Source organism: Streptomyces sp. NPDC042638, assembly GCF_040647235.1.
Lineage (GTDB): Bacteria > Actinomycetota > Actinomycetes > Streptomycetales > Streptomycetaceae > Streptomyces > Streptomyces rameus.
Genome location: NZ_JBEZBT010000036.1, coordinates 1 through 55,262, shown reverse-complemented (window position 1 = coordinate 55,262; position 55,262 = coordinate 1). Strand labels below are relative to the sequence as shown.

54 protein-coding genes, 2 tRNA genes and 1 riboswitch (1 of these 57 running past the window's edge) are annotated in these 55,262 nt (G+C 71.7%); of the genes, 22 read left to right on the top strand and 34 right to left on the bottom strand.

Annotated features, from left to right (window positions below):
- Positions 1-1,239 carry the 5' portion of a peptidoglycan-binding protein gene (locus tag AB0B40_RS25775; protein ID WP_362265790.1) on the bottom strand. Its footprint begins 24 nt before the window's first position, so 1,239 of the gene's 1,263 nt are visible here — the first part of the coding sequence; the start codon lies at positions 1,237-1,239; the stop codon falls past the left edge of the window.
- Positions 1,240-1,424: 185 nt separating this feature from the next.
- On the opposite strand from AB0B40_RS25775, the gene AB0B40_RS25770 reads away from it, so the two are divergent.
- Both AB0B40_RS25770 and AB0B40_RS25765 read left to right on the top strand, forming a co-directional pair.
- Positions 1,425-1,498 (top strand) — tRNA-Lys (locus AB0B40_RS25770).
- A gap of 76 nt (positions 1,499-1,574) precedes the next feature.
- On the top strand, positions 1,575-2,264 hold the full coding sequence (locus AB0B40_RS25765; RefSeq protein ID WP_345047488.1) for a FadR/GntR family transcriptional regulator: 690 nt from the start codon (positions 1,575-1,577) through the stop codon (positions 2,262-2,264).
- Between the two features lie 38 nt (positions 2,265-2,302).
- Here AB0B40_RS25765 and AB0B40_RS25760 read toward each other — a convergent pair whose 3' ends face one another.
- From AB0B40_RS25760 to AB0B40_RS25695, 14 genes are all read right to left on the bottom strand, one after another.
- Entirely contained in the window at positions 2,303-2,965 is a 663-nt protein-coding gene (locus AB0B40_RS25760) for a class F sortase (protein ID WP_362265788.1), read from the bottom strand.
- Positions 2,966-2,971: 6 nt separating this feature from the next.
- Positions 2,972-3,550, bottom strand: a complete 579-nt coding sequence (locus AB0B40_RS25755; protein ID WP_345047486.1) for a hypothetical protein — start codon at positions 3,548-3,550, stop codon at positions 2,972-2,974.
- 114 nt (positions 3,551-3,664) lie between these two features.
- The gene (locus AB0B40_RS25750) at positions 3,665-4,447 is read right to left on the bottom strand and encodes an HAD-IIA family hydrolase (protein ID WP_345047485.1); all 783 of its coding nucleotides are present in this window, start codon (positions 4,445-4,447) and stop codon (positions 3,665-3,667) included.
- 167 nt (positions 4,448-4,614) lie between these two features.
- Positions 4,615-5,670 carry a 2-aminoethylphosphonate ABC transporter substrate-binding protein gene (locus tag AB0B40_RS25745; RefSeq protein ID WP_362265786.1) on the bottom strand — a complete coding sequence of 352 codons (1,056 nt, stop codon included), beginning with the start codon at positions 5,668-5,670 and terminating at the stop codon, positions 4,615-4,617.
- A gap of 48 nt (positions 5,671-5,718) precedes the next feature.
- On the bottom strand, positions 5,719-6,516 hold the full coding sequence (locus tag AB0B40_RS25740; protein WP_345047481.1) for an ABC transporter permease subunit: 798 nt from the start codon (positions 6,514-6,516) through the stop codon (positions 5,719-5,721).
- Positions 6,503-7,366, bottom strand: a complete 864-nt coding sequence (locus AB0B40_RS25735; RefSeq protein ID WP_345047480.1) for a 2-aminoethylphosphonate ABC transporter permease subunit — start codon at positions 7,364-7,366, stop codon at positions 6,503-6,505. Before AB0B40_RS25735 ends, AB0B40_RS25740 begins: the two co-directional genes overlap by 14 nt.
- A complete protein-coding gene (locus tag AB0B40_RS25730; RefSeq protein ID WP_362265784.1) occupies positions 7,359-8,405 on the bottom strand; it encodes an ABC transporter ATP-binding protein in 1,047 nt (348 codons plus the stop codon). The genes AB0B40_RS25735 and AB0B40_RS25730 overlap by 8 nt, the downstream gene beginning before the upstream one ends.
- Before the next feature lies 1 nt (position 8,406).
- Positions 8,407-9,114: a phosphonatase-like hydrolase gene (locus tag AB0B40_RS25725; protein WP_345047476.1), complete on the bottom strand. Its 708-nt coding sequence runs from the start codon at positions 9,112-9,114 to the stop codon at positions 8,407-8,409.
- A 5-nt stretch (positions 9,115-9,119) separates the two neighbouring features.
- Positions 9,120-10,244, bottom strand: a complete 1,125-nt coding sequence (locus tag AB0B40_RS25720; protein WP_345047475.1) for a TIGR03364 family FAD-dependent oxidoreductase — start codon at positions 10,242-10,244, stop codon at positions 9,120-9,122.
- Between the two features lie 132 nt (positions 10,245-10,376).
- Positions 10,377-11,132 carry a GntR family transcriptional regulator gene (locus AB0B40_RS25715; RefSeq protein ID WP_345047473.1) on the bottom strand — a complete coding sequence of 252 codons (756 nt, stop codon included), beginning with the start codon at positions 11,130-11,132 and terminating at the stop codon, positions 10,377-10,379.
- Between the two features lie 48 nt (positions 11,133-11,180).
- On the bottom strand, positions 11,181-12,185 hold the full coding sequence (locus AB0B40_RS25710) for a hypothetical protein (RefSeq protein WP_362265781.1): 1,005 nt from the start codon (positions 12,183-12,185) through the stop codon (positions 11,181-11,183).
- 96 nt (positions 12,186-12,281) lie between these two features.
- A complete protein-coding gene (locus AB0B40_RS25705) occupies positions 12,282-12,548 on the bottom strand; it encodes a hypothetical protein (protein WP_345047469.1) in 267 nt (88 codons plus the stop codon).
- A gap of 79 nt (positions 12,549-12,627) precedes the next feature.
- Positions 12,628-13,044 (bottom strand): hypothetical protein, encoded by a 417-nt coding sequence (locus AB0B40_RS25700; RefSeq protein ID WP_345047468.1) that lies wholly within the window; start codon positions 13,042-13,044, stop codon positions 12,628-12,630.
- Positions 13,045-13,263: 219 nt separating this feature from the next.
- Complete coding sequence (locus tag AB0B40_RS25695) at positions 13,264-14,583, bottom strand: ROK family transcriptional regulator (RefSeq protein ID WP_362265778.1); 1,320 nt, start codon at positions 14,581-14,583, stop codon at positions 13,264-13,266.
- Positions 14,584-14,639: 56 nt separating this feature from the next.
- On the opposite strand from AB0B40_RS25695, the gene AB0B40_RS25690 reads away from it, so the two are divergent.
- The 3 genes from AB0B40_RS25690 (at position 14,640) to AB0B40_RS25680 (ending at position 17,184) form a co-directional block, all read left to right on the top strand.
- Positions 14,640-15,713 carry a Gfo/Idh/MocA family oxidoreductase gene (locus AB0B40_RS25690; RefSeq protein WP_345047466.1) on the top strand — a complete coding sequence of 358 codons (1,074 nt, stop codon included), beginning with the start codon at positions 14,640-14,642 and terminating at the stop codon, positions 15,711-15,713.
- Positions 15,713-16,222, top strand: a complete 510-nt coding sequence (locus tag AB0B40_RS25685; RefSeq protein ID WP_345047465.1) for a heme-degrading domain-containing protein — start codon at positions 15,713-15,715, stop codon at positions 16,220-16,222. The genes AB0B40_RS25690 and AB0B40_RS25685 overlap by 1 nt, the downstream gene beginning before the upstream one ends.
- A 95-nt stretch (positions 16,223-16,317) precedes the next feature.
- The gene (locus tag AB0B40_RS25680; RefSeq protein ID WP_362265775.1) at positions 16,318-17,184 is read left to right on the top strand and encodes an LLM class F420-dependent oxidoreductase; all 867 of its coding nucleotides are present in this window, start codon (positions 16,318-16,320) and stop codon (positions 17,182-17,184) included.
- Positions 17,185-17,335: 151 nt separating this feature from the next.
- Here AB0B40_RS25680 and AB0B40_RS25675 read toward each other — a convergent pair whose 3' ends face one another.
- The 4 genes from AB0B40_RS25675 to AB0B40_RS25660 all read right to left on the bottom strand — a co-directional run bounded on the left by AB0B40_RS25675 (position 17,336) and on the right by AB0B40_RS25660 (position 20,099).
- A complete protein-coding gene (locus tag AB0B40_RS25675; protein ID WP_345047463.1) occupies positions 17,336-18,193 on the bottom strand; it encodes a fumarylacetoacetate hydrolase family protein in 858 nt (285 codons plus the stop codon).
- Positions 18,194-18,344: 151 nt separating this feature from the next.
- Positions 18,345-19,055: a membrane protein insertase YidC gene (gene yidC, locus AB0B40_RS25670; RefSeq protein WP_345047461.1), complete on the bottom strand. Its 711-nt coding sequence runs from the start codon at positions 19,053-19,055 to the stop codon at positions 18,345-18,347.
- Positions 19,056-19,172: 117 nt separating this feature from the next.
- Positions 19,173-19,520: a DUF6412 domain-containing protein gene (locus tag AB0B40_RS25665; RefSeq protein ID WP_362265773.1), complete on the bottom strand. Its 348-nt coding sequence runs from the start codon at positions 19,518-19,520 to the stop codon at positions 19,173-19,175.
- Positions 19,521-19,559: 39 nt separating this feature from the next.
- Entirely contained in the window at positions 19,560-20,099 is a 540-nt protein-coding gene (locus AB0B40_RS25660; RefSeq protein ID WP_362265771.1) for a helix-turn-helix domain-containing protein, read from the bottom strand.
- Positions 20,100-20,245: 146 nt separating this feature from the next.
- Between AB0B40_RS25660 and AB0B40_RS25655 the strand changes: the two genes are divergently transcribed.
- On the top strand, positions 20,246-21,640 hold the full coding sequence (locus AB0B40_RS25655) for an MFS transporter (RefSeq protein WP_362265768.1): 1,395 nt from the start codon (positions 20,246-20,248) through the stop codon (positions 21,638-21,640).
- Positions 21,641-21,678: 38 nt separating this feature from the next.
- On the opposite strand, the gene AB0B40_RS25650 is transcribed toward AB0B40_RS25655, so the two are convergent.
- From AB0B40_RS25650 to AB0B40_RS25640, 3 genes are all read right to left on the bottom strand, one after another.
- Entirely contained in the window at positions 21,679-22,539 is an 861-nt protein-coding gene (locus AB0B40_RS25650) for a class E sortase (protein ID WP_362265766.1), read from the bottom strand.
- Between the two features lie 79 nt (positions 22,540-22,618).
- On the bottom strand, positions 22,619-23,605 hold the full coding sequence (locus AB0B40_RS25645) for a TIGR03943 family protein (RefSeq protein ID WP_362265763.1): 987 nt from the start codon (positions 23,603-23,605) through the stop codon (positions 22,619-22,621).
- Positions 23,602-24,639: a permease gene (locus AB0B40_RS25640; protein ID WP_345047453.1), complete on the bottom strand. Its 1,038-nt coding sequence runs from the start codon at positions 24,637-24,639 to the stop codon at positions 23,602-23,604. The genes AB0B40_RS25645 and AB0B40_RS25640 overlap by 4 nt, the downstream gene beginning before the upstream one ends.
- A 149-nt stretch (positions 24,640-24,788) precedes the next feature.
- Between AB0B40_RS25640 and AB0B40_RS25635 the strand changes: the two genes are divergently transcribed.
- Both AB0B40_RS25635 and AB0B40_RS25630 read left to right on the top strand, forming a co-directional pair.
- A complete protein-coding gene (locus AB0B40_RS25635) occupies positions 24,789-25,799 on the top strand; it encodes a hypothetical protein (protein WP_345047452.1) in 1,011 nt (336 codons plus the stop codon).
- Between the two features lie 146 nt (positions 25,800-25,945).
- A complete protein-coding gene (locus AB0B40_RS25630) occupies positions 25,946-29,095 on the top strand; it encodes a DUF3427 domain-containing protein (RefSeq protein WP_362265761.1) in 3,150 nt (1,049 codons plus the stop codon).
- Positions 29,096-29,112: 17 nt separating this feature from the next.
- On the opposite strand, the gene AB0B40_RS25625 is transcribed toward AB0B40_RS25630, so the two are convergent.
- Complete coding sequence (locus AB0B40_RS25625) at positions 29,113-30,870, bottom strand: DUF262 domain-containing protein (RefSeq protein WP_362265759.1); 1,758 nt, start codon at positions 30,868-30,870, stop codon at positions 29,113-29,115.
- A gap of 198 nt (positions 30,871-31,068) precedes the next feature.
- Between AB0B40_RS25625 and AB0B40_RS25620 the strand changes: the two genes are divergently transcribed.
- Positions 31,069-31,845 (top strand): hypothetical protein, encoded by a 777-nt coding sequence (locus tag AB0B40_RS25620; protein WP_362265757.1) that lies wholly within the window; start codon positions 31,069-31,071, stop codon positions 31,843-31,845.
- A gap of 119 nt (positions 31,846-31,964) precedes the next feature.
- On the opposite strand, the gene AB0B40_RS25615 is transcribed toward AB0B40_RS25620, so the two are convergent.
- Complete coding sequence (locus AB0B40_RS25615) at positions 31,965-32,450, bottom strand: DUF2267 domain-containing protein (RefSeq protein WP_362265755.1); 486 nt, start codon at positions 32,448-32,450, stop codon at positions 31,965-31,967.
- 331 nt (positions 32,451-32,781) lie between these two features.
- Entirely contained in the window at positions 32,782-33,210 is a 429-nt protein-coding gene (locus AB0B40_RS25610) for an Hsp20/alpha crystallin family protein (RefSeq protein WP_345054490.1), read from the bottom strand.
- 158 nt (positions 33,211-33,368) lie between these two features.
- Between AB0B40_RS25610 and AB0B40_RS25605 the strand changes: the two genes are divergently transcribed.
- A complete protein-coding gene (locus tag AB0B40_RS25605; RefSeq protein ID WP_345054487.1) occupies positions 33,369-33,671 on the top strand; it encodes a hypothetical protein in 303 nt (100 codons plus the stop codon).
- A gap of 75 nt (positions 33,672-33,746) precedes the next feature.
- Here AB0B40_RS25605 and AB0B40_RS25600 read toward each other — a convergent pair whose 3' ends face one another.
- Complete coding sequence (locus AB0B40_RS25600) at positions 33,747-34,757, bottom strand: helix-turn-helix domain-containing protein (RefSeq protein WP_345054484.1); 1,011 nt, start codon at positions 34,755-34,757, stop codon at positions 33,747-33,749.
- A 153-nt stretch (positions 34,758-34,910) separates the two neighbouring features.
- Here AB0B40_RS25600 and AB0B40_RS25595 point away from each other — a divergent pair, with 153 nt between their 5' ends.
- Positions 34,911-35,399: a hypothetical protein gene (locus AB0B40_RS25595; RefSeq protein ID WP_362265752.1), complete on the top strand. Its 489-nt coding sequence runs from the start codon at positions 34,911-34,913 to the stop codon at positions 35,397-35,399.
- A 146-nt stretch (positions 35,400-35,545) separates the two neighbouring features.
- Here AB0B40_RS25595 and AB0B40_RS25590 read toward each other — a convergent pair whose 3' ends face one another.
- Both AB0B40_RS25590 and AB0B40_RS25585 read right to left on the bottom strand, forming a co-directional pair.
- Positions 35,546-37,093 (bottom strand): MFS transporter, encoded by a 1,548-nt coding sequence (locus AB0B40_RS25590; protein WP_345054479.1) that lies wholly within the window; start codon positions 37,091-37,093, stop codon positions 35,546-35,548.
- Positions 37,094-37,352: 259 nt separating this feature from the next.
- Positions 37,353-38,666: a DUF445 domain-containing protein gene (locus tag AB0B40_RS25585; protein ID WP_362265750.1), complete on the bottom strand. Its 1,314-nt coding sequence runs from the start codon at positions 38,664-38,666 to the stop codon at positions 37,353-37,355.
- Between the two features lie 203 nt (positions 38,667-38,869).
- Here AB0B40_RS25585 and AB0B40_RS25580 point away from each other — a divergent pair, with 203 nt between their 5' ends.
- Entirely contained in the window at positions 38,870-40,198 is a 1,329-nt protein-coding gene (locus tag AB0B40_RS25580) for an SGNH/GDSL hydrolase family protein (RefSeq protein WP_362265748.1), read from the top strand.
- 26 nt (positions 40,199-40,224) lie between these two features.
- The gene (gene rdgB / locus AB0B40_RS25575) at positions 40,225-40,827 is read left to right on the top strand and encodes an RdgB/HAM1 family non-canonical purine NTP pyrophosphatase (RefSeq protein WP_362265746.1); all 603 of its coding nucleotides are present in this window, start codon (positions 40,225-40,227) and stop codon (positions 40,825-40,827) included.
- Positions 40,828-40,884: 57 nt separating this feature from the next.
- On the opposite strand, the gene AB0B40_RS25570 is transcribed toward rdgB, so the two are convergent.
- Together AB0B40_RS25570 and bcp are read right to left on the bottom strand one after the other, a co-directional pair.
- Positions 40,885-40,958: transfer RNA gene (locus AB0B40_RS25570), tRNA-Leu, on the bottom strand.
- A 151-nt stretch (positions 40,959-41,109) separates the two neighbouring features.
- Positions 41,110-41,577 (bottom strand): thioredoxin-dependent thiol peroxidase, encoded by a 468-nt coding sequence (bcp, locus tag AB0B40_RS25565; protein WP_345054468.1) that lies wholly within the window; start codon positions 41,575-41,577, stop codon positions 41,110-41,112.
- Positions 41,578-41,670: 93 nt separating this feature from the next.
- Here bcp and AB0B40_RS25560 point away from each other — a divergent pair, with 93 nt between their 5' ends.
- The 3 genes from AB0B40_RS25560 (at position 41,671) to AB0B40_RS25550 (ending at position 42,886) form a co-directional block, all read left to right on the top strand.
- Complete coding sequence (locus tag AB0B40_RS25560) at positions 41,671-42,000, top strand: DUF3618 domain-containing protein (RefSeq protein ID WP_362265744.1); 330 nt, start codon at positions 41,671-41,673, stop codon at positions 41,998-42,000.
- 22 nt (positions 42,001-42,022) lie between these two features.
- Positions 42,023-42,382, top strand: coding sequence for a co-chaperone GroES (locus AB0B40_RS25555; RefSeq protein WP_345054463.1), 360 nt, complete (start codon positions 42,023-42,025; stop codon positions 42,380-42,382).
- Between the two features lie 74 nt (positions 42,383-42,456).
- Positions 42,457-42,528, top strand: a riboswitch (guanidine-III (ykkC-III) riboswitch).
- 37 nt (positions 42,529-42,565) lie between these two features.
- Positions 42,566-42,886 (top strand): multidrug efflux SMR transporter, encoded by a 321-nt coding sequence (locus AB0B40_RS25550; protein ID WP_161291658.1) that lies wholly within the window; start codon positions 42,566-42,568, stop codon positions 42,884-42,886.
- A gap of 41 nt (positions 42,887-42,927) precedes the next feature.
- Here the strand turns inward: AB0B40_RS25550 and AB0B40_RS25545 are convergent, their stop codons facing one another.
- Positions 42,928-45,771 carry a transglycosylase domain-containing protein gene (locus tag AB0B40_RS25545; protein WP_362265819.1) on the bottom strand — a complete coding sequence of 948 codons (2,844 nt, stop codon included), beginning with the start codon at positions 45,769-45,771 and terminating at the stop codon, positions 42,928-42,930.
- 1,319 nt (positions 45,772-47,090) lie between these two features.
- Between AB0B40_RS25545 and AB0B40_RS25540 the strand changes: the two genes are divergently transcribed.
- From AB0B40_RS25540 to AB0B40_RS25525, 4 genes are read left to right on the top strand one after another with little or no spacing between them, the layout of a single operon-like run.
- Entirely contained in the window at positions 47,091-47,891 is an 801-nt protein-coding gene (locus AB0B40_RS25540) for an ABC-2 family transporter protein (protein ID WP_345053159.1), read from the top strand.
- Complete coding sequence (locus tag AB0B40_RS25535; protein ID WP_345053157.1) at positions 47,884-48,732, top strand: ABC transporter permease; 849 nt, start codon at positions 47,884-47,886, stop codon at positions 48,730-48,732. The genes AB0B40_RS25540 and AB0B40_RS25535 overlap by 8 nt, the downstream gene beginning before the upstream one ends.
- A gap of 1 nt (position 48,733) precedes the next feature.
- The gene (locus AB0B40_RS25530) at positions 48,734-49,696 is read left to right on the top strand and encodes an ATP-binding cassette domain-containing protein (RefSeq protein ID WP_362265741.1); all 963 of its coding nucleotides are present in this window, start codon (positions 48,734-48,736) and stop codon (positions 49,694-49,696) included.
- Positions 49,697-49,705: 9 nt separating this feature from the next.
- Positions 49,706-50,431, top strand: a complete 726-nt coding sequence (locus AB0B40_RS25525) for a DUF1707 domain-containing protein (protein WP_362265739.1) — start codon at positions 49,706-49,708, stop codon at positions 50,429-50,431.
- Between the two features lie 256 nt (positions 50,432-50,687).
- Here AB0B40_RS25525 and AB0B40_RS25520 read toward each other — a convergent pair whose 3' ends face one another.
- The 3 genes from AB0B40_RS25520 to AB0B40_RS25510 all read right to left on the bottom strand — a co-directional run bounded on the left by AB0B40_RS25520 (position 50,688) and on the right by AB0B40_RS25510 (position 52,254).
- Positions 50,688-51,095, bottom strand: a complete 408-nt coding sequence (locus AB0B40_RS25520; protein ID WP_345053149.1) for a hypothetical protein — start codon at positions 51,093-51,095, stop codon at positions 50,688-50,690.
- A 114-nt stretch (positions 51,096-51,209) separates the two neighbouring features.
- Entirely contained in the window at positions 51,210-51,944 is a 735-nt protein-coding gene (gene rph, locus AB0B40_RS25515; RefSeq protein WP_345053147.1) for a ribonuclease PH, read from the bottom strand.
- 76 nt (positions 51,945-52,020) lie between these two features.
- Complete coding sequence (locus AB0B40_RS25510; RefSeq protein ID WP_161294306.1) at positions 52,021-52,254, bottom strand: PTS glucose/sucrose transporter subunit IIB; 234 nt, start codon at positions 52,252-52,254, stop codon at positions 52,021-52,023.
- A gap of 187 nt (positions 52,255-52,441) precedes the next feature.
- On the opposite strand from AB0B40_RS25510, the gene AB0B40_RS25505 reads away from it, so the two are divergent.
- Positions 52,442-53,752: a PTS transporter subunit EIIC gene (locus AB0B40_RS25505; RefSeq protein WP_362265736.1), complete on the top strand. Its 1,311-nt coding sequence runs from the start codon at positions 52,442-52,444 to the stop codon at positions 53,750-53,752.
- A gap of 182 nt (positions 53,753-53,934) precedes the next feature.
- The gene (locus tag AB0B40_RS25500; RefSeq protein ID WP_345053141.1) at positions 53,935-55,200 is read left to right on the top strand and encodes a PTS transporter subunit EIIC; all 1,266 of its coding nucleotides are present in this window, start codon (positions 53,935-53,937) and stop codon (positions 55,198-55,200) included.
- Positions 55,201-55,262 lie beyond the last annotated feature (62 nt).

Genomic DNA, 55,262 nt, shown 5'->3' with positions numbered 1-55,262 from the left:
CTCCGGGCCGGGGTAGCCGTCCGCCGCGCCGCCCCGCCAGCCCTGGGTGCGCTGGAACGCCTCGACGGCCCGCCGGTCGGCGTCGCCCCAGACCGGCCCCGGGCCGCCCGGGTAGAACCGGCCGAACCCCTTCTTCACCAGCTGGGTGCCGAGCCGGGTGACGTAGTCGTTGGTGGCGCCCGGCCGGAAGTACTGCCGGCCGGGGTAGCCGGGCACCCCGTGCGAGGCGGGACGGGCCGGGCCGATGCTCCTGCCCTGGCCCGTGACCAGCAGTTCCCAGGTGCGCCGCCCCGGCAGCCCGTCGGCGTCGGCGCCCGTCCAGCCCTGCGCCCGCTGGAACGCCTGGGTGGCGCGCCGGTCCGCCTCGCCCCAGACCGGCCCGGGGCCGTCGGTGTAGTACGCGCCCGCGCCCCGGGCGGTCAGCAGCTCGCCGAGCCGGGTCACGTACGCGTTGTCGGCACCGGGCCCGAAGTAGGCCGCGCCCGGGTAGGGCTCCGCCGCCTTCGCGCCCGCCGCGCCCTGGGGCAGGCCCTTGTAGCGGTAGGGGACGTACTTGCTGGTGTTGCTCCAGTAGGGATAGGGGGTGCTCTGGCTGCGGGCGTGCGGGGGTGTCTGCTCGTAGACCGTGTAGTAGGTGTGCGTGTGGTCCGTCCAGCCGCCGAAGATCACGACGTGGGAACCCTTCTCGGGGTTGTCGGGGTTGTGGTACAGCAGGATGTCGCCGGGCTGCAGCTCCTCCTTGGTGATCTTCGTCCCGAACTGGTCGAGGCTGCCCGTCCATTCGTTGTTCGGCAGGCCCCAGGCCATCGAGACATAGCCCGAGCAGTCCTGGCGGTAGCCGTCGGACCAGAACGAGGTCATGCTGTACGGCACCTTGGCGGCCACCCAGACCTTGGCCCGCTTGATGATGTCGGTCCGGTTGGTGGCGGGGATCGGCACGGCCGGGGCCCCCACCGGCCCTCCGACGGGGCCGTGCAGCGGGGCCTTCTTGCCCTGCGGCGTCTCGGGCTCGCCGTCGCCGGGCACGGCCTGGCGGTGCGGAAGGCGGCCGGGGGTGACGGCGGCGGCCGGGGCGACCGCGCCGAGGACGGCGGAGGCGGCGGCGGCCACGATCACCACTCCGCGGGCCGCACCTCGGCGGCCGGAGAGCGGGCGAGGGGCCGGCCGCCGGCCGTGGACACAACCGGGACAGCCGCAGTCGTTCGCGGGATCGACTTCCTCGAACACCGGAACGACCATGCGATCTGCCTCACATTCAGGGGTGATTCGTCCGCGTGTGTGCACGTTGATCAGTTTCCCAACCGCGTTGGGAACGCGCATTTTGACGGTCCGAACGATGTACGCGGCCCCCGGGCGACGGACAGGACACCTGACGGTGGTCAGGAGCACCCGCGGAGGTCGGGTAGAGTTTTCTCCGTCAGCAGGCGCCGCTAGCTCAGTTGGTTAGAGCAGCTGACTCTTAATCAGCGGGTCCGGGGTTCGAGTCCCTGGCGGCGCACCGACCGGAAAGCCCCTCGCGGAAGCGGGGGGCTTTTCGTCTGCCCTCTCCCCGAATGGCCGGATACCCTCTGGCCATGGCAGCCCGGGACCTTCAGGAGCGGATCAAGAAGCTGATCGTGGACCAGCGGCTGCCCTCGGGCGCCCCGCTGCCCACCGAACCCGAGCTGATGCGGCTGCTGGGAGCGAGCCGGAACTCGGTGCGGGAGGCCCTGAAGGCGCTCCAGGCGATGGGGATCGTGGAGATCCGGCACGGGTTCGGGACGTACGTCGGCTCGATGTCGTTCGCGCCGATGATCGAGGGCCTGGCCTTCCGGACCGTCGCCGGCCACTACCGCGGCGAGGACTCGCTGCTCCAGCTGCTGGAGCTGCGCGAGGCCGTGGAGACCGGACTGGTGTCGCGGCTGGCCGGGCGGCTGCCGGAGGCGGATCTCCTGGCGCTGGAGGCGCTCGTCCAGCGCATGGAGCGGGAGGCCGCGGAGGGGGCCGGGCTCGCCGAGACCGACCGCGCCTTCCACGCCACCCTCTACCGGGGGCTGGACAACGTGCTGCTCGGCGAGGTGCTGGAGGCGTTCTGGGACGCCTTCCACCGGGTCCGGCAGGACCTGGTGGAAGCGCCGCAGGATCCGCGGATCACCTGCCGCCAGCACCGGGAGATCCTGGACGCCGTACGCTCCGGCGACTCGCTGCGGGCCGAGCGGGCCATAAGGGAGCACTTCGGCAACGTCCGCGGCCGCCTGTCCCGGGTGGCCGCGTCCCACCGCTGACCCCTCGCGTCCCCGCCGCCGACCCGCCGCGCGGACGCTCAGCCGGTCGTCTTCGTGAGGTACGAGGAGACGACCACGTTCGCCGTGTAGCTGCGGGTGGCCCGGTCGAAGGTGCCGCCGCAGGTGATCAGATGCAGCTCGGCCCGGCCGGGCTCACGGGGACCGTACGCCTGCCCGGCGTCGAAGCCCTCGCGGGGCAGGACGCGGACGTCGTCGACGGTGAACTCGGCGACCTTCCCGTCCGCGCGGAACACCCGGACCGTCTGGCCCGGCTTGAGGGTGCTGAGCTGGTAGAAGACGGCGGGCCGGGTCTCGGTGTCGACATGGCCCACCAGCAGCGCCGCCCCGGGCGCACCGGGCTTGGGGCCGGCGCCGTACCAGCCGACCACGCCCGGCTGGTCGTAGGGCGGCGGGTCGACCGCGCCCTGGGCGTCCAGACCGCGGGCCACCACCGGTGCCTGCACGCCCAGGGCGGGGATGTCGACGCGCTGGGGCACCGCGTCCCCGAGGGGGCGCTGCGCGCGCGGCAGCCCGGCGAGCCCGCCGACGGCGAAGACGTCGCCCGTGGCGGGGGCCGGGCTCCGCTCGCCGTCGGTCACCCCGCGCCCCCACAGCCACAGCCCGAGCAGCAGCAGGGCCCAGGCCAGACCGGTGACGATCCGCCCGGTGCCGGTTGTGCGCCCCTGCTCCTCGTCGGACATCGGCGGTCAGCCGGTACCGCGGCTCCGGCGGGCGCGCAGCCCGACGGCGACCGCGGCGATCCCGGCCAGCGCCAGCCCGGTCACCGCCTGACCGGTGTCGGGGCCCGAGCCGCTGGTGGCCACCGTGGCGAAGTGCGCCGTACCGCCGCCGCCCGCGGGGACCGGGGCGACCGGCGAGGCGGAGGAGGTGAGCGGCCCGATGGGCTCCCCGGGCCGCGCGCCGTCCGGGCCGCCGACCGTGAGACTGCCGGTGATCATGCGGTCCGAGCAGCTGACCTTCACGGTGTAGGCGCCCGGCTGCAGGTCGCTGCGGACCCGCGTCTCGCCGCTGAGCACGCCCTGGGCGCGGTTCAGGATGCCCTCGGCGCCGGTCAGCCGGGCGTCGGACACGAAGGCGGACGAGGTGGCGGTGCCCTGCTCCCCGGTGCAGCCGCCGACCCGCAGGGCGACGTCGGTGCCCGGCGCCGGGGAGGCGGGGGTCACGGTGACCGAGCCGCCGTCCGCCGCGTGGGCCGCGGGAGCGACCGCGGTGACCGCGGCGGCGGCGAGGGTTGCCGTACAGAGAGTGAGGCGTAGTGAGCCCATCGTGAACCTCCAGTTACCAGGAGGCTCCCCCGCGCCGGTCGCCCCCGCATCCTCGGGAGGCACCTCACTGCTCCGAACGGGTGACAGCGGGTTTCGGCCGGGCGGGTCCCCGGCTCAGAGCACCAGGTCGACCAGGTCCGCGATGGAGTCGACGACCTGCGAGGGCCGGAACGGGTAGCGGTCGACCTCCTTCGGCCGGGTGACGCCGCTGAGCACCAGGAACGTGCGCATCCCGGCCTCCAGGCCCGCGAGCACGTCGGTGTCCATGCGGTCGCCGATCATCGCGGAGGTCTCGGAGTGGGCGCCGATCGCGTTCAGGCCGGCCCGCATCATCAGCGGGTTGGGCTTGCCGACGAAGTACGGCTTCTTGCCGGTGGCGGCGGTGATCAGGGCGGCAACCGAGCCGGTGGCGGGCAGGTCGCCCTCGGTGGAGGGGCCGACGTTGTCGGGGTTGGTGGCGATGAACCGGGCGCCGTTGTTGATCAGCCGCACGGCCTTGGTCAGGGCCTCGAAGGAGTAGGTGCGGGTCTCGCCGAGGATCACGAAGTCGGGCTCGTGGTCGGTGAGGATGTACCCGATGTCGTGCAGCGCGGTGGTCAGGCCGGCCTCGCCGATGACATAGGCGCTGCCGCCGGGCCGCTGGTCGTTCAGGAACTGGGCGGTGGCCAGGGCCGAGGTCCAGATGTTGTCCACCGGCACGTCCAGGCCCATGCGCCGCAGCCGGGCGTGCAGGTCACGGGCGGTGTAGATGGAGTTGTTGGTGAGCACCAGGAAGGGCCGGCCGGACTCGCGCAGCTTCTTCAGGAAGGCTTCGGCGCCCGGGATCGGCACACCCTCGTGGATCAGGACGCCGTCCATGTCGGTGAGCCATGACTCGATGGGCTTGCGGTCTGCCATGTCGTTGCGTCTCCTGGCGTAAGTACGGGCGAGCAGCGGGGGCGCCGGAACCACGGCGTACCGACGCCCCCCAGCCTAGTCAGGACCGGCTGATGCCGACTCCGTCGATCACCCAGAACCAGTTGTTGCCGCCGGTGTACCGGAACCGGACCCGGGCGCTGGGGCGGTCAGCTGCCGGTGGCGGACTTCCAGTCCTCGACGTAGGAGCTGAGGTTCTTGTCGATGTCGTTCCAGTCGGGCTCGAAGAAGTCCACGCCGTCCATCACCTTGGTGAGGGCGACGGCGTTGGCGTCGGTGACCCGCACGTCCGCGCGTGCGGCGAAGCCGCCGCCGATGGAACTGACCTCCTTCTGCGCCTGCCGGCCGAGCATGAAGTCGAGCAGCTTCCTGCCGTTCTCGCTGTGCGGGGCCTTGGTGACCAGGCCGGCCGCGTAGGGCAGGGCGAAGGTGGTGGGCTTGCCGTCCTTGCCGGCCGGGAACCAGATGCCGAGGTCGGGCATGGTCTTGGTCTGGGCGAAGTTCATCTGCACATCGCCGTTGGCGACGAGGAGTTCGCCCTTGTCGACCTTGGGGGCGAGCTTGCCGGTGGAGGCGGACGGGCCGACGTTGTTGGCCTGGAGCTTCTTCAGGTAGGCGAGGGCCTGTTCCTTGCCGCCGAAGTCGTGCATGGCCTTGATGAGCACGGCGGTGCCGTCGCCGGCCACGCCCGGGGTGGAGTACTGGAGCTTGTTCCTGTACCTGGCGTCGAGCAGCTCGTCCCAGGTCCTGGGGGCCTGCTTCAGTTCCTTCTTGTTGTAGACGAAGCCGAAGTAGTTGTCGACGACGGAGGTCCAGGTGCCGTCGGGGGCCTTGTCGGCTCCGCTGACCTGTACGGAGTCCTTCGGCTCGTACTTCTCCAGCAGGCCCTTGCTGTCGGCCTGCTGGATGAAGGGCGGGAGGGTGACCAGCACGTCGGCCTGCGGGTTGCTCTTCTCGCGGACGGCGCGCTGCACCATCTCGCCGGAGCCGCCCTCGACGTACTCGACCTTGATGCCGGTCTGCTTCTCGAAGTCCTTGAAGACCTTGTCGTACCAGCCGTCGCCGTTCTCGCCCTTGAGGCCGTCGGCGCTGTAGACGGTGACGACCCTGGCGTCGGAGGCGGCGGAGGTACCGCCGCAGGCGGACAGCACGGGGGTGGCGAGGAGAGCGAGGGCTACGGCGAGCGCGACGCGGGTTCTGGGCATGGCGAGGCCAACTCCTGGAGGTGTCAGGCGCGGGTGGTGAGGGGCGGGTCAGCGGTACGACGCCCGGGTGCGGACCCGGGAGACGGCGAACAGGACGAGCAGGGTCGCGGCCATGAGGACCACGGCGACGGCGGAGCCGGTGAACAGGGCGCCCCGGTCGGTGGCCGCGTAGACGAGGACGGGCAGGGGGGTCCAGTCGGGCGGGTAGAGCATCATCGTGGCGCTCAGCTCGCCCATGGACAGGGCGAAGCAGAGACCGGCGGCGGCGGTGAGGGAGGGCAGCAGCAGGGGCAGCCGTACCCGCAGGAGGACGTAGGAGGGCCGCGCGCCGAGGGAGGCGGCGGCCTGTTCGTAGGCGGGGTCCAGGCGGGTGAGGGCCGCGGACACCGACTGGTGGGCGAAGGCCGTGACCAGCACGGTGTGGGCGACGATCACGATCCACCGGGTGCCGTTGAGCAGCAGCGGCGGCTGCGAGAACGCCACCAGCACCGACAGGCCGACCACCACCGACGGCACGGCGACCGGCAGGACGAACAGGGCGTCCAGCAGCCGCCGGTACGGCTTGCGCAGGGCCGCCCCGGCCAGCGCGGCCCAGGTGCCGACGGTCAGCGCGAGCAGGCTGGCGCCGACGGCCGTGACCAGGCTCGTGGTGAGGGCCTGGAGCGCCTCGCCCCGCGTGGCCGTGCGGAAGTTGGCTGCGGTCGGGCCCGAGGGCAGGACCCCGGACCAGTGGGTGGCGAAGGAGGCGCCGAGGACGACCAGGAGGGGCAGCGCGAACAGCGGCAGGAACAGGACGAGGAACACCGCCCACACGGCCCACCTGGCCTTGCGGCTATGCACCAGCACGACGGCTCACCACCCGGTACAGGCCGTACAGGCCGACGGAGATCAGGACGTTGACGACGGCGACCGCGCAGGCGCCCGGGTAGTCGGACTCCAGGATCGCCTTGCCGTAGACGAGCATCGGCAGGGTGGTGACCCCCTTCGCGCCGGTGAACAGCACGATCCCGAACTCGTTGAGGCACAGCACCAGCACGAGGCTGCCGCCGGCCGCGAGCGCGGGCAGCGCCTCGGGCAGGATCACCTGCCGCACGATGCGCGGTGCCCGCGCCCCCAGCGAACCGGCCGCCTCCAGCTGGGCGGTGTCGAGCTGCCCGAAGGCGGCGAGCAGCGGGCGCATCACGAACGGCGTGAAGTAGGTGACCTCCGCCAGCAGCACGCCCCAGGGTGTGGTGAGGAACTGGAAGGACCCGGCGATGCCGGTGGTGCCGTAGACGAACAGCAGCGCCAGCGTGATGAGGAAGGACGGGAAGGACAGGTACACGTCGATGAACCGCGCCACCGCCTTCGCACCGGGGAACGGCACGAACGCGATGACCAGGGCCAGCAGGAACCCCAGGACCAGACAGCCGGCGGTGGAGGCCGGCGCCAGCCAGACGGTGGTCCACAGCGCGTGCCGGAACCCCTCGGAGGCGAAGGCGTCGGCGTACGGCTGGAACGAGGTCCCCCCGGTGTCCGGCTGGAGGGACTGCCGGACGACGAGGGCCAGGGGGTAGAGGAAGAACAGGCCGAGGGCGGCGACCGGCGGCAGGGCCCACAGCAGCGCCGCGAGGGCACGCGGGGCCGGGTCCGCGGTGCGGCTGCCGCCGCGGGTGCGGCCGGGCACGGCCCGCGCCTTGCCCACCGCCTCAGCCATGGCTCACCCCCGCGGGCAGCAGCACCGCGTCCTCGGCGGCGAAGTGCAGGGACACGGTGGCCCCGTGCGCCGGGGGGTCCTTCAGCTCGCGTACGTCCGCCATGACCGGGTGCCCGCCGACCTCGACGTACAGCCGGTGCGTGGCCCCCCGCCACTGGATCTCGGTGACGGTGCCGGTGAGCCGGTTGGGTCCCTCCCCGAGGCCGACGAGGTGCGGCCGTACACACAGGGTGGCCCGCGCCCCCGCGGCCGCCTCCCCCGTGTCGACCTTCAGCTCGGTCGCCGCGAAGCCGACGCCCCCGGAGCCGACGGTCACCGGCAGCAGGTTGGCGTTGCCGACGAAGGACGCCGTGAACTCGTTGGCCGGGGCCCGGTATAGCTCCCTCGGTGTGCCGCACGCCTGGAGCCGCGCCCTGTCCATGACCGCGATCCGGTCCGCCAGGGTCAGCGCCTCCACCTGGTCGTGGGTGACGTACAGCATCGACAGGTCCGGCAGTTCCCGGTGCAGCCGGGCGAGTTCGGCGAGCATTCCGGAGCGCAGCTGCGCGTCCAGGGCGGACAGCGGCTCGTCCAGCAGCAGCACGTCCGGCCGGATGGCCAGCGCCCGGGCGATGGCGACCCGCTGCTGCTGCCCGCCGGACAGCTCCCGCGGATGCCGGCGGGCGTAGCCGGCCATGCCGGTCATCTCCAGCGCCTCGGCGACCCGTTGCCGTACCTCGCTCTTGGGCGCCTTGCGGGCCCGGAGTCCGAAGGCCACGTTCTCGTCGACCCGCATGTGCGGGAAGAGCGCGTAACTCTGCACGACCATCCCGATGCCCCGCCGGTACGGCGGCAGGTCCGTCACGTCCCGGCCGCCGAGGAGCACCCGCCCGGCCACGGGCCGTACGAACCCGGCGACCGCCCGCAGCGCGGTGGTCTTGCCGGAGCCCGACGGCCCGAGCAGCGCCATGACCTCGCCGGGCTCGACGGTCAGGTCGAGGGCGTCGAGGACGACGTTGCCGTCGTAGGCGACGGTGACGGAGTCGAAGCGGATGCCCATCTCAGCGGTCTCCCGCGAGCAGCGCCGGCAGGTCGGCGACGGAGTCCAGCACATGGGTGGCACCGGCGGCGGTGAAGCCGGTGTCCGTGTGGGCGCCGGTGCGCACGCCGGCGACCAGGCCCGCTCCCGCGCGTACGCCGCTGAGCACGTCGTACGAGGTGTCACCGGCCACGGCGACCTGCCGGACGTCCTCGGCCGCCTTCGTCCGCAGGAACGCCTCCAGCACCATGTCCGGGTACGGCCGCCCGCGCCCGCCGGCGTCGGCCGGGCACAGGGTGAGCGGCACCAGGTCGCGCCAGCCGAGGGCGTCCAGGATGGCGTCCTGGGTGACACGGGCGAAGCCGGTGGTCAGCACGACGGTACGGCCGCCGGCGGCGAGTTCCTCGATGGCCTCGCGGGCCCCGCGGACCGGGGCGATCAGACCGGCGTCGACGAGTCCGCCGTACGCCTTCTCGAAGGCGCTGTTGGCGCGCCGGGCGCGGTCCTCGTCGCCGAACAGGTGCCGGAAGACGGAGATCTTGGACTCGCCCATGGTGGCGCGGACGTAGGCGAGGTGCTCGGCGTGCTCGGCGGAGCCGGGCTCCACGCCCAGCTCGGTGGCCGCCGCCTCGAAGGCACGCTCGACCAGGCCGCCGTCGGCGACGGTCGTGCCGGCCATGTCGAGGACGACGAGACGGATGTTCTCCGGGGTGTCGGTCAGGGTGTTCATGGCGCTCACCAGTTCAGTTCGTTCGCGGTGGTCTCGGCTATCGCCGGGGAGCAGGTCATGCCGCGACCGCCGGGCCCGGTGACCAGCCACACCCCCTCGTGCACCTGCTGGCGGTGCACCACCCGGCCGGGTTCGGTGCACTGGGCGTACACGCCCGCCCAGCGGTGCCGGACGCGCGGCAGCGGCCGGCCGAGGAGGGATTCGACGACTCCGGTGAGGTGCTCGTACGGCTCCTCGACGGTGTCGAAGGCGAAGGGGTGCTCGTACTCGTGGGTGTCGCCGATGGTCAGGCCGCCGTCGGCGCGCTGCACCATGAGCAGCTGCATCCTGTGCGCGGCGGCGGTCTCCGGCTGCGGCTGCCGGGCGTTCAGCTCGTCCAGCGCCGGGGAGGCGTAGGCCGGGTAGTAGCGGAAGCTGTCGGCGTCGGCGACCGAGGTGGTCAGCGGCTCGCCGAGCGGGTCGGTCTGCATCATCTGCAACCGCACCCGGCGCACCGGGAGGCCGGGGCCGGCCAGCTCGCGTACGAGTCCGCCGAGCCAGGCGCCGGTCGCCAGGACGACGGCGTCGGCGCGGTGCACGTCCCCGTGGTCGTCCCGGACGGTGCCGGCGCCGGTCACCTCGCGGACCTCCCGGCCCGGCAGGAAGGTGTAGTCCGGCGACTTCAGCAGCTCCTCGCGCAGGGCGAGCTGGGCGGTACGGGGTTCCACGGCCGCGTCCCGCTCGCAGAACAGGGCCGCGTCGAAGTGGCCGCGCAGGGCGGGGTTGAGCGCGCGGGCCTCGCCCGGGGTGAGGAGCTTGTAACCGCGTGCGGCGGCGTCGGCGCGGGCCACGGCGGCCTCGGCGACGGCCAGCTCCAGGGGCCCGCGGACCGGGGTGAGCGAGCCGATCGCCCGGAATCCGAGTGCCGGGACCCGGCCGCCGATCTCCTCCCACAGCTCCCGCGCCCGCAGGGCGGCTTCCAGCTCTTCTCCCCCGGCGCGCCCGCTGACCCAGATCTGTCCGAAGTTGCGCAGCGAGGCGCCGCGCGCCTCGGCCTCACGCTCGATCTGGACGACCTGGTGGCCGCGCTCCACTGCTTGCCAGGCGTGCATGGTGCCCACCACACCGGCTCCGACCACTGTCACTTTCACGACGGCAACGCTCCTCGCGATCCGGGAACCGGAGACATCCGGCTGACAACGAGAGCGTGAACGACCCATCACGTTTGGGCTAGACCCGTTATCTTTCCGTGACATGGGGACGGGGGTGGATGAGAGGACATGTCACCCCTTGAGGTGCGTGGTGAAGGAGAACCGGTCCCCGCGGTAGAGCGACCGCACCCGCTCCAGCGGGCGGCCCGCCGCGTCCCGGGAGACCCGGTGGATCAGCAGCATCGGCAGGGCGGGCGGAGTGCCGATGAGCAGGGCCTCACGGGGCGTGGCCAGCACCGTCTCGAGTCGCTCGTCGGCGTCGCCGAAGGCGATGCCCTGGTCCTTGAGGTAGGAGTAGAAGGAGGAGTCCGGGTCGAAGTCGGCGCCCAGCCGCGGCACCCGCTCCACGGCGACGTACGTGCTCTCCAGGCCCACCCGCTCGTCGTCGGCGAGCAGCACGCGCTCCAGGTGCCAGACGGGTTCTCCCCGGGTCAGCCCGGTCTCGGCGGCGAGCGCGTCCGGGCACGGGAACCGGTCGAGGGTCACGAGGGCACGACCGGGCGTCCGGCCCTGCCGGCGCACACCCTCGGTGTAGCTGGCCAGGGACAGCGGCTGGGCCAGCTTGGGCCCGGCGACGACCGTCCCCCGGCCCTTGCGCCGCAGCCGCCCCTCCAGCACCAGCTCCCGTACGGCCTGCCGCACGGTCTCGCGGGCCACGTCGTAGCGCTCGGCCAGGTCCCGCTCGGTGGGGATGACGCTGTCCTCCCCCAGCTCCTCCAGCAGCGCGGCGATCCGTGCCTTCACCGCGTAGTACTTCGGAATGCGCCCGTGCTCGGGAACGCCGGAGCGGACGGGGGCGCCGGGGGCCTGGTCGTTCGGGTAGTCCACGCAGGGATCGTCGCAGACGGGGTGGGCGGGCGAGGGACTGGATCCGGTTCAGCGGCGGCCACGGGCCAGCAGGAACGCGCCGGCACCCACGGCGAACAGGGCTGCGACGGCGACGAGCAGTCCGAGGGCGAGCCCCGGCCCGGTGCGCGCCAGTTCCCGCGCCTCCCGGGCGAGGGACAGGGAGGAGTCCGGGGCACCGGTGGGGGTGGGCGCGGCGCTGCCGCCGGGGACGGTCGGCACGCCCGCGGCCTCCTGGGTGTCCCCGGTGACCTGGGGGTCCGGGGTGCCGGCCGTGTCCGGGGCGTCCTGCGCGTCGCCGGTGCCCGCTGTGTCGCCCGCCTCCCGAGCCTCCTGCGTGTCCTCCGGGGGGTCCTCGGTGCCCTGGGGGTCCGCGGTGTCGTGGGGGTCCGCGGTGTCGTGGGGGTCGGCTGTGTTCCGGGGGGCCGTGGTGTCCTGGGGGTCCTGGGGCTCCCGGGGGTTCTCCGCCTCCCCGGCGATCCTGAAGCGGTAGGCGTTCGACTCCCCCACCCACTCCCCGTCCGTGCCCCGCCGCTGCACCGCCGCGACGTTGACGGTGACCTGGTCGGGTACGGCGTCGGAGGTGAGCGCGAGCCGTACCCGGACGCTGACGGTCTTGCCGGGCGGCACGGTGAACCCGCCGAACCCGGAGCCGTCCAGCACACCGACCAGTTCCTGCTCCCCGGTGGTCTCGAAGGCCACCGGCCGGGCCCGGGGGCCGTCGTAGAAGTCCAGCCGGGGCTGGTTCGCCCGCAGGGCGCGCTTGTCGTCGACGAGGACCACGACCGGGTGGATTCCGGTGCAGGCGGTGCGGGTGGTGTTGGTGAGGTCGACGTACCAGGTACCGGATCCGCCGCCGGCCTCGTAGGAGCCGGGGCCGCCCCGGATCCGGGTGGCCAGCGGGAAGGCCCGCGCGTCGGCGCCGGCACAGCCGGGCGCGGCGACCGCGTGCGCGGCCCCCGTCGGCAGGAGCGGGAGAGGGGCGGCGGCGACGGTTGCGGCCAGGGCGAGGGACAGGGACGTGCGCAGTCGCATGAACACATGACCATGCCGGAAGCACCCGGGCGGCAGGGGTCGCCACTCCGCGTACGCCCGCGTGGTCCGCCCGATCAGCGCACGTCCGGCGCCGGGTCAGGGACCGTGGACGCGCTGCGCCCGCGAGGCCCCGGAGACGCTCTCCGCCCCGGCGTTCTCGAGTGCCTGCCGATGGGAGGCGTCCGGGTGGCCGCCGTCGGCGATGACGCCCTCCGGCTCCTTCTTCAGCGCCTGGTGATCGTGCTCCGCCTGCTCGGCCGCCGCCAGGGCCCGGCCGCACGCGCTCCGCGCGGTGGCGGGCGCCGCAGGGGCAGCCGGGCGGAGCGCGAGGAGCACGGCGGCACCGGCCGTGAACAGCGTCAACGGCAGCGGCAGGGGCAGGGGCAGGGGCAGCCGGGGACGGATGGACGCCCCGGACGGGCCTCCCGTGTGGGATCGCCGGTCAGGACGAGAGCCTGACCCATCGGCCGCCGTCACCCGTGCTGACGCATTCCTGGTAGGGGTCGGGGTCCCCCTGGCGTTCCCGGCACTTCCACGCGGTTCCGGCCGCGCGGACCCCGACGGATGCGCCCGCGGAACCCTGCCGGACCTTCATGTAGGCGGCCGCCACCTGGAGAGCGGTCGCGCAGGACCCCTTCTCGGCGGCCCACACCGCGAGTCCGGACGCCCGGTCCGTGCCGCAGTACGCGGGTTTCCGGTCCGGTACCCGGTCCGTGCCCCCCGCACCCGCACCGGTGCCGGTGTCCGTGCCCGTGGCCGTGCCCGGGTTCGGGTCGGCGGACGCCGTGGCGGGAACCGCGAGGCAGAGCGCGAGGGCTCCCAGCAGGCCCGCGGCCGTTCTCGTCCTGGTCGAACGCACTTCGTGCCCTCCTTGCCTAGGGGGAGGAAGAAAGGGTGCCCCGAGTACCCCGGACTCCCCCGCACACGCCGGCCTCGTCCCCCGTCCGGGTCCTGACCACACGCCGACCGGCCGAGCGGCACCCAGCCGGCCCAAAGAGACACTCCGGCCCGGTCGAGCCGACCCGCCCCCACCCCCGTATCGTCCTCGCCCCCGTCCGGACCGGGCACCGGGCCCGGCTCAGACGTCACCCCGCCCGAACAGCGGCGCCAGCAGCATCTGCGCCGCCCCCTCGGCCACCACACGCTCTCCCCCCGGGGCGACCCGTACCGGCACGCCTCCCCCGCCCGCCCCCTCCCGCCGGGCCCGCGCCCCCAGCACCTCGGCGACGCCCCGCACGTACACCTCGGGCGCCCGGACCACCGTCCGCCCGCCGAGCAGCACCACATCGATGTCCAGCAGCCCCACCAGATTCCCGGCCGCGACCCCCAGCACCCGCGCCGCCTCGGCCACCTCCCCCCGCGCCGCCGCCCCGAGGCACAGCACCTCCACGCACCCCCGGTTCCCGCACTCGCACAGCGGGCCGTCCAGCTGGACGACCTGGTGCCCGAACTCCCCCGCCCCGGTCCGCGCTCCGCGGTGCACGCTCCCGCCGATCACCAGCCCGGCACCGAGTCCGGTACCGAGGTGCAGGTAGGCGAAGGACCCGCCCGGCACCTCCTCCGCGCCCCCGGCCGCCAGCCCCACCGCCGCCGCGTTGGTGTCCTTGTCCACCACCACCGGCACCCCGAGCCGCTCGGCGAGCGCGTCCCGCAGCGGAAACCCGTCCCACTCGGGGAACCCGGTGACCCGGTGCAGCACCCCGTGCGTGTGGTCCAACGGCCCGGGGAGCGCGACCCCCACCCCCACCAGCGACCCGGCCCCGGCGAGCCCCGCACCCCCGGCCGCCCCGCCACGGCCACCACCACCCGGACCGGCAGACCCCCCGAGGCCGGCCGGATCATCGGCAGCTCCCGCACCCCCACCGGCCGCCGACGCCCCATCGCTTTCCGGCGGACCGCCCGCGCCCGGACCCTGCCCTGCCGGTTCCCCGGCCACCAGTCCCTTGACCACCAGTCCCCCGGCCACCTCACGCACCGCCGCGGACACCGCCCCCAGCACGGCCTCCGCGCCCGCTCCCAGATCCAGTTCCGCACGCCGCTCCCCCACGACGGCACCGTCCAGATCCACGAGCACCGCCCGCAGTTCGTCGCGGTCCAGGTGGACCCCGACCGCGTGCCCCGCCTCCGGGACCAGCCGCAGCACCGTCCGCGGCTTGCCCCCGGTCGACGCCCGCCGCCCGGCCTCCGCCGCGAAGCCCTGCTCGCGCAGGCGCGCGGTGATCTTGCTGACGGCCTGCGGGGTCAGCCCGGTGCGCTCGGCCAGTTCCAGCCGGCTGATGCCCTCGGTGCCGGCGTCCCGCAGCAGCCCGAGCACCAGCGCGGCGTTGTGGCTGCGCAGCACGCCCAGATTCGCCCCCGCCGGTCCGCCGCTCCCCGTCGTCGCCCTTGTCCTGTTCACCACCCCATTCTCTCCGCCGCTTGCACTTTCGCAACAGCGTTGCCAAAGTGGGAGGCATGACTGCTACCCCTCTCCGCGTCGGCCTGATCGGCTACGGCCTCGCCGGCTCCGTCTTCCACGCCCCGCTGATCGCCGCCACCGAGGGCCTCGCCCTCGACACGGTGGTCACCTCCAACCCGGAGCGGCAGCAGCAGGCCCGCGCCGAGTTCCCGGACGTGAGGACGGCCGCCACCCCCGAGGAACTCTTCGACCGCGCGGCCGAACTGGACCTGGTCGTCATCGCCTCGCCGAACAAGACGCACGTCCCGCTGGCCACGGCCGCCCTCAAGGCGGGGCTGCCGGTGGTCGTGGACAAGCCGGTCGCCGGCACGGCAGCCGAGGCGCGCGGCCTCGCCGCCCTCGCCGAGGAGCGCGGCCTGCTCCTGTCGGTCTTCCAGAACCGCCGCTGGGACAACGACTTCCTGACCCTCCGCCGGCTCCTCGCGGACGGCGAACTCGGCGACGCCTGGCGCTTCGAGTCCCGCTTCGAGCGCTGGCGCCCGCAGACCAAGGGCGGCTGGCGCGAGTCGGGCGACCCGGCGGAGATCGGAGGTCTGCTCTACGACCTCGGCAGCCATGTCGTGGACCAGGCCCTGGTCCTCTTCGGCCCGGTCACCGAGGTGTACGCGGAGGCGGACATCCGCCGCGCGACCGCCGAGACCGACGACGACACCTTCCTCGCGCTCACCCACGCGAACGGCGTCCGCTCCCACCTCTACGTCTCCGCGACCGCCGCCCAGCTCGGCCCCCGCTTCCGGGTGCTGGGCTCCCGCGCGGGCTACGTCAAGTACGGCCTGGACCCCCAGGAAGCGGCCCTGCGCGAGGGCAGCCGCCCCGGCGCCGTCGCCGACTGGGGCGCGGAGGACGAGTCCCTGTGGGGCCGTATCGGCGCCGGGGAGTCCCCGCTGACCGGCGGTGGCACCCCCGTGCCGACGCTGCCCGGTGACTACCCGGCCTACTACGCGGCCGTCGCCGACGCCCTGCGCGGCGCCGGCCCCAACCCGGTGACCGCCCTGGAGGCGGCTGCCGCGCTCGACGTACTGGAAGCGGCCCGCAGGTCCGCCCGCGAGAAGGTGACGGTGACCCTCTGATGCCCCGGACCACCCCTGGCAGCAGCACCACCCCCGAGCCGGCCCCGTCCGTCGAGGAGCTGGAGGCACAGCAACAGCGCCTGGTCTTCCGCCGGTTCACCCATGACGACGCCTGGGCCCTCGGCTCCCTCCTGGTCGAGTCGGCCCGGGAGCGGCAGGCGCCGGTCGCCATCGACATCCACCGTGCCGGCCAGCAGCTCTTCCACGCCGCCCTGCCGGGCTCCACCCCGGACAACGACGCCTGGATCGCCCGCAAGCGCCGGGTGGTGGAGCGCTACGGCGCCGCCTCCTACCTGGTCGGTGCCCGCTTCCGGGCCAAGGGCACGACGTTCGAGGAGTCCTCCCGTCTCGACCCGGACACCTACGCGGCCCACGGCGGCTCCTTCCCGATCACCGTCGAGGGCGTCGGTGTGATCGGCACGGTGACCGTCTCCGGTCTGCCCCAGCTCCGCGACCACGAGTTGGTGGTGGAGGCACTGGAGGCGTTCCTCGGCCGTTCGGCCGGCTGAGGGAACGGCGGGAACAGCCCGGGGGTCCCTCCGGTTGGCAACGGCGGAAGACGTGATGATCACGGCACAGCCCACCACCGGAGGGACCACACCCGATGACCACCTCACTGAAGGAGACCGTCGGCCGGTACGGCATCTGGAGCGTCGAGCTGCGCTCGGAGGACCCGGACCGGCGCGGCGAACTGGACGAGGCCGCGGCCGAGCTGGAGGACCTCGGGTACGGCGCCCTCTGGCTGGGCGGCAACAGCACCGCGGACCACGCGGCCACGCTCATCGGGGCGACGCGCCGCATCGCGGTCGGTACCAGCATCCAGAGCGTCTGGCAGCAGGACGCCGAGACCACGGCGGCCGGCTACACCGAGCTGGAGGCGGCCCACCCCGGCCGGTTCGTGCTGGGTCTCGGCGTGAGCCACGGCCCGCTGGTCAAGGACTACCGGCGCCCGTACGCGGCGATGACCGCGTACCTCGACGAGCTGGACAGGGCGGGCGTGCCCGCCGACCGCCGTGTGCTCGCCGCGCTGGGCCCCAGGATGCTGGGCCTGTCCCGTGACCGCGCGGCCGGCGCCATCCCCTACCTGGTCACGCCCGAGCACACCGCCCGGGCCCGCGAGATCCTGGGCGAACGGCCGCTGCTGGCCCCGGAGTCCAAGGTGGTGCTGGAGTCCGACCCGGCCCGTGCCCGGCAGACGGCCCGCGCCTACCTGTCCCGCTACCTTGAACTGCCCAACTACACCGGCAACTTCCTCCGCCTGGGCTTCACCGAGGACGACATCGCCGACGGCGGCAGCGACCGTCTCGTCGACGCGGTCTTCGCCTGGGGCGACGAGAGCCGGATCCGTGAACGCGTCACGGCCTTCCACGAGGCGGGCGCGGACCACGTGGCCCTGCAGGTGGTGACGGCGAACCCGGGCGGCGCCCTCCCGAGGGAGGAATGGCGCGCCCTGGCTTCTCTGCTGGGGTGAGCGCCCCGGCCGCGGGGCCGCGGGCCGCGTTCACCGCGCGGCCCCGCCGCCGTGGGAGCGACCGGCCACGAACGACCCGCGGCCGGCGCCCGACAGCCGACGACCGGCCCGTGGCCGGCCCCCGGTCTCGCGGTGCTCTCCGGCGCGGCGGTCAGGCGTCCTTGAGTTCCTGCCGCTGCCGCCCGAGCCCCTCGATCTCCAGCTCGACGACGTCCCCGGCCCTGAGATACGGCTTGGGCTCGGGCTGCCCCATCGCCACCCCCGCCGGCGTCCCCGTGTTGATGACGTCCCCGGGGTACAGCGTCATGAACCGGCTGAGGTAGCGCACGACCTCCCCCACGGGGAAGATCTGCTCGGCCGTCGTACCGTCCTGCTTCAGCTGCCCGTTCACCCAGAGCCTGAGCGCGAGGTTCTGCGGGTCGGCCACCTCGTCGGCCGTCACCAGCCACGGCCCCAGCGGGTTGAACGTCTCGCAGTTCTTGCCCTTGTCCCAGGTGCCGCCCCGCTCGATCTGGAACTCCCGCTCGGAGACGTCGTGCGCGACCGCGTACCCGGCGACGTGCGCGAGTGCCTCCTCGGCCGAGTCCAGGTAGCGGGCCGTACGGCCGATGACGACCGCGAGTTCGACCTCCCAGTCGGTCTTCACCGAGTCGCGCGGCACCAGCACCGTGTCGTCCGGCCCGACGACCGTGTCCGGCGCCTTGAGGAAGACGACGGGCTCGGCGGGCGGCTCGGCACCCGTCTCGCGGGCGTGGTCGTGGTAGTTGAGCCCGATGCACACGACTTTGCCGATACGGCCGACCGGGGGGCCGACGCGCAGTCCGGCCGGGTCCAGCGCGGGCAGCTCACCGGCCTCGGCCGCCGCCCGCACCCGGCCGAGCGCGGTGCCGTCGGCGAGGAGCGTGCCGTCGATGTCGTCCACGAGGCCCGACAGGTCCCGAAGGGTCCCCCCGGCGTCGAGCAGTGCGGGGCGCTCCGCCCCCGCCGTACCGACTCGCAGCAGCTTCATGGTCACAATCTCCCTCGATCGCGGGCGCCCCGCCGACGGGTGCAGCCGTCGGAGGACTGGCTGATCCTCCAATCAGCGTGTCCACTCCGCAAGACCCTGTTCAGGTACTGGACCGTAACCAGTGGCCGCTCAGCGGTACGGCGCGCCCTGCTCAGCGGTACAGCAGGGCCTGTTCCGCCGCGCCCCAGGCCGTGCTGGTGACGATGTAGAGGGCGGCGGCCAGCGGGACGACCGCCACGGTGACGAGGGTGAAGAAGGACAGGAACGGGGTGACCCGGGTGACCGCGGCGAGCCCGGGCACCTGGTCACCGGCGGCGAGCGGGGCGGGGCGGCCGGTGGCCGTCCGCCGGGCGCGCCGGTAGTTGACGGTGGCGACGGCCGCGGTGAGGACGAAGAGACCGAGGTAGACCAGTCCGGCGGGGCCGGCCGTCCCGCCGTCGGCGAGCGCGTCGGCCCAGCGTCCGCCGAGCGGTGCCGCGAACAGCCGGTGGCCGAGCAGGCCGTTGCTCCGGCCGCCGATCGTGGTGCTGGAGAAGAGGTGGTAGAGGAGGAAGAAGGCGGGCAGCTGGAGCAGGCTGGGCAGGCAGCCGGCGAGCGGCGAGACCTTTTCCTCGGTGTGCAGTTCCAGCACGGCCTGCTGGAGCCGCTGGGGGTTCTCGCGGTGCTTCTCGCGCAGTTCGGCGATTCTCGGCTGGAGTGCGGCCTGGGCGCGCCTGCCACGGGCGGCGGCCCGGGACAGCGGGTGGACGAGGAGCCGTACGAGGGCGGTGAACAGGACGATCGCGGCGGCTGCCGCGGAGGCGTGGAAGAGCGGGGTCAGCAGGTCGGCCAAGTGCTCGACCAGGCGGGCGAAAACGGACATGGGTGAGCCCTCCGGGGGGTCTCGTCGTGCCGGAAGTGACCGGAAGCGACCGGTCTGGACGGAAATCGGCATGACGACCCGCGCGGGGTCACGAGCTGACGTGTGTGAGGACGTGCCCTACGCGGCGATCGCCGCAGGGGTGTGTCCGGGTGCTCTGGGCCGCCGCCGGCCGGGCGCGTCGGGATCGCGCTGGGGCAGGAAGGCCGTACGCCGGGCCCGGTCGCGTATCGCCGTGCGCACGCGGGTCGGGGGTACGGCGGGCACGCTGCGCGCGGCCAGCAGGGCGCAGACGGCGAGCGCGGCGGCGGCGGACGCGGTCGCCGCGAGGGCGACGGCGGCGGTGAGGCCGCCGGAGCCGAGGACGGCGGCCTGGACCAGCAGCAGCTGCGCCAGGAGCATCAGGAGGGCGAGGGGGACGAGGGGGGCGAGAGGAGCGGGCGAACGCGTGACGCCACGGCTGCGCATCGGCACTCCCCCCTGTCTCTTCGTCTGCTGTCCGCGTGCTCAGTGTGCCAGGTGCACCGGATCGGTCTCCAGGGGCTCCAGCAGCCGTTTGGGCCGCAGCAGCGCCCTGCTGACCGGATCCGCGGGCGCGGAGTCCAGCCCCGGGCCCGGCACCATGACAACGTCCGCGACCGGCACGAGAGTTCCGCAGGCGGCACACGTTCCGGAAGCCTCGACGTTCCCGCCGCAGTCCGCGTGCCGGAAGGAGCGCAGCCGGTTGCCGCCGACGTGCTCGCGCCCCCACTGGCCGAGGGCGCGCAGCGCGGGCCACAGGGCGGTACCGCGCTCGGTCACGACGTACTCGTCCCGGGGCGGCGTCTCCTGGTAGCGGCGCTTTTCGAGGATCCCCTCCTCGGTGAGCGTGCGGAGCCGGGCCGACAGGACGGCGCGCGGGATGCCGAGGTGGGCCAGGAAGTCGTTGTAGCGCCGGACGCCGTAGATCGCGTCGCGGACGACGAGCAGCGTCCACCGCTCGCCGACGACCTCCAGCGCGCGGGCGATGGAGCACTCCTGCGTCATGTAGTCCTTGCCCAGTGCCATGCCCTCCACTGTAACCACTGGCCGCAAATCGGTTCAGTGAACGAACCCATGGTGCTACGGTGGCGGTGACAGGTAGGTTCAATGACCGAACCGAAGCCGCTGGCTCCGCCGGACAGACCGGGGCCCCGCAAGGAACAGGGAAGGCCATGACCCGGCTCGACACCGCCCCCACCCCCGTCGCCGCAGGCGGCACCACGGCCCGGGACGCCCCCGCACGCCCCCGCGCCACCCTGGCCCTGACCAGCGCGGCCACCACCGTGGCCCTGATGACGTACACCGCCCCGATGGTCACGCTGCCGGACACCGCGAGCGCCCTGCACACCCCGCTCTCCGCCCAGGCCTGGCTGCTCAACGGCACCCCCCTCGGCCTCGCCGCCCTCCTGCTCGTGGCCGGCAGCCTCGCCGACGACTACGGCCGCCGCCGGATCTTCCTCGCCGGCACCCTGGCCCTCGGCCTCACCACCGCCCTCGGCGCGTTCACCACGTCGACCTGGCAGTTCACCCTGGCCCGCATCGCCCAGGGCGCGGCCTCCGCGGCCCTGCTGGCCAGCGCCCTCGGCCTGATCGTGCACGCCTTCCCCAGCCCGCGCGGCCGGCTGCACGCCACCGGCGTGTGGGGCGCCTTCGTCAGCGGCGGCATCGCCGTGGGCCCGCTGCTCGCGAGCGCACTGCCGAACTGGCGGGTGGGCTACGGCGTCCTGGGCGCCGCCGCCCTCGTCGTGACCGCACTGGGCACCCGGGCGCTGACCGAGTCACGCGCCCCGCGCGGCGGCCGGCCGGACGTGTTCGGCGCGCTCACCTTCGGCCTGGCCCTGGTGGCCCTGGTCGCGGCCCTCACCCTGGGCCGGGACGGCTGGCTGCGCGCCCCGGTCGGCCTGCTGCTCGCCGCGGCCGTCGTCCTCTTCGCCGGGTTCGTCGCGGTGGAACACCGGACCGGCACCCCGATGATCGACCTCGGGCTGCTGCGCAACCCCCGCTTCCTGGCCTCCTCTGCGGGAGGACTGTTCACCGGCCTGGCCGTCATCGGCATGTTCAGCTTCCTGCCCGCGCTGCTCCAGCAGACCCTCCACCTCTCCCCGCCGACCACGGCCTGGCTGTTCCTGCTCTGGTCCGGCCTGAGCTTCGCCGTCGCCCTCCAGGTCAAGCACCTGGCCGGCCGTGTCGCACCGCGCACCCAGCTCGCCCTCGGCTTCGCCCTGCACGCGATCGCCGTCGTGACCATGCTCGGCGCCATCGGCTCCGGCTCCTGGGCACGGCTGCTGCCCGGCCTGATCGTCGGCGGCATCGGCAGCGGTCTGCTGAACGGCGCGCTGCCGCTGCTCGCGGTCGAGTCCGTACCCCGCGAGCGCACCGCGATGGGCTCCGGCGCCCAGCAGACCTTCCGCTACATCGGCTCCTGCGCGGGTGTGGCCCTGACCATCGCCATCGCCACGTCGGCCGGCGACATGGCCAGGGGCGCCAACCTCGCCCTGCTGGTCTCGGCGGGGCTGGCGGCCGTGGGCGCGGCGGGGGTGCTGGCGCTGCGCGGCCGGGAGGAGTAGAGCCCGGGGCGGCGGGCGGTCGGTGAGGGGAGTCCGGCTCACCTCGGCCGCATGGACACCAGCCTGGCCCACACCACCAGCCGGTACCGGGAGGTGAACTCGGGCGTGCAGGTGGTGAGGGTGAGGTAGTAACCCGGCTCGTCGTACCCGTACCCGGGCCGGACGAGCGAGCGCGGAACCGGCCGGACGACGCCCGCGTCCGTCGCCGACGTCCGCGGCAGCACCCGGTCGACGTCGTACGTGTACGTCGCCGACCGCGTCTCCACCTCGACGGCGTCCCCCCGCCGCAGCCGGGGCAGGTACCGGAAAGGCTCGCCGTGCGTGTTCCGGTGCCCGGCGAGCGCGAAGTTCCCGGCCTGGCCCGGCTGCTGGGTGCCGCGGTAGTGGCCGACGTACCCCTTGTCGAGCACGTCCGCCTTGCTCACCCCCTCGGCGACGGGGACGCGCAGGCCGAGCCGGGGAATGGTGAGGACGGCGTACGCCTGGGACCGCCGGGGCAGGGCCGCCGGCCCGTACGGGCGCGGTGCCGCGGGTGCCGCGCCCGGATCCCCCGCTCCCGGACCGAAGGCCGTACCGGACCCACCGGAACCAGCGGACCCGGCCGGCTCACCGGACCCAGCGGCCCCACCCGACCTGTCGGCCCCACCGGAGGAGCCGGCGGATCCGCCGTCGGCGGTCGCCGTACCGCTCCCCCACTCCCGCTCCAGCGCCGCCACCTTCCGCTCGGCCCCGCGCCGGGCCTCCCGGTTGGTCCACCACAACTGGTGCACGACCAGCAGCAGGAGGACCAGCCCCGCCGTCACGAGCACCTCGCCCCCGCCCCACAGCACCTGCCTGCGCCGGGCACGCCGCCGCCGGTCCCGGTGCCGTACGACCCGCACACCCGCCACAGCCCGCATCCGCAGCCACCTCCAGCCGGAGCCGCCCGCACGATAGGCGCGGCGCCCTCAAGTGGCCAGAGCCCGCGGGGAACCGGGTTCAGCCCAGCGGCAGCGCGTCCTGGTAGCCGTTCGCCGGCCGGGCGACCTTCGTGACGGTACGGGCGTCCAGCGCGACCGCCGCCGAACTGGTGCCCAGCGTGCCGCCCGGGTGCCAGGTCCCGGTGACCGTCACCCACGTGTTCGCGGCCAGGGCGGGACCGCCATGGATCCGCACCTTCACGGACTGGGCGTCGGCCGCACAGCAGTTGAGGATGATCCGGGTCAGCTCCCAGCCCCCGCTCCCGCCCCCGGTGCCGGGCGTGACGAACCCGGTCATCCGCACGACGCGCCCCTCGATGGCCCGCCCCCGGTCCTCCTGCACCCGGCTCGTGAAGTCGGACAGGGTCATGGGCAGGGGCGAGGTACGCGGCAGCGGGTCGAAGTCGTCCGTGTGCGTGACCGCTTTGGGCGGCTGCCGGGCGGCGGTGTAGGCGCCGAGGGCGGGCGGGGCGTAGAAGAGCAGGCTGAGGGCGGGAAGGAGCAGCAGCCAGGCGACGCGGGGGACGGCGGAGTGGTCGTGCCCGTGACCACCGTGCCCGTGGCCGTCCTCCGGGTCACTGTCGAGGCCGTCCTCCCGGTCTGCGCCGAGGCCGTCCTCCTGGCCCCCGTCTTCCCGGTCTCCGCCGGGGCCGTCACCCCGGTCTCCGCCGGGGCCGTCACCCCGGCCCCCGTCGTGGACGTCTTCCCGATCTCCGCCAAGGCCGTCCTCCCGGTCCCCGCCGGGGCCGTCACCCCGGCCCCTGTCGTGGACGGCTTCCCGGTCTCCGCCGGGGCCGTCATCCCGGCCCCTGTCGTGGACGTCTTCCCGGCCCCTGTCGAGGACGGCGCTCGCCAGTCCCAGCAGGACCAGGACGGCGCCGGAGGCGATGAGCAGGGGGCGCATGCCCTCCTTGACGTACCGCAGGCACAGGTCGGTGAGGAGGGAGACGTGCAGCAGCCCGAGCCCGCAGGCGACGAGCAGCCCCGCCTGAAGTGACCGTCTCACAGCAGCCCCCCGCCGATCAGCGCGCTGCACGCGACGGCGACGACGACCGTGGCGGCGGAGAACCGGACCGCGAAGGGCCGCCCGAAGGTCCCCGCCTGCAGGGCGATGAGCTTCAGATCGACCATGGGCCCCACCACCATGAAGGCCAGCCGCGCGACGGGCGGGAACCCGGTCAGTGAGGCGGCCAGGAAGGCATCGGCCTCGGAACACACCGCGAGCAGCACGGCGAGCCCGGCGAGGAAGAGCACGGACAGCCAGGGCGCCGCCGCGAAGGTGTCCAGCACGGAACGCGGTACGGCCACGTTGAAGGTGGCCGCGGCCATGGCGCCGAGGACGAGGAACCCGCCGGCGTGCAGGAAGTCGTGCTGGAACCCCGTGCGGAACTCGTCCCACCGACTGCGCCCCGGCCGATGACCGGTGTGCCGTACGACGGGCCGCAGCCACTCGGTCCGCCCGAAGCGCAGCCACAGCCAGCCCATGACCACGGCGGTGGCGAGGGAGGCGAGCAGCCGGGCGAGCACCATGGCGGGGTTCCCGGGGAACGCGATCGCGGTGGCGGTGAGCACGACGGGATTGATGGCGGGCGCGGACAGCAGGAACGCGAAGGCGGCGGCCGGCGGCACCCCCCGGCCGATCAGACTGCTCGCGACCGGCACGGAGGCGCACTCGCAGCCGGGCAGCACGACACCGGCGACCCCGGCGACGGGAACGGCGAGGACGGGCCGCCGCGGCAGCACCCGCCGGAAGACCCCCTCCGGCACGAAGGCGTTGATCGCGCCGGACAGAGCGGTGCCGAGCAGCAGGAAGGGCAGTGCCTGCACGGTGACGGCCAGACACACGGTCCGCCACGCCTGCACGGCCGGGGCGTCGCCCCACCGGCCGAGCAGGAAGAGGAGGGAACCGGGCACGACGGCGGCGCCCACCAGCAAGACCGGCCAGAACCGGGGCGGCTCGACCTCCCCGCCGCCGGCCGCGCCGACGTCCCGCCGGCCATCCTCGCCCCGGACCTCTACCAGCACACCCGTCTTCTGCATGCCTCCCCCACCTACATCTGCCCGACCCCATGGCTTCGCGCCCTATGGTGGCCGACCCTACGGCCGCCGTACACAAGGGTCCGCCCCGGGCACCCCTCCGCCCCCTGCCCACCTCACTTTTGTCACCGCCCGGCAGTACGGTGTCCCCCATGCGCCCCGACACGCCTGCCGAGAACGTCGACCACACCGCCGAAGCGGCACGCCTGGAGCGAACCGCCGGCCTGTACCCCGAGGACACCGAGACCCTCCTGCTCCGGGCCGCGGCCCACCTGGAACTGTCCGGCGACCGCCCCGCGGCGACCACGCTCTACGACCGCCTGCTGAGTTCCGCGGGCCGCCTGGACAACCCCCATCTGGTACGGGCCCTGAAGGCGTCCAACCTCTGGGAGTACGGCCACGAGGCCGAGGCGAGGGCGATCATCGAGGGCATCCGCACGACAGCCCCCCGGGACCCGGCCCCCTGGGTGATCGTGGCCGAGGCCCTCGAATCCCACGACGAACTGGAGGCGGCGGCGGACACCTTCACGCAGGCGGCGAGCCTGCTCCTGCCGGACTCCGCGGAGCCGTCCCCCGCCACCCACCCCGTCCTCTACGGCCGCCACCGCGTCCGCCGCATGCTGGGCCTCCCGCACGACGACTGGGACACCCTCGCCGACACCCTCCACACGTCCCCGGTCAGCCTGGACGAGCTCCACGACCCGAAGCGCGTGTGGTCCCTCGGCTCCGACAACCCGGCGGAACTGGAAGCGGAGATCTCCCGCCTCCGAGCGGAACTCGGCGCCTACCGGGAGGCCCTCTCCCGCCCGTTCCCGGTGGCGGTCCTGCACTGGCCGGCCCCGGAACTGGCGGAACTGCTGTCCACGTACCCGACCCTGTCCACGGAGTACCCGTCCCACGAGGCCCACCTGTCGACCATAGAGGCCTCGCTGCGCGAGCTGTCCTCGTCGGGCACGGGGAACCTGGGCATCGTCACGGGCACGGTCCCCTCCTACGAGGCCTTCGCGGCCTCGGAGGGCACGTCCCCGCACGACGCCACGCTGCTCCCGCAGTACGCGACGACGCTGGCGTCCCGGGGGCGGGCCGTGGCTTGGCCGCCGGAGCGGGGGGCGGAGTGCTGGTGCGGCTCGACTCAGGTCTACGACGCCTGCCACGGCTCCTGACAACAGGCCAGTGGTGCCCCGGGATCCGGGTGGCGTCTGCATCGTTTTCCGCACACGACCTTCACCTGTCAGTGGCTGCTGTTAGAACTGATCCATGTCGGCGCGCAAGATCGCGCACGAGCACGGAGTGATCAGGGGGAGCATCCGTGGCAGAACCGCTGGGTCTGTCCGAGCCGATCGCGGGCGTCTACGAGAAGCTGATCACGCGAGACGTACGTGACGAGTTGGAGCGGTTTGAGGCTGCGGGTTGGACAGCCGTAGACGCCGAAGTCAGCACGGAGTCAGCGCCTCATGTCATGGCTCGACATATCGGTGAAGCTGTGGGCCGAAGGTTGGCCCAACTCCCCGCCGCGGACCGGGTGAAGGTCGCGAACCGGATCCTCGAAGCACTGGCCACTGCAAGTACACCTGAATCGGACAACGTCGACCCGGTCAACACCATCGTTGAGGGCCCACGCCAGCTTCTGGCCCTCGCGAAGCAGGAAGCTCCAGGTGTCTATGCCTTGCGCCCCCTGACTCCTCTGTCCGAGACGTCACTCATCACCAACTCCCCGGAGGACCTCAGTCTCGGCGCCGAGCTCAGGGCGGAGCTAGCCACGGCAGACCGCATCGACCTCCTGTGCGCGTTCGTGAAGTGGTACGGCATCCGCGTCCTCGAAGACTCACTGCGCGCCGCGCGGGAGAGAGGCGTGCCGATCCGTGTCATCACGACCACCTACATCGGCGCCACGGACCGCCATGCGCTCGACCGCTTGGTGCGGGACTTCGGTGCGACCGTCAAGGTGAACTACGAGACCCGTTCCACTCGCCTACATGCCAAAGCGTGGCTGTTCCGACGCGAAACGGGATTCGACACCGCTTACGTCGGCAGCTCCAACCTGTCGAAGGCGGCACTCCTCGACGGCCTGGAGTGGAACGTACGTCTGTCGTCCGTCGCGACGCCTGCCGTACTGAACAAGTTCGAGGCGACCTTCGACGCCTACTGGAACGACATTGCCTTCGAGACGTACGACCCTGACCTCCACAGCGCGCGCCTCGACGAAGCACTGGCAGTGGCGAGTGGCAACTCCTCCAGCACGGATCTGCAGATCAGCCTCTCCGGCCTGGAGGTGCGCCCCTATCCCCACCAGCGGGACATGCTGGAGCGGCTCACCGTCGAACGAGGGCTCCGCGGGCGACACCGTAACCTCCTCGTCGCGGCGACCGGAACCGGGAAGACGGTGATGGCCGCGCTGGACTATCGAAGCCTGTGCGGCACATCGGAAGGCAGCCGACCAAGGTTGCTCTTCGTCGCCCACCGCAAGGAGATCCTCAGGCAGTCTCTGCGCACCTACCGAGAGGTGCTGGACGATGCGTCGTTCGGCGAGCTTCTCCACGCAGGGCAGGATCCACGCGAGTGGAACCATGTCTTCGCCAGCGTGCAGTCACTCAATGTTCAGCGCCTTGAACAACTGGCCGCCGATCACTTCGACGTCATCGTCATCGACGAGTTCCACCACGCGACGGCTGCCACCTATCGACGGGTCATCGACCACTTCACGCCGACGGAGCTGCTGGGCCTGACGGCCACCCCGGAGCGGATGGACGGCCTCAACGTCCAGGACGAGTTCTTCGGCGGCCGTATCGCCGCTGAGCTGCGGCTCTGGGAAGCCCTGGAGAACGATCTGCTCTGCCCCTTCCACTATTTCGGCATCTCGGACGGAACGGACCTGACGAACCTCGCTTGGCAGAAGGGTTCGTACGCGGACCAGGAACTGGACAACCTCTACACCGGCAACCATGCGCGCGCCCGGATCGTGGTGAAGCAGATCCGGGACAAGGTCTCCCGTCCAGGTGCCATGCGGGCGCTGGGCTTCTGCGTGACCAAGGCACACGCCCACTTCATGGCGGACTTCTTCCGACAGGTCGGCTTCAAGGCAGTGGCTCTCGACAGTGACTCGCCTTCCGATGTGCGCTCCCAAGCACTGTCCGACCTTCGGGACAAGAAGATCCAAGTGATCTTTTCCGTCGACCTGTTCAACGAGGGACTCGACCTCCCTGACGTCGACACTCTGCTCCTTCTCCGCCCGACCAGCAGCGCCACGGTCTTCCTGCAGCAGTTGGGCCGCGGGCTGAGGCGGACCGAGACGAAGCCCGTCCTCACCGTCCTCGATTTCATCGGACAGCACCGAGCGGAGTTCCGCTTCGAGGAGCAGTTCCGGGCCATGACCAACCTGTCGCGGAACCGACTCCTCGACCACATCGAGCACGACTTCCCCCAGTTGCCGTCGGGCTGCCAGATCATCCTGGAGGGCAAGTCGAAAGAGCTCGTCATCAACAACATCCGGGCGCAGCTAGGTGCCACAGTGAAAACGCTGGTGAAGGAGGTGAGGACCTACGACACACCGCGCCTCGCCGACTACCTTCGGGAGAGCCGCCGGCAGATCAAGGAGTTGTACAAGAGCGACAACTCCTGGACCACGGTCCTGCGCCGCGCCGGCCTCGTCGACGAACCCGCCCCCCAGGGGGAAGCTGCGCTCCTCAAGCGGGTCCACGCCTTCCTGCACGTGGACGACCCGGAGCGTGCGGACACCTACCTCCGCCTCCTCCAGGACGATGTCGCGCCGTACGAGGAATTGAGCCCCGCGGACCAGTCCTACGCCCGCATGCTGTTCTTCAATCTTTGGGACAACGCGGGTGGCTTCACCAGCTTCCAGGAGGGTCTGGACTCGCTGCGTGCCCAGGGGGCGCTCCGGGACGAGCTACGGCAGGTGATCTCGCATGTCATCGAGGAGGCAGATCATTTCCCCATCCCGCTGGCCGGCCACCTCAGCCAGGTCCCACTGAAGGTTCACAGCGCCTACAACCGCTCCGAGATCCTCGCCGCCCTCGGTGTAGCGCGCTTCGGTGGCCAGATGCCCCGCTCCTTCGCGCAGGGCGTGCAGTGGGTCGACAGACTCCAAACGGACGCTCTACTCGTCACCTTGGACAAGAACGAGAAGGACTTCTCGCCCACCATCCGGTACAGGGACTATGCGTTGAGTCCTACCCTTTTCCACTGGGAGTCCCAGAACACGATAGCGGCCGACTCCCCCACCGGCCTGCGTTACCGGTACCACGGGGATCGCGGCAGCCACGTCCTGCTGTTCATGCGACGCTACAAAAGCACCGACATAGGCAAGTCGCAGCCGTGGATGCTCCTCGGGCCGGCCACCTACGAGCATCACACCGGCAGCAAGCCGATGGCCATCACATGGCGCCTCGAGCACGAGCTGCCGGCCGACGTATGGACCTATGCAGCCATCAACGCAGGGTAGTTGAGGAGTTCAGGCCGTCACGCCCAATGAGAGCCGTTCGGCCATACCTTGAGGGCATATTCCGCCAACCGGGCTTGACGTGCCTTGATGCCATCGACCCGCCACGCCCAGTTCTGACCATCCCACAGCTCCTGGATGTTCGTACGTGACGAGATCAGAAGCGCAGACCCGGTGTAGACGTCAGCTTTTTCCGGGAAAGACAAGTTGGCTTGCGCCTGATTCTTCTTACCAGCAAGGAGAGTCAGATTACCCAGCCTACTCACCCAGTCGTCGTGGTCCTCGAGCTTCAACTCCTTTTCGGGCTTCTGCGGGTAGATATTCTCGACATGGACTTTCCCATCCCCGAGAACCACTTCTTCTCTTATGTCGTTCTCGATGCGCAGATACTGTTCTATCTGGGCCAGAAGGTAGCGAGCCTGCGACTGCTTGGGAATGGATGCCTCCAGGAAGTCGGACTTGAACGTCTCATCATCCGGGATCCAACCCAGAACCTTGTGCAGGACTCCATCCAGATTGGCCCCTCTGGCGAGCTCCTTCGCCGCACTGAAGACGTTCTCCTCCAACAGGGTCGACTCGCGCCTACCTACCACCGTCCACCGCACATAATAGCTAATCGACGCCTCAACCAGAGGCTGCAACTGAGAGTACTGCTGCCTACCGGACGCCGAGAGCAGTAGCGGATACAGAGCGTCTGCACTCATCGCTCTGATCTCATTCAGCGCCGCATCAAATTCAGCGACCCCGGTGCTTCCATTGATGAGTTCCGCATACCTGCCGGCAGCGCCTTCGAGTTCGGCGGAGAAGGCACCCACACCATACACCTGTGGACGCTTGTCAAAGTGACTACTCAGATCCCTACGGATAGTCGTGTACAGACTGTGCGACTTGACATCACCGTGCTTAGAGACCCAGAAGTGACGAAGAAACTTCTCGATCTCTTCACGGCGGTCGAAGCCATCCAAAAGAGATCGCCACGCATCGTTCACACGGTGTTTTTCATGCTCACTCGTACTCTTCTCCATCAAGAAATTCCGAACCAGATCGACGGTGGACAGATCCTTCCCGCGAGAATTAATCGTCTCGAAAACCTCGTTCGCATCACTAGATGAGGGGGTCTGAATCTCGACAAACACCAGACCGTTGATAAGGCATTCTCGCAGGGAATCGAGATAATCCAGACGCGCCTCATCGTCAGGAAAGCCTTGCAGGCGGCCCATGATCTTGGAGCGAAAGTTGTTGTACGCGTCGAGTATCAGTCGATGGGAAGGTCGCCCCGGCTTCTCGATCTTCGGGCACTCGCCCAGCGTTTCATTCCAGTCCTGAATGTGATCGCGAAAGAAGTCCCTGTCAAAAAGAGACAGGACAAGGAAGTACTCCATCGGCTCCTTGCGTCCGGATTTCCGCGCAATATAGTCCCGCTGAACGTTGTTAGCGCTCGAGATCCCCTCTGGTGACTTCATGCTCCACAGGGTGTCCCTTACGGCGGCTATCAGAATCGTTGAGGTGGTGAGACGCTGCTGGCCATCGAGCAGCGACCGTCCCTGTTTGGAGTCGGCGGTGATGGTCACCACCGGGCCAATAAAGTACTCCGCCGACGACTCCCGACCACTCTCACGGGACTCCTTGAACTTTTCGATGTCACCCCAGAAGACATCGACCTCCTTCTTCGTCCACGCATACTGCCGTTGACTGTCATCGGGGACGGTGACAGTGGGATTGTTGGCACCAATCAGTTGGCCGAGCGTTTGGCGCTGCGCCTGCTTGATGATTGCCATCTGTGGACCTCCAGTTGTCTAGGGCAGGCTGAGCGTACCGCCCATGCCGTATCCACGTGACAGAAACGGTCAGACGTACCGGCCGACACAGGTGCTGTTTGGTGACACATCGGGTGCCCGCACCGCGCTGGGGCGGTGCGGGCTGCTACATTCAGGGGTCAAGCACCTGGGGTGGGTGCCGGCGACAGGCAGGGGGACATGAGCTTTTCCAACGAGAACACAGCGGCCCATAACTTGCACACGCTCATAGCGAGTGTCCGTAATTCAACGGAAAGCACAATCGCCGGATCCTGGTCCGCCGTCCTCGGGGCGGAGTGGGGAACACTTGAGTTCACTCGCCGGCACACCGAGGTTGTGTCGTTGCTGCAACTGACTATGCAGCAATTGGTGGCGCTGCCTGAGCGGCAGCGGGCCCGGTGTGAGCGCCATGTGAGCGCATGGTGGGCTGCCGTAATACAACCCATCACCAACTGGATGGATGAGACCAGGCCGGCCCGCTCAATCATCGACGATGACAAACTGGACCATCTTGAATCCACGGCTGACCTGATTTCCGGTCATCTCGTCGGATCGAACGCCGCGCCACGTAGCACGGACCTGGACCAGATGCGGGCCACCTGTGATGAATGGATTGACCTGCTCACTGCCATGGGTGACGATGAGATCAATGGGCCCGTGAGAGATCAGTTGATTTCACAACTGCGTCATGTCATATGGCTGGTCGAGAATTCCGGCATCTTTGGTGGAGCCCGGGTCGCCGAAGAAGCGAGCACCATGATAGGCGCGCTCGCTCAGGCCTCCGCCTCAGTGGTCAACATGCGTGAAGAGAGCGCGAGCCGCTGGAAGAAAGCGTTCCTCGCGTTGGTGACTGCCTGCATCGTATTCAACCAAGCGTCACCCATTTTTCAGGAATCCATCACGGCGGGCGAGCAGATCGTGAAGGAGATTACTTCTGCGATCAGTGATAGCCGCTGACGTGCAAGCGCTCACTGAGGGCTGAGGGCTGAGGAAACGGGAGCACCGCTTCGCTGACCTCGCAGGAAGAGGCGGTGGGCGCCGCCCTGAGTGGGCGGCTCCCGGAGTCCGCCTGTTCGCTATGCCGCCGTGGCGAGTTCCGCCCGTCCGAACAGCAGGGCGTAGCCCTGGGGGAGTTGGGTCAGGACGTTGGTGGTCAGGGTTTCGCCCAGGTGGGTCGACAGGACGCTCAGGACCGAGCTGACGTGCCAGCGGGCCGTCGCCGGGGTCGAGCCCTCGATGCGGGCGGCGACCGAGTCGACGAACTCACGGGCCGTCAGTGGGTGGGGCGCGGGGATCTGGGACGCGATCAGCCGGCCCGCCTCGCGGGGCAGCGCCTGCGCCATGGCCACGCGTTCGTCGCCGGTGACATGGCCGCCCAGGGCCGTCAGGACGGTGCGCGTGATGCGTTCCGCCTCCGCCCGTGTCGGGTACTGGCCCGCTTCGCGCACCGCCTCTGTCAGCTCCAGCCAGCCGGCGTCCTCGGCCGCGTCCGGGGTGCGGGGGCGCACTGACGGGGCCGGGGCGGGGATGGTGGTTCTCGGCTGCGGGGTCGTCACGGTCATCGGGCTGGCTCCTCCTCCGGGACACTTCGGGGCACCGAAAGCCCGGTACCCCGTAATGCGGCGGACATGAGCGGGAGTTCGGCCAATGTGCGGCATGTGGTGCCTTGCGACGTGTGGGGTCGGTGTCTTGTGACGTGCGGTGCCCATCGGCATGGGGGTGTGGCTTGTCGGTACGGGTGCGGGTGGCGTGGTGTCCGCCGGTATGCGGGGTGGACGCCGGCGGCTTGCCGCGGTCGCTGTGTGGGCGGGGGGACGCGTCCCGCATTCCGTTTCGGGTCGCGGGACGCGTCGTCGCCAGCCGGATCAGCTACCTGTTACCGGCTCAGTCGGCTCAGCCGCTGATCTGCTTCCGGTCGCCGGTGCCGCCGGTGATCTGGATGCGGCGCGGCTTGGCCTGTTCCGCCACCGGGATGCGCAGGGTCAGGACGCCGGCCTCGTACGAGGCGTCGATGCGGTCCGCGTCGAGCGTGTCGCCCAGGAACAGCTGCCGGGTGAAGGTGCCCGTCGGTCGCTCGGCGACCAGCATCTCCGCGTCCTCGGGAGCGGGGGCGCGCCGCTCGGCGCGGACGTTGAGGACGTTGCGTTCGACGTCCAGCTCGATCGTCTCGGGGTCGATGCCGGGCAGGTCGAAGTGGACGAGGAAGTCGTCTCCGGACCGGTAGGCGTCCATCGGCATCACGGACGGGCGGGCGGTGTTCGCGCCGAACACCTGCTGTGCAAGGCGGTCGAATTCACGGAAGGGGTCCGTGCGCATGAGCATCACAGGTCACTCCTCTCCTAGGCGCTGGTGTGCGATGCCCTAACGTCTTCTTATATAGCTCGCTGCTGGAAACTTGACAAGCCTCGACTCAGGGCGGGAGCGGTCACCCGCCCGGGAGTTACCCTCAGGGCAGACATAAGGGATACGAGGAGGCACTCATGGCCAGGGTTCCCAGCGCGGTCGTCGCCGCCACCGGACTCGTCGGCGGCTACGGCGTCGCCCGCTGGACGAAGAAGCGGCAGCTGGGCGGTGCGGTCCTGGCCGTCGCCGGTGCCGCGGCCGCGCAGCAGTGGCGGGCGCGGGCCGGCGGGAAGGCCGCGGGTGCCCTGGGCGTCGCGTACGTGGCCGCCTTCGCCGGGTCCCACCCGCTCGCCAAGAAGGTCGGCGCCTGGCCGTCCGTCCTCGGTGTCGCCGGCGCCGTCGCCCTCGCCTCCTGGGCCGTCGCCGACCGCAGGGGCTGAGCGGCTCCACCCCGCCCCACGCCCACCGCGCCCAGCGCCCACCGCGCCCACCGCGCCCGCGGCCCACGGGGCGTGCTAGGTGCGGTCGCCCGTTCGTGCGTGTCGCGGGGCGGCGCGGCGGTCGGGCTCGGCGGCGGACTCGCCGGCTTTCCGGAAGGCCTTGCGGTAGCCCTGCGGGCTCGTGCCCACCACCCGCCGGAACCGTTCCCGGAAGGCCGTCGGCGAGCCGAAGCCCGTCTGGACGGCGATCCGTTCCACCGGGTGGTCCGTGGTCTCCAGCAGATACTGGGCCCGCCGCACCCGTGCCCGGTGCAGCCACTGGAGCGGTGTCGTACCCGTCTGCTCGCGGAAGCGGCGGTTGAGGGTACGGGTGCTCATGCCGGCCTTCGCCGCGATCTCGTCCAGCGCGAGGTCGCGGTCGCAGTGGTCCTCCAGCCAGTGCAGCAGGGGCTCCAGAGCCGCGCCGGCCGGAGCCGGGGGCAGGTCGTGGACGATGAACTGCGCCTGTCCGCCCTCCCGTTCCAGCGGCATCACGGACAGCCGTGCCGCGTGTGCGGCGACGGCCGAGCCGAAGTCCCGGCGGACCATGTGCAGGCACATGTCCAGGGCCGCCGCCGCGCCCGCCGACGTCAGGAACTGGCCGTTGTCGACGTACAGGACGTTCGGGTCGACGGTCACCTCCGGATACAGCGCCGCCAGCCGGTCGGCCGCGACCCAGTGCGTCGTCGCCCGCCGGCCGTCCAGCAGGCCCGTCGCCGCGAGGAGGAACGCGCCCACGCAGATCGACGCGATACGGGTGCCGTTCGCCGCCGCGGAGCAGAGCGCTTCGGCGACTCCGGGAGGCAGCGTCTCCGGCGGTTCCGCCACCCCCGGCAGGATGATCGTGTCGGCTTCCGCCAGCGCGTCCAGGCCGTACGGCGCCCGCACCGTGAAGGCACCCGCGCTCACCTCCCGCCCGACCGAGCACACCCGCACCCGGTACGGCTCCCGGCCGTCGGGCAGCCGCGCCCGGCCGAAGGTGTCGATGGGGGCGGACAGATCGAACGGGATGACGCCGTCCAGCGCCAGTACGGCCACGGTATGCATGGCAGGAAGATAGGCGTACGACCGGTTTTCGCCAACCGTGTCTCAGCAGGGGAGGAAGTCGTCCGACCCGCGCGGCAGCGGCTGGCGGGAATCCGTTGACAGGTGGCAGTCTCGCCACTGTCGCGGTCCGCCCGCCGCTCCTACCGTCCTCCCGTGACCAAGTTCCTCCTCGCCGTGCATGTCATCGCCGCGATCCTCGCCGTCGGTCCCGTCGCCGTCGCCGCCAGCATGTTCCCGCCCGCCGCCCGCCGGGCCCTGGCAACCGACGCCGCCGGTCCTGGCGGTTCCGGTGATCCCGGCGGGCCCGGTGGTTCCGACGCCGCCGGGACACTGCGGGTGCTGCACCGGATCTGCCGGGTGTACGCCGTCGTCGGCGTCGTGGTCCCCGTCTTCGGGTTCGCGACCGCGAGCCGGATGGGGGTGCTCGGCAGTGCCTGGCTGATCGTGTCGATCGCGCTGACCGCACTCGCCGCCCTGGTGCTCGCCGCGCTGGTCCTGCCCACCCAGAGCGCGCTCGTCGAGGGCGACGGTACGGCCGCGGCCACCGCCCGGCTCGCGATGTCCACCGGGCTGTTCAACCTGCTGTGGGCCGCCGTGACGGTCCTGATGATCGTCCGGCCGGGCTCCACGACCGGCGCGTGACCGGCCGGGCCGGCCGGCCCTCCGGCACCGGCGCCCTCAGCCGGGGCCGTCAGCACCGGCGCCGACGGCCGGGGGGTCAGCACCGGCGCCGGCGGCCGGGGGCGTCAGCATCGGCGCCGACGGCCGAGGTACCGGCAACCCTTGCTTCACGTGCTGCTCGCCGCCGGCGGTGCCGTAGGGCCGGGGCCCGGGCCGCGGGACGAGCCCCGGGACACGCTCTTCGTCGCCGCCTTGGCCCGGCCCGCCACCGCCGTCAGGGGGCGGGCGATGTCCTCCAGGGAGCGGCGTTCGGCCCGTACCGCCAAGGCCGCCGCGACCAGGCCGGCCGCGCACATCAGCGTCGCCCCGACACAGAAGGCGAGGACCGTGTCGCCGACCTTGCCGGTGCTCGTGAGGTCGGCGAACAGCAGCGGACCGCTGATGCCGCCGGCCGCGGTGCCGAGGGCGTAGAAGAAGGCGATGGACATCGCCCTCGTCTCCATCGGGAAGATCTCCGACACCGTGAGGTAGGCGCTGGACGCGCCCGCCGAGGCGAAGAACAGCACCACGCACCAGCAGGCGGTCAGCGTGCTCGCGCTCAGCGAACCCCGGCCGAACAGCCACGCCGTGCCGAACAGCAGCAGACCCGAGAGCAGGTACGTCGAGGAGATCATCACACGGCGGCCCACCGTGTCGAAGAGCTTGCCGAGCAGCAGCGGGCCGCAGAAGTTGCCGATCGCGATCACCGCGAAGTAGTAGCCGGTGTGGTCGGACGGCACGTCGTAGAACTTGGTCAGGATCGCGCCGAAGCCGAAGGTGATCGCGTTGTACAGGAACGCCTGGCCGATGAAGAGGGAGAACCCGAGCACCGCGCGCTTGCGGTACTGCCCGAAGACCGTGCGGGCGATCTCCATGAACGTCACGCTCTTGCGCTGGTGGATCTCCAGTTCACCCTGCGGCTCGGGCAGCCGCTCGCCCTTCTCCGCCTCCACCTGTCGCTCGATGCCGGTGACGATCTCCTGCGCCTCCGCGTCCCGGCCGTGGATCAGCAGCCAGCGCGGGCTCTCCGGGACGTGCCGTCGTACGAGGAGGATGACGAACGCGAGGACGGCGCCGAGGGCGAACGTCAGCCGCCATCCGACGTTCTCCGCCAGCAGGTCCGTGTTCAGCGCGACGATCGACAGCAGCGAGCCGCCCACCGCGCCCAGCCAGAAGCTGCCGTTGATCATCAGGTCGACCCGGCCGCGGTAGTTGGCCGGGATCAGCTCGTCGATCGCGGAGTTGATCGCCGCGTACTCACCGCCGATGCCGAAGCCGGTCAGGAAGCGGAACGTGAAGAACCACCAGGCTTCCCAGGAGACGGCCGTCAGGGCCGTCGCCGCGAGATACACCGCCAGCGTGATCATGAAGAGCTTCTTGCGGCCCCAGCGGTCCGTGAGGCGGCCCCAGAACAGGGCGCCGAAGCAGGCACCGGCCACGTACAGCGCGGCGGCGATACCGGTGACCTGGCCCGAGGAGATCGACAGGCCGCTGCCGGGCTCTGACAGCCGGCTGGCGATGTTGCCGACGACCGTGACCTCCAGGCCGTCCAGGATCCACACGGTGCCCAGGCCGATGACGATCGTCCAGTGCCAGCGTGACCAGGGCAGCCGGTCGAGCCGGGCGGGAATGTCGGTGGTGATGGTCCGGCCGGTCTCGGCCTCGGCTGTACTCATGGGCTCCCTCCTCGCCGAAGGACGGATACCGGGTGCCCTGGCCTCGTCGAAATAGGCCGGGAACAGGCCGGACGGACCCGCAGACAACCGGAACGGCCGACTCAGCCTCCGCCACACAACCGGAACGGCCGACTCAGCCCCCGCCACCCCACCCGAACGGCCGACTCAGCCCCCGCCACCCCACCCGAACGGCCGACTCAGCCCCCACCGCAGAGCCGCAACGGCCCTTACGGCCACGTCCCCGGCCGCACCCGTCCGCTCAAGCCCCCAGCCCCCGCGAGACCGCGTAGATCACCACCCCCGCCAGCGACCCCACCACCGTGCCGTTGATCCGGATGAACTGCAGGTCACGGCCGATGTGTGCCTCGATCTTGCGGGTCGTGTGCTCGGCGTCCCAGCCCGCCACGGTGTCCGTGATCAGGGAGGTGATCTCCTTGCGGTACGTCGTCACGACGTGCACCGCCGCACCCTCCACCCAGCTGTCCACCTTCCCCTGCACCTTCGGCTCGGTCGCCATCCGCGAGCCCAGTGACAGCAGCGCGGCCCGCACCCGCTGCCGCAGCTGGCTGCGCTCGTCGTCCGCCGCCGCCACGATCATCGACCGCACGGCCGTCCACGCGGACGCGATCAGGTCCTGTACCTCGCCCCGGCCCAGCACCTCACCCTTGAGCCGCTCCACCCGCGCCCGCGTGTCCGTGTCGGACTGCAGGTCGGAGGCGAAGTCGGTGAGGAAGCGGTCCAGCGCGCCGCGCGCAGGGTGGGAGGGCATGTCCCGCATCTCGGTGACGAACCGCAGCAGCTCCTTGTAGACCCGCTCGCCGACCTTCCGGTCCACGAACCGCGGGGTCCAGCCGGGCGCACCGCCCTCCACGGCCACCATCACGTCGTCCCGGTGCAGCACCAGCCAGTCGTGCGCGCGGGCCACCACCAGGTCCACCGCCCGCCGGTGCCCGCCGTCGGCGACGACCTTCTCCAGCATCTTGCCGATACCCGGGGCGATCTCCTGGGCGTCGGCCCGCCGGGTGATCGCCTCGCCCACGACCGCCTGCACATCCGAGTCGCGCAGCACGGTCAGCGCCCCGCGCAGCGCGGTGGCCAGTTCCGCCGTGACCCGGTCCGCGTGCTCCGGTTCCGCCAGCCAGGCGCCGAGCCGGCTGCCGATACCGACCGCGCGCAGCCGCTGCCGTACGACGTCCTCGGAGAGGAAGTTCTCCCCGACGAACTCGCCCAGCGAGACACCCAGCTGGTCCTTCTTCGTGGGGATGATCGCCGTGTGCGGGATGGGCAGCCCCAGCGGGTGCCGGAAGAGGGCGGTGACGGCGAACCAGTCGGCGAGGGCACCGACCATGCCGGCCTCGGATGCCGCTGCCACGTACTCGGCCCACTGCCCGGCACCCGCGTGCGCGGCGGACTTGGCCAGGACGTAGACCACGGCCACGAACACCAGCAGACCCGTCGCCGTCAGCTTCATGCGCCGCACCCCGCGCCGACGTTCCTCGTCGGCCGGGGTGAACGCCGTCATGGTCCGGTACGACGCGGTCCGCCCCGGCGTTCCGGTCTCGGTAGGTTCCATCAGCTCCACCCGTTCGGTGATCCCGCACACAATTGTCCCTGCCTGACCGACCCGCGGAACAGAACGGGAGTTCCCGGCGTCTGACCGGACGGGAGCGGTGGCAGGGTCCTGTCAGCCATCCCCGGCTCATGACGCGTCATCATCATGGGTTCAGCATGATCGGAGCCTTCGGCTCCCATCTCCGAGGGAGAGACGACACCAGCATGGCCAAGCGTCATGGTTATGCAGTTCTGAGCGCGCTCGTCGCACTGGTCCTGGTCCTGTCCGGCGCCATCTACCTCGCCGTCGCCGCCGACGACGGCACCCCCCGCGGCACCCTCGCCGACGACCGCCCGCACCACGGCACCGCCGCCCCCGCCTCCGCCGGCACCTGGGTCGGCGCCTGGGCCACCGCCCCGGTCGGCGGCGAACCCGGCACCGAGGTGACCGGCCTCGCGGGCCGCTCGGTCCGCAACGTGGTGCACGCGAGCACCGGCGGTACGAGTGCCCGCGTCACGCTGTCCAATCTCTACGGCCGGTCGCCCCTCACCCTCACCCACGCCTCCCTCGCCCTGTCCGCGGGCGACGGCGCCGCCGCCGCCGCGGAAACGATGCGGCGCCTCACCTTCGACGGCAGCGCCGACGTCGTCATACCCGCCGGCGGACAGGCCGTCAGCGACGCCGTACCCCTGACCGTCCCGCACGGCGCCGACGTCCTGGTCACCACCTACTCCCCCGCCCCGTCCGGCCCGGTCACCTACCATCCGCACGCCCGGCAGACGTCGTACCTGGCCACCGGCGACCGCACCGAGGACGCGACCGGCACCGCGTACACCGAACAGACCCCCTACTGGCGCTACCTGACGGCCCTTGACGTCCTCAGCAAGGAGGCCGACGGCACCGTCGTCGCCTTCGGCGACTCCATAACCGACGGCATCAGCTCCACCTCCGGCGCCAACCACCGCTGGCCCGACATCCTCTCCGGCCGGCTGCACAACGCCCTGGAGAAAGGCGCACAACCTCCGCGCTACAGCGTCGTCAACGAGGGCATCAGCGGCAACCAGGTCCTCGCCGACGGCCTCGGCCGGCCCGCGGATAACCAGAGCGGCCTCGGCCGCTTCGGCCGCGACGTCCTCGGCCGCACCGACGTCAGGGCCGTCGTCATCGACCTCGGCGTCAACGACATCCTGCGCAACCCCCGGCGCGCCGATCCCGACCGCATCGTCACCGGCCTGCGCACCCTGGTCCGCCAGGCACACGGCCGCGGCCTCAAGGTCGTCGGCGCCACCCTCATGCCCTTCAAGGGCCACCGCGGCTACACCCCCGGCCGCGAAGCCGTCCGCCGGCAGATCAACGCCGAGATCCGGGCCGGGGGCGTGTACGACGCGGTCGTCGACTTCGACAGGGCCCTCCGGGACCCCTACGACCCGCGCCGGCTGCGCCCCGAGTACGACTGCGGCGACCATCTGCACCCCAGCGACCTGGGCTACCGCACCATGGCCGAGGTCTTCGACCTGCGCACGCTCGACGGCGCGGGGCAGACGGAGCTGTAGCCGGGCGGCGAGGAATACTGGCGGGCATGACCCGCTTGATCCTCGCCACCCGCAACGCCGGAAAGATCACCGAGCTGAGGGCGATCCTCGCCGAGGCCGGACTGCCGCACGAACTCGTCGGCGCCGACGCCTTCCCCGAGATCCCCGACGTCAAGGAGACCGGCGTCACCTTCGCCGAGAACGCCCTCCTCAAGGCCCACGCCCTGGCCCAGGCCACCGGTCTTCCCGCCGTCGCCGACGACTCCGGCCTGTGCGTGGACGTCATGAACGGCGCCCCCGGCATCTTCTCCGCCCGCTGGGCCGGCCGCCACGGCGACGACGGGGCCAACCTGGACCTGCTGCTCGCCCAGCTCTCCGACATCGCCGACGAGCACCGCGGCGCCCATTTCGCCTGCGCGGCGGCCCTGGCACTGCCGGACGGCACGGAGCGGGTGGTCGAGGGGCGGTTGCGGGGCGTCCTGCGGCACGCCCCCGCCGGCACGAACGGCTTCGGCTACGACCCGGTCCTCCAGCCCGAGGGCGAGACGCGGACGTGCGCCGAGCTGACCCCGAACGAGAAGAACGCGATCAGCCACCGGGGGAAGGCGTTCCGGGCGCTGGTGCCGGTGGTGCGGGAGCTGCTGGGCTGAACTTTCGCGGAACGGCCCCGTACCTTTGTTTCCAAGGTACGGGGCCGTTCCAGCCTGTGCGCCCGGTCGGATTCGAACCGACAAACACGACCACCTAAAGATCGCCGCTCGGCCAGTTGGCGTACGGACGCATAAACCGGGCCCTACTGTACTGTGCTACGTCGCTCGACGTCCGCCCCCTCCGCACCAGGTGCGCGTGGTCGCGTGGGAGTTGGGGCACAAGAAGCGAACCGGCCCGCACCAGTCATCCCGGTGCGGGCCGCCGAAGGCCGCCGGGAGGGCTCAGATGCCCAGGTCCTTGATGATCTTGGCTACGTGGCCCGTGGCGCGGACGTTGTACAGGGCTCGTTCGACCTTGCCCTCCTCGTCCACGACGATCGTGGAGCGGATGACGCCCATGTAGGTCTTGCCGTAGTTCTTCTTCTCGCCGTAGGCGCCGTACGCCTCGGTGACCTTCTTGTCCGGATCGGCGAGGAGGGTGACCTTCAGGGATTCCTGCTCGCGGAACTTCGCCAGCTTCTCCGGCTTGTCGGGCGAGACGCCGATGACGTCGTAGCCGGCGGAGGCCAGGACCTCCAGGTTGTCGGTGAAGTCGCAGGCCTGCTTGGTGCAGCCGGGGGTCAGGGCGGCCGGGTAGAAGTAGACGATGACCTTGCGGCCCTTGCGGTCCGACAGGGACACCTCGTTGCCGTCTGCGTCGGGGAGGCTGAAGGCGGGGGCAACGTCCCCGGGCTGGAGTCGCTCGCTCATCGGACTAGCGTAACCGGGGGGCCTTGCGGTGCGCTGCGGCCATGAGCTGACAGACTGTCCGGAACAGCATCAGCAGACTTCGGAGGCCGTACGGTGGCGGACACGTCGGACACCAGAACCCCGGCGCAGATCGAGGCGGACATCAAGCGCCGCCGTGAAGTGCTGGCCGAGACGCTCGACGAGATCGGGGTGCGGGTGCATCCGAAGACCATCGTCGGGGACGCGAAGGCCAAGGTCGTCGCCAACGTCGATCACACGGTCGGACGGGCGTATGTACAGGTGAACCGGATGGTGAGCGATGTCCGGTCGCGGTTCGTGGATGACGAGGGGGCGCCTCGGCTGGAGCGGGTCGTGCCGGTCGCGCTCGTCGTCGTGGGCGTGGTGGGGCTGCTGGCCCTCGGGGCCCGGCGGCGCAGGGACTGACCGGGACAGGTAGGTTCGAGGCGTGAGCGCCAACAGAAACGAGCACAGCACTCCCCACCACGACAAGCTGCCCATCCGGATGCTGCACGACCGGGTTCTCGTGCGGCAGGAGACCGGTGAGGGCGAGCGGCGGTCGGGGGGCGGCATTCTGATTCCCGCCACCGCGGCGGTCGGGCGGCGGCTGGCCTGGGCCGCGGTCGTCGCGGTCGGCCAGAACGTGCGGACGGTGGAGCCCGGCGACCGCGTCCTGTTCGACCCGGAGGACCGGGCCGAGGTCGAGGTGCGGGGTGTGGCGTACGTGCTCATGCGCGAGCGCGACCTGCACGCCGTCGCCGCGGACCGGTTCGAGGGGTCGCAGGACTCCACGGGGCTGTATCTCTGACGGTCTCCGACGCGGGGTTCCCGCCGCGAAACGAGTGTGAAGAGGGCCGGTGACGATCGTCACCGGCCCTCTTCGCGTGCCTTTGCTATGTTCGAAGGAACCCGACGAGACGCGCCGTACCGGGTCGAAGGCAAAGACGACGCACCCCGGAGAAAGTCGTCGTCCGTCTCGGAGGTGCCTGTCGTGGCCTGGGTTCTGCTTGTCGTCGCCGGTCTGCTGGAGGTCGGCTGGTCGGTCGGGATGAAGTACAGCGAGGGTTTCACCCGGCTGGTCCCGAGTCTGCTCACCGGCGCCGGCATCGTCGCCAGCATGGTGCTGCTGTCGTATGCCGCGAAGTCCCTGCCCATCGGTACGGCCTACGGCGTGTGGGTGGGCATCGGCGCGGCCGGTGCGGCGGTGCTCGGCATGGTGGTGCTGGGTGAGCCGGTCACCGCCGCCCGGATCTTCTTCGTGTGTCTGCTGCTGGTCGCCGTGGTGGGGCTCAAGGCGACCAGCGGTCACTGAGGCGTCGGGTACGTGAGCCGTCCGTTCGCCCGGGGCGGCCCTCAGGTGCCGGGGCCGCCGCCACCGGTGCCCGCGGCCGTGCCCGTGGTGCCGCCGGCGTCGGTGCCCCCTGCCGGGCCGCCTCCGCCGGTCGTCGGCCCGCCCCCGGCCGTGTCGCCGCCGGTGGCGGCACCGCCGTCCGTGGCCGTACCACCGCCGGTCGTGTCGCCGCCCGTGGCGGCGCCGCCGCCCGTGGTCGTGCCGCCGTCGGTGGGGGTGCTCCCGCCGGTGGTGGTGCCGCCGTCGGTCGGGGTGCTCCCGCCGGTGGTGGTGCCGCCGGCGGTCGGGGTGGCGGTCGCGCCGCCGGTGTTCTGGCCGCCGTCGGTGGTGGTGGTGCCGCCGTCCTGGCCGGCGTCGGTGCCGGGCTCGGCCGTGCCGGTGGCGGGGGGCTCCTGGACCTGGTCCGCGCCCTGCTGGAGCTGGAGGTCGAACTCGCCGATGGGCTTGCCCTTCAGCGCGTCGTGCGTGTACTGGGCCCAGATCTGGGTGGGCGGGCCACCGCCGTTCATGCGGGCCTGGCCGAGGGCGCCGTACAGCGGCACGTGCTTGGCCGTCACCGGGTCCTGGCCCATGACGGAGACCACCGTGGCGAGGTCGGGGGTGTAGCCGGCGAACCAGGCGGCGGTGTCGCTCTCGGCGGTGCCGGTCTTGCCGGCCGCCGGGCGGCCCGCGGCCTGCGCGGCGGTGGCGGTGCCGCTGTCGACCACGCTCTGCAGGACGGAGGTGGTGGTGTCGGCGGCCTCACGGCTGACGGCCTGCTTGACCGGCCGCTCCGGCAGCCTGATCTCGTTCGCGCCCGCCTTGGTGATCTTCTGGACCAGTGTGTACGTGCCGTGCTTGCCGTGGTTGGCGAGCGTGGCGTAGGCCTCGGCCATCTCCAGGACGCTGGCGTTGGCGGTGCCGAGGGCCATGGACGGGGACGGGTAGAGGTCCGGGGTGTCGGCGGGGATACCGAGGTCGACCGCGGTCTGCTTGACCTTGTCGGGGCCGACGTCGGCGGCCATCTGCGCGTACACCGAGTTCACGGACAGGTCGGTGGCCTTGCGGACGGTGATCGGGCCGTACGAGCGCTGGTCCTCGTTCTCCGGGTTGTACGCCGTACCGCTCCAGCCCTGGACCATCCGCTTGTTGGTGCCGTCGTAGATGGTGTTGGGGGTGATCGTCCGGCCGTCCTGGGTGGTCGAGCCGTTCTCCACGGCGGAGGTGAACACGAACGGCTTGAAGGTGGAGCCGACCTGGAAGTCACCGCGGGTGGCGCCGTTGGTGTACTGCTTCACGTAGTCGATGCCGCCGTACATCGCGACGACCGCGCCGGTCCTGGGGTCGACGGAGGCGCCGCCGGCGCGGACGAAGGTGTCGGCCTTGCGGTTCTTCTTGTCCAGCTTGGACATCAGCTGGTCGTCGACCGCCTTGACGAAGGCGTCCTGCCGGTTCTTCTGGATGGTGGTGGTGATGCGGTAGCCGCCGGCCGCGAGGTGGTCGGCGTCGATGATGTTGTTGCTGGTCAGGTACTGCTTGACCGCCTCGACGAGGTAACCGCGCTGGCCGGACATGCCGGTGGAGACCGTCTGCTCCTTCGGCATGGGGAACTTCATGCCGGTGCGCTCGGACTCGCTGAGCCAGCCCTTCTTGACCATGCCGTCCAGGACGTAGTTCCAGCGGGCGACGGCGGCCTTCTTGTTCTCCGGGTGGGCCACGACGTCGTACTCGCTCGGCGCGTTGACGAGCGCGGCGAGGTAGGCGCCGCGGGCCGGGTCGAGTTCGGCGGCGTCGCGGCCGTAGTACGCCTGGGCGGCGGCCTGGATGCCGTAGGCGTTGCGCCCGAAGTAGCTGGTGTTGAGGTAGCCCTCGAGGATCTCGTCCTTGGACTTGTTCCGGTCCAGCTTGATCGAGATGAAGAATTCCTTGGCCTTGCGGGTGACCGTCTGTTCCTGGGCCAGGTAGTAGTTCTTCACGTACTGCTGGGTGATCGTCGAGCCGGACTGCTTGCCCTTGCCGGTCGCGGTGTTCCAGCCGGCGCGGAGCATCGCCTTGGGGTCGATGGCGGACTCGGTGTAGAAGTCGCGGTCCTCGGCGGCCAGTACGGCGTGCTGGGCGTCCTTGGAGACCTGGGCGAGGCTGACGTTCTCGCGGTTGACCTCGCCGTCACGGGCCAGCTGCGAGCCGTCCGCGTAGAGGTAGACGTTGCTCTGCTTGGTCGCGAAGGCGTTGGCCGGGGGGATGTTCACCATGGAGTAGCCGAGGAAGAAGAGGCCGATGAGCAGCAGTATGCCGACGAGGAAGGTGCCGAGCAGCATGCGCCAGGTGGGGAAGATCCGCCGCCACCCGGTCCGCTTGGGCCGCTTGCCCTTCTTCGCGTTCTTCGCGCTCTTCGCGTTCTTCGCGTTCTTGTCCTTGCCCGCGGCGGTCTCGCCGTCGGCGGCGGCGAGGGCGGTCGTCCCGTCCTGGCCGGTGCCGGCGCCGGTCCGGGGTACGGAGGCCCCGCCGGCGGTCTTGCCGGCCTGAGCACCGGCAGCGGCGCCGGGTACGGCACCGGCCTCGGCGGCCCGCGCGCCTGCTCCGGCGGCTCCGGCAGCGGCGGCGGCTCCGGCGCCCGCGGTCCCCGCCGCGCGTGCGGCACGGGCGGCCCGTGCGGCGGCCGGGGAGGAGGGGGCGACGGCACCGGGCGCGTCGGCAGCCGTGGCGCCGGTGGCCTGCGCGGCGCGGTTCGCCCCGCCGGGGCGGGGCACGCCGGTGTGGGGGGTACGACCGGTGGGGTTCGGCTCGGCCGCGGAGGAGGCCGCCGCGGCCTTCGTCCCGGCCCCGCCCGGGTCACCCGCGCGAGGCGCGCCGACCCGCCGGAGCACCTGGGTGGTCTCGGGCGCCTGCTCGGCACCGGAACCACTTGCGGCACCGCCCGCCGTCTTGCCGGAGCCGCGGGAGGCGCCGCCCTGGCCGGCACCGGCCGCGCCGGACGCCGTACCGGACTCGGCCTGCCGGCCCGCCTTGCCGGCCGTGGTCCCCGAGGAGGCCTGGGGGCCCCTGGGCGGGGTGATCCGCCGCAGCACCTGGGTGCTCTCGGCCGCGGGGGGCTCGGTGGTGCCGCTGGGGGCCTGGGTGGCGCCGGACTTCCCGGCGGAAGTCACACCGGGGACCGAGGCGCGACCGGAAACCGGGCGGCCACCGGAACCCGCGGCACCACCGGACACCGGGGCGCCACCGGAGCCCGGGCGGCCACCGGAACCCGCAGCACCGCCGGACACCGGGCCACGGCCGACAGCCTGCCCCCCGCCCGAAGCCGGAGCGCCACCGGAACCCGCGGCACCGCCGGAGGCCGAAGCGGCACCCGGTACCCGACCGCGGCCGGGCTTCGCGGGGCCGTCGGGGCGTGTGCCCGCGCCAGCGCCCGCGGTCTCCGCAGAACCCGTCCGCTCGGGGCGCACTCCTTCGCCGGTGCCCGCGGTCTCCGCGGGGCCCGTCCGCTCGGTGCGGGCGCCGCGGGCCGCCTGGCGGGCGCGGGCCATGGAAGCCGTCCGGTCCGGCGCCGCCGGGTCCGACCGCCCGGAGCCGTCCGCGGGCGCCGAGCCTGACCGGCCGGTGTCGTCGCCGGGTGCCCCGGGCGGCCGGCCTGCGCGGCTGGTGCCGGGGTCAGGGGTGTCCTGGTCACCCGTGCGGGTGCTCCCGGCCGCCCCGCCGCGAGCGTCGCGGGTGTCGTCGGCGGCCCGGGCGGGGTTCCGCGGCTTCGCCGCTCCGCCGGGCCGTACGGTGCCCTCGGCGCGCCCGGCGGTCGCGGGCCGGTCGGTGCCGTCCCCGCCGTCACGCCGGGCGTTCCCCTCCCCTTCGGCCCCGCGACCCCGCGGGGGGCGCTGATCGGCGGCCGTCTCCTGGAGGCCCCCCGGATTCCCGGGCCCTTCAGCCGGCAGCGGCTTTTCCGGCGCCACGCCTTCGTTCGGCTGCTGCGGCTGCGGCTCGTCGCTCATGTCGTGCACGGACTCCTGTTTTCAGCGTCGTACGTTCCCGTACGCCTCGTACGCTTCTGCGCTCCCCCGGTTTGAAGACTCTCGCACCCGGCGTTCCGTTCCCGGATTCCATAACGCTTCCGGCCGGAAAACGCGTGGCCGGCCGTCGGGCCTCCGGACTAGGCTCCTGCGCTTCGGTGTCGAGCGGTCCGAGGAGGTCGACTGGCGTGGGCGCGGGACGGTTGTACGCGGCCGTCGCGGCAGGGGGATTCAGACGGTACGCGACCTACCGGGCCGCCACTGCGGCAGGGGTCTTCACGAACACGGTCTTCGGACTGATCCTCGTGTACACGTATCGCGCCCTGTGGGACGAGAGGCCGCACCTCGGCGGGTACGACCAGGCGCAGGCGGTGACCTATGTCTGGCTCGGGCAGGCCTTCCTGTCGACGCTCGCGATCGGGGGTGGCGGGGTCGAGGAGGAGTTGATGGAACGCATCCGTACGGGGGATGTGGCCATCGACCTGTACCGCCCGGCCGATCTCCAGCTGTGGTGGCTGGCGGCGGATCTCGGCCGGGCGTTCTTCCAGCTGCTGGGCCGCGGGCTGGTGCCGTTCGTGTTCGGCGCGCTGTGCTTCCCGGTGTACCTGCCGGCCGACGCCGGGACCTGGGCGGCGTTCCTCGTCGCCGTCGTCCTCGCGATGCTGGTCGGCTTCGGCCTGCGCTACCTGGTGGCGCTGAGCACGTTCTGGCTGCTGGACGGCACGGGCGTGGCGCAGATGGCGTCGCTGACCGGGTACTTCTGCTCGGGGATGCTGCTGCCGCTGAACGTCTTCCCGGGCGCGCTCGGCGAGACCGTCCGGGCCCTGCCGTGGTCCTCGCTGCTCCAGGCGCCGGCGGACATCCTGCTCGGGCGGGGGGATCCCCTGCCCACCTATCTCTTCCAGGCGGCCTGGGCGGCGGCGCTGCTGGGTGCCGGGCGGCTGGTGCAGTCGGCGGCGACGCGCCGGGTGGTGGTGCAGGGTGGCTGAGCGGAGCCCGGTGGCGAGGACGACGCGGGCGGCTCGGACGGCCGAGGGGCTGCGGGCGTACCGGCTGATCGCGGCGATGTGGGTGCGGTCCACGATGGCCTACCGCGCGTCGTTCGCCATGACCACGTTCGGGAACTTCGCGGCGACCTTCCTCGACTTCGTCGCGATCATGCTGATGTTCTCCCGGGTGGACGCGCTGGGCGGTTACCCGCTGCCCGAGGTGGCCTTCCTGTACGGGCTGTCCGCGGTGTCCTTCGGGCTGGCGGACCTGATGATCGGGTCGATGGACCGGCTGGGCCGACGGGTGCGGGACGGCACGCTGGACACGCTGCTGGTGCGGCCGGCGCCGGTGCTGGCGCAGGTGGCGGCCGACCGGTTCGCGCTGAGGCGGCTGGGCCGGGTGACGCAGGGGGCGCTGGTGCTGGGCTGGTCGCTGACCCGGGTGGACATCGACTGGACGGTGGACAGGCTGCTGCTGATGCCGGTGGCGGTGGTGAGCGGCTGCGGGATCTTCTGCGCGGTGTTCGTGGCGGGGGCCGCGTTCCAGTTCGTGGCGCGGGACGCCTCGGAGGTGCAGAACGCCTTCACCTACGGCGGTACGACGCTGTTGCAGTATCCGCCGACGGTGTTCGCGAAGGAGCTGGTGCGCGGGGTGACCTTCGTGCTGCCGCTGGCCTTCGTCAACTGGCTGCCCGCCACCTATGTGCTGGGGCGGCCGTACCCACTGGGGCTGCCGCGGTGGGTGGCGTGGACCCCGCCGCTGGTGGCGGCGGGGTGCTGTGCGCTGGCGGGGCTGGCCTGGCGGGCAGGACTTCGTTCGTACCGCAGCACAGGGAGCTGACGTGAGTGAGTTCATCGCAGTGGAGCAGGTCGAGAAGGTCTTCGAGGTGCGCAGGAGGGCCGGGTTCCTGAGGCGGGAGCGGCACGAGGTGCGGGCGGTGGACTCGCTGTCGTTCACCGTGGCGCGTGGGGAGATGGTCGGGTACATCGGGCCCAACGGTGCCGGGAAGTCGACCACGATCAAGATGCTGACCGGGATCCTGACGCCGAGCGGCGGGCGGCTGCGGGTGGCCGGCATCGATCCGGCGCGGGAGCGGACGCGGCTGGCGCACCGGATCGGGGTGGTGTTCGGGCAGCGGACCACGCTGTGGTGGGACCTGCCGCTGATCGACTCCTTCCGGCTGGCGCACCGCATGTACCGCATCCCGGACGGCCGTTACCGGGAGAACCTGGACCGGCTGGTGGAACTGCTGGACCTGGAGGCCCTGTTGGCGGTGCCGGTGCGGCAGCTGTCGCTGGGGCAGCGGATGCGCGGGGACATCGTGGCGGCGCTGCTGCACGATCCGGACGTGCTGTACCTGGACGAGCCGACGATCGGTCTGGACGTCGTGTCCAAGGCCAGGGTGCGGGCGTTCCTGCGCGAGTTGAACACCGGGCGGGGTACGACGGTGCTGCTGACCACGCACGACCTGCAGGACATCGAGCAGTTGTGCTCGCGGGTGATGGTGATCGACCACGGGCGGCTGGTGTACGACGGTGCGCTCGCGGGGCTGCACGAGGCCGGGGAGAGCGAACGGACGCTGGTGGTGGACCTGGAGCGGGAACTGCCTCCGGTGGAGGTGCCGGCGGCGCGGGTGGTGAAGGTGGAGGGGCCGCGGCAGTGGCTGGCGTTCCCGGCGGGGCAGTCGGCGGCGCCGCTCGTCGCGCATCTGGCGGCGCGGTACCCGCTGGTGGACCTGTCGGTGCGGGAACCGGACATCGAGGCCGTCATCGCCAGGATGTACGCCGAGAAGGCGGTCTCGTAGGCTGCTGTCATGAGCGACGACGCAGCCCTGGACCTCCGGGCGTCCGACGCCGACCGTGAGCGGGTCGCCGAGGTCCTGCGGGACGCCCTGGCCGAGGGCCGGCTCGACATGGACGAGTTCGAGGAGCGGCTGGAGGCGGCCTACGCGGCCCGTACGTACGGCGAGTTGGCGCCGCTGACACGCGATCTGCCGGCGGCCGGGGTGCCGTCTCCGTCGGCCCCGGTCTCCTTCGTCAAGGAGCCGGTGCGGGGCGAGGGCTGGGCGGGCCGGATCACCGGGGGCGGCGGGTCCTCGACGGGGGCGGTGGCGATCCTGTCGGGGTTCGAGCGCAAGGGCCGCTGGACGGTGCCGAAGCGGTTCTCGTGCTTCGCCTTCATGGGCGGTGGCGAGCTGGATCTGCGGGAGGCGGACTTCGCGGACCGCGAGGTGGAGATCAGCTGTGTGGCGATCATGGGCGGGGTGCAGGTGATCGTGGAGCCGGGTGTCGAGGTGGTCGTCCGCGGTGTCGGCATCATGGGCGGCTTCGAGCATCCGCGGGACGACGGGCCCGTGGATCCGGGCGCCCCGCGGGTGGTCATCAGCGGTCTCGCCTTCTGGGGCGGGGTCGGCGTGGAGCGCAAGCTGCGGCGCGCGGAGCGGCAGCGGCTGAAGGAACAGCGGCGGCGGGAGAAGTTGGACCGGCACGCGGAACGGCAGGAGCTGCGGCGGGCGCGGCGGGAGGAACGGGGACGTTGAGTTCCCGGCCGGGTGGCTGTTCGCCGTGGGCGCCCGCGGGTCGTCCGTGGCTGGTCGCGCAGTTCCCCGCGCCCCTGGCCGGAACCGCCGCCGGGGCCTTCTGAGAAGCGGGAGCCCGGAGCGCTCGGACGCCTGGGCCCTCGCCATGGGCACCCCCGGGCCGCCCCTGGCCGCTCACGCCGCTCCCCGCGCCCCTGGCCGGAACCGCCGCCAGGGCGTTCTGAGGAGCGGGAGTTCGGAGTGGGGCCGTGGGGCGCTAACTCGTGCAGACCTTTGTCAGTTCGCCCGCCGCGTCGGTGACCGGGCTGACGTCCGGGGTGGGGTCGCCCGCCTTGATGGCCGTACGGACGTTGCCGACGGCCTCGTTCAGCCTGTCCACGGCCTTGTTGACGTCGGTGTCGTCCGTCTTGTCGCCGATCTTGCGCAGGCTCTTCTCGATGGAGTCGAGCGAGGCGTCGGCCTGGGCGGGATCGTGGGCGGCGTTCTCCACGGCCTGCTGGAGGTCGGTGACGCTGTCGGCGATGGTGTCGGCGGTCTGGACGCAGTCCAGCGCCTTGCCCACGGCGTCGCAGCCGGTGGTCAGGCCGGTGGTGAGTACGGCGGCGGCCACGGCGGCGGCGATGGCGGTGACCCGGCCCCGGCGTGCGCGGCGGCTGGCGGACATCGTGGGTTCCCCTCCCCTGGTACGACTGACCGGGCGCACGTGCGTGGGCCGTGCGCCCGTACCCAGAGGGACGTCGGCAGGACCCGGCGGGTTGCCCGGGCCTTGAGGGATTCTTTACGCGCCCGTGGCCGCCAGTGCCGCCTGCTGGATCACGGCCAGCTCGGTGCAGCCGGTGACGGCGAGGTCGAGCAGCGCGTTGAGTTCCTCGCGGGCGAACGGCTCGGCCTCGGCGGTGCCCTGGACCTCGACGAAGCGGCCGTCACCGGTGCAGACGACGTTCATGTCGGTGTCGGCGCGCACGTCCTCCTCGTAGCAGAGGTCGAGCAGCGGGACGCCGCCGACGATGCCGACGGAGACGGCGCTCACGGTGCCGGTGAGGGGCTGCCGCCCGGCCTTGACGAGCTTCTTGCGCTGGGCCCAGGCGACGGCGTCGGCCAGTGCCACGTAGGCGCCGGTGATCGCCGCCGTGCGCGTGCCGCCGTCGGCCTGGAGGACGTCGCAGTCGAGGACGATGGTGTTCTCGCCGAGCGCCTTGTAGTCGATGACGGCGCGCAGGGAGCGGCCGATGAGCCGGGAGATCTCGTGGGTCCGGCCGCCGATCTTGCCCTTGACGGACTCGCGGTCACCCCGGGTGTTGGTGGCGCGGGGCAGCATGGCGTACTCCGCGGTGACCCAGCCTTCGCCGCTGCCCTTGCGCCAGCGCGGGACGCCCTCGGTGACGGAGGCGGTGCAGAAGACCTTGGTGTCGCCGAAGGAGATGAGGACGGAGCCCTCGGCGTGCTTGCTCCACCCGCGCTGGATGGTGACCGGGCGGAGCTGTTCGGGAGTACGGCCGTCGATGCGAGACATGGCATGGAGCCTAGCGGCAGATGCGGAAGGGGCTCCTCCCGCGCCGGGAGGAGCCCCTTGCCGGTGAGCCCGTGGCTCACATCATGTCTTCGATCTCCGCGGCGATCGGGTCGGCGTCGGTGCCGATGACGACCTGGATGGCGGTGCCCATCTTGACGACGCCGTGGGCGCCGGCGGCCTTGAGGGCGGCGTCGTCGACCAGGCCGGGGTCGGACACCTCGGTGCGGAGCCGGGTGATGCAGCCCTCGATCTCCTCGATGTTGTCGATGCCACCGAGCCCGGCGACGATCTTCTCAGCCTTGCTGGCCATGTTCCTTCTCCCTGCTCCGAACCGCTTTGTCGCAGTAACCCACAGTTGGCCCATCTTCGCGAGCGGTCATGCCGTCCGTGCCGAATGATGGCGATCACGACAGCGGAACCGTCCGCCGACTGGTCTACACCACCGTGGGGAAGGTCGCCAAACCGCGTCCCGGCAGGGCGGCCCGGAAAGGACGCCCATGAGCGCGCAGAGCGCGGCCGGCCCCGCCCGGGCCCGCTGGAACCGCCTGTTCCAGGGCCTGCAGAAGATGGGCCGGAGCCTGCAACTGCCCATCGCGGTGCTGCCGGCGGCGGGCATCCTCAACCGGCTCGGCCAGCCCGACGTGTTCGGGGCCGACGGGCTGGGCTGGACCGACGTGTCGAAGGTGATGAAGGGCGCGGGCGGCGCACTGCTCGACGGTTCCCTCGGCCTGCCCCTGCTGTTCTGCGTGGGCGTCGCGATCGGCATGGCGAAGAAGGCGGACGGCTCCACGGCGCTGGCCGCGGTGGTCGGCTTCCTCGTCTACTACACCGTCCTGCACCAGTTCCCCGAGCGGTGCCCGGGTGGTTCGCGCTCCGTCCCGGACGTCGGCTGCCAGGTCGTCGTCGGCACGGGCGCGGACACGGTGACGCCCTTCGCCTTCCAGAACCCGGGCGTCTTCGGCGGCATCGTCGTGGGGCTGCTGGCCGCGTTCTTCTGGGCCCGGTACCACCGCACCAGGCTGGTGGACTGGCTGGGCTTCTTCAACGGCCGCCGGCTGGTGCCGATCATCATGGCGTTCGTCGCGATCGTCTTCGCGGCGCTGTGCCTGTGGGTCTGGCCGCCGATCGGGGACGCCCTGGAGAGCTTCAGCCACTGGCTGCGGGACGCGGGCGCCTGGGGTGCCGGGGTCTTCGGCGTCGCCAACCGGGCGCTCCTCGTCATCGGCCTGCACCAGTTCCTGAACGTGCCCATCTGGTTCCAGTTCGGCACCTACACACCGCCGGGCGGTAAGCCCGTCCACGGGGACATCAACATGTTCCTCGCGGGCGACCCGCACGCCGGCCAGTTCACCTCGGGCTTCTTCCCGATCATGATGTTCGCGCTGCCCGCCGCCGCGCTGGCCATCACGCACTGCGCCCGGCCGGAGCGCCGCAAGGAGGTCGGCGGTCTGATGCTCTCGGTCGCGCTGACCTCGTTCGTGACGGGCATCACCGAACCGCTGGAGTACTCGTTCCTGTTCATCGCGCCGGCCCTGTACGCCGTGCACGCCGTGCTCACGGGTGTCTCGATGGCGGTGACCTGGGCGCTCGGCGTGCACGACGGCTTCAGCTTCTCCGCGGGCCTGATCGACTACGTCATCAACTGGAACCTGGCGACGCGGCCGTGGGCGATCATCCCGATCGGCCTGTGCTTCGCGGCCGTGTACTACGCCGTCTTCCGCTTCGCGATCACCAGATTCGACCTGCGGACGCCGGGGCGGGAGCCGCAGGAGGTGGCGGAGGAGATGGAACGGGACAACGTGCGGTGACGCACCGGCTCTTCCGGCCGCGCGGGCGAGCACGAGGCGTAGCGCCGCGGTAGCGGATCCGTGGGTTCCTTATCCCGCCTTCATCGTGCTACAACAGGTCTACACCACTGGTGGTGTAGACCAGAGACGCTGCCGTCCCCTTCCTTGGTTCCCGGGCGGCGCCTTGCCCGATGGAGGAAGTTGTGACCACGGCCAGCGCCGCTCCCGCGGCCCAGAAGAAGAAGGGCGCGGGCGCGATGGCTGTACTGCAGCGTATCGGCCGCAGCCTGATGCTGCCGGTGGCCGTGCTGCCCGCCGCCGCCCTCCTGGTGCGCCTCGGCAACACCGACATGCTGGGCCGCCCCTCCCTTCCGACGTTCCTGACGAAGATCGCGTCCTTCATGGCCGCCGGCGGCAACGCGATCCTCGACAACATGGCGCTGCTGTTCGCCGTGGGCATCGCGATCGGCTTCGCGAAGAAGTCGGACGGCTCGACCGCCCTCGCGGCGGTCGTCGGCTACCTGGTCTTCAAGAACGTCCTGGGTACGTTCACCGACAAGAACCTGCCGAAGGTGGCGGCCGTCGTCGACGGCAAGGTCGTCATGCAGAACGCCCCCGTGGACGCGAAGGTCCTCGGCGGCGTGGTGATGGGCATAGTCGTGGCCCTGCTGTACCAGCGCTTCTACCGCACCAAGCTGCCCGACTGGGCGGGCTTCTTCGGCGGCCGTCGTCTCGTCCCGATCCTGTCGGCCTTCGCCGGCCTGGTCCTCGGCATCGTCTTCGGTTACATCTGGCCGGTCCTCGGCACGGGCCTGCACAACTTCGGCGAGTGGCTGGTGAAGTCGGGCGCGGTCGGCGCGGGCATCTTCGGTGTCGCCAACCGTGCGCTGATCCCGATCGGCATGCACCACCTGCTCAACTCGTTCCCGTGGTTCCAGGCGGGCGACTACCACGGCAAGAGCGGTGACATCGCGCGCTTCCTGGCCGGCGACCCGCACGCGGGCCAGTTCATGACCGGCTTCTTCCCGATCATGATGTTCGCGCTGCCGGCCGCGTGCCTGGCCATCGTCCACTGCGCCCGGCCCGAACGCCGCAAGGTCGTGGGCGGCATGATGTTCTCGCTGGCGCTGACGTCGTTCGTCACCGGTGTCACCGAGCCCATCGAGTTCACCTTCATGTTCATCGCGCCGGCCCTGTACGCGATCCACGCGGTCCTCACGGGTGTCTCGATGGCGCTGACCTGGGCGCTGGGCATGAAGGACGGCTTCGGCTTCTCGGCGGGCGCGGTCGACTTCGGGCTGAACCTGGGCATCGCCAGCAACCCGTGGGGTCTGGTCCTGGTCGGCCTGTGCTTCGCGGTGGTCTACTACGTGATCTTCCGCTTCGCGATCACCCGGTTCAATCTGCCCACCCCGGGCCGTGAGTCCGACGAGGAGCTCGCGGAACTGCAGAAGGCCGAGGCCAAGTAGCCCGGTCCCGCCCACGACGAAGGCCCCCGGAAGCCGCGGCTTCCGGGGGCCTTCGTCGTGGG

Excerpts from the sequence above, each read along its gene's own strand:
- AB0B40_RS25745 (WP_362265786.1), bottom strand. The coding sequence starts at position 5,670 with ATGCCCAGAACCCGCGTCGCGCTCGCCGTAGCCCTCGCTCTCCTCGCC.
- AB0B40_RS25655 (WP_362265768.1), top strand. The coding sequence starts at position 20,246 with ATGACCCGGCTCGACACCGCCCCCACCCCCGTCGCCGCAGGCGGCACC.
- AB0B40_RS25505 (WP_362265736.1), top strand. The coding sequence starts at position 52,442 with ATGAGCGCGCAGAGCGCGGCCGGCCCCGCCCGGGCCCGCTGGAACCGC.
- AB0B40_RS25640 (WP_345047453.1), bottom strand. The coding sequence starts at position 24,639 with ATGCAGAAGACGGGTGTGCTGGTAGAGGTCCGGGGCGAGGATGGCCGG.
- AB0B40_RS25615 (WP_362265755.1), bottom strand. The coding sequence starts at position 32,450 with ATGACCGTGACGACCCCGCAGCCGAGAACCACCATCCCCGCCCCGGCC.
- AB0B40_RS25660 (WP_362265771.1), bottom strand. The coding sequence starts at position 20,099 with ATGGCACTGGGCAAGGACTACATGACGCAGGAGTGCTCCATCGCCCGC.
- rph (WP_345053147.1), bottom strand. The coding sequence starts at position 51,944 with ATGTCTCGCATCGACGGCCGTACTCCCGAACAGCTCCGCCCGGTCACC.
- rdgB (WP_362265746.1), top strand. The coding sequence starts at position 40,225 with ATGACCCGCTTGATCCTCGCCACCCGCAACGCCGGAAAGATCACCGAG.
- AB0B40_RS25520 (WP_345053149.1), bottom strand. The coding sequence starts at position 51,095 with ATGTCCGCCAGCCGCCGCGCACGCCGGGGCCGGGTCACCGCCATCGCC.
- AB0B40_RS25665 (WP_362265773.1), bottom strand. The coding sequence starts at position 19,520 with ATGCGCAGCCGTGGCGTCACGCGTTCGCCCGCTCCTCTCGCCCCCCTC.
- AB0B40_RS25590 (WP_345054479.1), bottom strand. The coding sequence starts at position 37,093 with ATGAGTACAGCCGAGGCCGAGACCGGCCGGACCATCACCACCGACATT.
- AB0B40_RS25725 (WP_345047476.1), bottom strand. The coding sequence starts at position 9,114 with ATGAACACCCTGACCGACACCCCGGAGAACATCCGTCTCGTCGTCCTC.
- AB0B40_RS25650 (WP_362265766.1), bottom strand. The coding sequence starts at position 22,539 with ATGCGGGCTGTGGCGGGTGTGCGGGTCGTACGGCACCGGGACCGGCGG.
- AB0B40_RS25735 (WP_345047480.1), bottom strand. The coding sequence starts at position 7,366 with ATGGCTGAGGCGGTGGGCAAGGCGCGGGCCGTGCCCGGCCGCACCCGC.
- AB0B40_RS25755 (WP_345047486.1), bottom strand. The coding sequence starts at position 3,550 with ATGGGCTCACTACGCCTCACTCTCTGTACGGCAACCCTCGCCGCCGCC.
- AB0B40_RS25760 (WP_362265788.1), bottom strand. The coding sequence starts at position 2,965 with ATGTCCGACGAGGAGCAGGGGCGCACAACCGGCACCGGGCGGATCGTC.
- AB0B40_RS25710 (WP_362265781.1), bottom strand. The coding sequence starts at position 12,185 with ATGCGACTGCGCACGTCCCTGTCCCTCGCCCTGGCCGCAACCGTCGCC.
- bcp (WP_345054468.1), bottom strand. The coding sequence starts at position 41,577 with ATGAGCGAGCGACTCCAGCCCGGGGACGTTGCCCCCGCCTTCAGCCTC.
- AB0B40_RS25620 (WP_362265757.1), top strand. The coding sequence starts at position 31,069 with ATGAGCTTTTCCAACGAGAACACAGCGGCCCATAACTTGCACACGCTC.
- AB0B40_RS25730 (WP_362265784.1), bottom strand. The coding sequence starts at position 8,405 with ATGGGCATCCGCTTCGACTCCGTCACCGTCGCCTACGACGGCAACGTC.
- AB0B40_RS25580 (WP_362265748.1), top strand. The coding sequence starts at position 38,870 with ATGGCCAAGCGTCATGGTTATGCAGTTCTGAGCGCGCTCGTCGCACTG.
- AB0B40_RS25680 (WP_362265775.1), top strand. The coding sequence starts at position 16,318 with ATGACCACCTCACTGAAGGAGACCGTCGGCCGGTACGGCATCTGGAGC.
- AB0B40_RS25525 (WP_362265739.1), top strand. The coding sequence starts at position 49,706 with ATGAGCGACGACGCAGCCCTGGACCTCCGGGCGTCCGACGCCGACCGT.
- AB0B40_RS25605 (WP_345054487.1), top strand. The coding sequence starts at position 33,369 with ATGGCCAGGGTTCCCAGCGCGGTCGTCGCCGCCACCGGACTCGTCGGC.
- yidC (WP_345047461.1), bottom strand. The coding sequence starts at position 19,055 with ATGTCCGTTTTCGCCCGCCTGGTCGAGCACTTGGCCGACCTGCTGACC.
- AB0B40_RS25600 (WP_345054484.1), bottom strand. The coding sequence starts at position 34,757 with ATGCATACCGTGGCCGTACTGGCGCTGGACGGCGTCATCCCGTTCGAT.
- AB0B40_RS25690 (WP_345047466.1), top strand. The coding sequence starts at position 14,640 with ATGACTGCTACCCCTCTCCGCGTCGGCCTGATCGGCTACGGCCTCGCC.
- AB0B40_RS25510 (WP_161294306.1), bottom strand. The coding sequence starts at position 52,254 with ATGGCCAGCAAGGCTGAGAAGATCGTCGCCGGGCTCGGTGGCATCGAC.
- AB0B40_RS25585 (WP_362265750.1), bottom strand. The coding sequence starts at position 38,666 with ATGGAACCTACCGAGACCGGAACGCCGGGGCGGACCGCGTCGTACCGG.
- AB0B40_RS25750 (WP_345047485.1), bottom strand. The coding sequence starts at position 4,447 with ATGGCAGACCGCAAGCCCATCGAGTCATGGCTCACCGACATGGACGGC.
- AB0B40_RS25685 (WP_345047465.1), top strand. The coding sequence starts at position 15,713 with ATGCCCCGGACCACCCCTGGCAGCAGCACCACCCCCGAGCCGGCCCCG.
- AB0B40_RS25625 (WP_362265759.1), bottom strand. The coding sequence starts at position 30,870 with ATGGCAATCATCAAGCAGGCGCAGCGCCAAACGCTCGGCCAACTGATT.
- AB0B40_RS25635 (WP_345047452.1), top strand. The coding sequence starts at position 24,789 with ATGCGCCCCGACACGCCTGCCGAGAACGTCGACCACACCGCCGAAGCG.
- AB0B40_RS25675 (WP_345047463.1), bottom strand. The coding sequence starts at position 18,193 with ATGAAGCTGCTGCGAGTCGGTACGGCGGGGGCGGAGCGCCCCGCACTG.
- AB0B40_RS25610 (WP_345054490.1), bottom strand. The coding sequence starts at position 33,210 with ATGCTCATGCGCACGGACCCCTTCCGTGAATTCGACCGCCTTGCACAG.
- AB0B40_RS25765 (WP_345047488.1), top strand. The coding sequence starts at position 1,575 with ATGGCAGCCCGGGACCTTCAGGAGCGGATCAAGAAGCTGATCGTGGAC.